Below are 55,345 nucleotides of genomic sequence, written 5' to 3'. Positions count from 1 at the left end.
TTCCGGTAAACGTATCCAGCGCCGACGGAGGCAACAGAATGTTGAGTGTCTCCTCGTCCAACCAGGCCAGAATCGATTTGCCAAGCGAACTTGCGTGCCATGGGTTTGGCAACCCCACTGTTGCTCCCTGCTTAAGTGCCTGAGTGGCCTCGATACAATCAATGACCACCAGCTCCTTATGAATCCAAAGCGCAAGGCTGACCGTTTCATTATAGCGACGGTGAAGCGCTTCAAGCTGCGGCCGTGCCAGGTGTCGTACGTCTCGATGTTGGAGAGCTTTTTGGCCCAGGAGATAAACCCCAATGCCGAGGACATACCGGCCACTCCCGTCTCGTTCGACGTACCCGTGGCCTACTAAGCTGGATAGATAGCGAGACGTCGTCGGTTGCCCCAATCCTACCTCACGAGCGATTTGCGACAAAGAACTTGGACCGCTGGCGGAGCCAAGCGCCGAGAGGATTGCCACCGCTCGGTCGACTGCATCAAACTTGCTGGACTTTCCGCTTTCTGATTCCATCCGCCTATCCTTGCTAATTTGGAAACTGAACCACGCGAGGCGCGAGGCGCGTAGATTGAACTCTCGGAGCCGCATCCAAGAGCAGCTTGGTATATTCGTGCCGGGGAGCACGCAGAACCCCAGCGGCGGATCCGCGTTCCACCACCTCACCATTCTTCAATATGATGATGGATTCGGCAATCTCGGAGACGAGTGGGAGGTTGTGCGTTATGAATAGCATCGATAGCCCATCGCGCTTCAGCTCCATCAATAGATCAATAACGGCGGCTTGTACGGAGACGTCGAGTGCCGATGTGATCTCGTCGCAGATCAACAAACCGGGGTCCATTGCAAGAGCCCGGGCGATTGCGACACGTTGCCTCTCCCCGCCGGAAAGGTCGGCTGGGTACAAGTTGGAAACCCGTTTGGGCAGGCGGACCCTTTCGAGCAATTGCGTCACTTTGGGCCCGATTGAGCTTCTATTCGCACCCGTGAGCATCGCCGCGCGGCCGACCGCATCATGGATGGATTCGCGCGGGTTAAGGGAACGATCAGGGTTTTGAAAAACAATCTGAAGGGCTGACAATTGTGCCCGCGAACGGTTCGCATAGCCGAAATTGAGAGCCGCATCTTGGAAAGTGATTCGACCCTGACCGCTCGCATGGAGGCCGGCAATGCACCGTCCGGTAGTTGTTTTTCCGCTGCCGCTGCCGCCGACGAGAGCCAGGCATTCGCCGTGGCCAATTGAAAACGAGATCCCATGAACAACCCGCATCGGGCCGTAAGAAACGTTCAAGTCCTCTACCTGAAGCAAAGCTGGCAACGCTCCGTCCGGCGCCCCGGGTTCTTCCTCAGCCTTGCAGCGTTGGGGCAACTGCGGGACCGTGCTAAGGAGCATGCGAGTGTACTCGGTTGCTGGACTGGTGAAAATCTGTTCCTTTGTGCCACTTTCAATAATCTTGCCGCCGAGCATAACGGCGACCGTGTCCGCAATATTATGCACGACCGCCAAGTCATGCGTGACATAGACAAAACTCGCCCTCGACGTCTGGACTAGTTCGCGTATCAAATTCAAGATGGTTTGCTGTGTGGAGACGTCTAGCCCGGTCGTTGGTTCGTCCATGACGATCACGCGAGGACGAGTGATGAAGGCCATTCCAATCGCGACCCTCTGCAGTTGACCGCCGCTAAGTTCAAACGGGTAGCGGCGCAGGAAGCCGGCATCGGTCGGCAAGCCTACGTCCTTGAGCATATCCCGCCTCATTTCGGCGATCTTCGACGCCGGATAACCGTGAACATGCAACAGTTCGGCGATTTGATCGCCGACCCGCATGCGCGGACTAAAGCTCGTTGTCGGGTTTTGCGGGACCAGTGAAACCTTGCTTCCGCGATAGTCGCGCAGCTCGCGATCTGGGATTGCCAAAATGTCCTTGTTATCGATGATTACCTTGCCACCACCAAACACCATACCGGGGCGCGCAAAACCAAGCAGGCCAAGAGCTAACGATGTTTTGCCAGATCCTGATTCCCCGATAATGGCGAGCACTTCGCCCTCGCCGACGGTAATCGAGGCGTCGTCTACGATGATGCGGCCCTCGGTGTCGCGCATCGACAAGTTCTGAACAAGCAACGGGGGATTAAGCATTTTCCTGCCTCTTCGAATGGCCGATGGAACGGGCGAAGTTGTCGGTCAGGACGTTCACGGCCACCGAGAAGATCGCTATCGCTGCCGCGGGCGCTATGGCAAGCCAGGGAGAGATCGTGATGCCCAGGCGGTTCTCACTGATCATCATTCCCCAATCCGCTGCAGGAGGTGGCAGCCCCAGGCCAAGATAACTGAGCGAGGCGTAAAGGATGATCGATCCGCAGAGCCGAACGCCGTAATCCGCCAACACCGGAGGGAGAATATTTGGCAGGATATCCTTGAGACACACCGCCAGCCAGCGTTCACCTCTGACGAATGCGGCTTCAACGTACTCGTTTCGAGATATGTCGATCGTGATCAATCGAACAATTCTTAGAACGCGGGGGACGTGGATGAAGACGATGCCAAATATCACAGTGGTAAGGCTTGGGCCGGTTGCCGCAAGCAGCACAAGCAGGAAGATCGCAGGAGGCAAGGCATAAACAATGTCGGAGAGCGCGACGAGAGTATGGTCGAACGAGCCTCGACGAAGACCTGACAGTATGCCGATGGGTACTGCGATCAGAAAAGCCAGGGTTGTTGCCAGAACGGCTATCATCAAAACGGTTTGACCTCCGGAGAGAAAACGGCTGAAAGCGTCTCGCCCTAGAAAATCCGTTCCCAGGATGTGATCACGCGATAATTGCGAAAAAGGGGGGCCGACGATTTCATCGTACGCGTAAGGGGTGAGCCATGGTCCGATCGTTGCGACACCGACGATTATGATCGTGAGAAGCAACGCGATCCATGATGCGCGGTTAGAAAACATAATCTGCATAGTTCGAAGCATTTGTTCCTCCTCACGCATCAAAGCGAAGCGTTTTGGGCTCGCAGTCGAGGATTGAGAAGCATGATGAGAACCTCGGACACCAGATTGATCAGCACATAAGTTCCTGTAATCAAAAGAGTTATGGCCAAGACCGTGGGCATATCGCGGTTGATAACCGCGTCTGCAAATGCGCTGCCGATACCAGGCAGTTGGAACACGGCCTCGGTAACGACGACCCCACCTGCGAGCCAGGCGGCGTTCAGTGCGATGGTCTGGATCGACGGCGTTACGACATTCGGAAAGACATGGCGTATCAGCACACGAGCCGGGCTGAGGCCCCTAAGGCGAGCCATGTACACGTACTCCGCCGAAAGGACCTCGATGGCCACAGCCCGCACCATGCGAACGACCTGGGCCAGTGTGGTGCAAAGGAGTGTAATGACAGGCAAAATGAAGAGGGTCGACTGCGAGAGCAGCGTTCTGTTGCCTTGGATCAGTGATACCGGCGGAAGGAAATTGAGACCGACGGCGAAGACAACGATCAGGACCGTGCCGACGACAAATTCCGGGAGGGCTACAAGTACGATTGTCGGGACCGTGATGATGTGGTCGGGCAATCTGTCCTTCCATACCGCCGCGGCGGTCCCGAGCAAAAACGAGAGCGGAATCAGCGCCAGAAGCGAAGAGACAGTGAGGATGACGGTATTGATCGCCTTCGGCCGGATCATCTCCCAAACTGGACGACCCGATGGAATTGATCTGCCGAAATCCCCCGACGCTACGCCGGAAGCCCATGAGAGATATTGAGAGATTGCCGGCCGGTCCAAGCCGAACTCGGTGCGCAAGGCTTCCACGGCGGCAGGATCAGCTTTGGGACCGAGTGCGGCCCTTGCAGGATCTCCCGGAAGAAAAAGTGTCGCAGTGAAGACGACAGCCGAGACGGCTATCAACGTGAAAACAGACAGCGCTAGTCTTGCCATCACCAACTTTGAAAGACGGGCAGTAACCATCCATGGCTCCGTTCTTGATGTTGCCCCACCTCGGGGAGGCGGGGCAATCGCTAGGTTCGGGCGAAACTTAGGCTTCGAGCGAAATGCCTTCGAACCGGTAGTAGCCGAGATTGCGTTGACTGGAAGGAGAAAGCCCTTTCACACGAACATTTGCCGCGTCCAAGAGATCTCTAAAGCCCCAGATTATATAGCCGCCGTCTTCCCAGATGATCTTTTGCGCTTCAAAGAGATAGTCCTTCCGTTGAGACGGATCGAACGTCGTGCGAGCCATGGAAACCCACTTGTCGAAGGCGTCGTTCGTCCAATCCGGTTCGTTCCAATATGCGCCGCGGGCATAGGCCTGTCCAAAAACGGATTCGATTGTGTGTTGTCCCCAATCTGAACTGGCCATAGCCGTCTTCTTGAATTTCGGGCCGGAGTAATAACTGTCAGGTGGAACGACGGTTAGATCGATTTTCACCCCTGCCTGCTTCGCTTGGTTTGCAATGAGGGTTGCGGATGCCAACATTCCCGGCGCGGCGTCCGAGGTGTACAGCTCAAATGATAGATCGTTGTCGTATCCTGCCTGTTTCAGGAGCGATCGGGCGTGATCCGGATCGTGCTGCCTTTGCGGCAGCGCGGACGCGTAGTCGGGGTCGGTTATGCAATGAAGATCGTTGCCGATCCTGCCGTAGCCGGCCAAGGCGTTGGCCACCAACTGTTCGCGGTCGACAAGAAGCCGCATCGCTTGACGTACGCGGACATCGGTGAACGGCTTCTGGCCGACCATCATGAACTGGTCTGTCGTGGCTGCACTCGTTGAACGCAGCAAAGCCATCGCAGGGTTCGCCTCAACGATACGCGCGAGGTTGCCATCGAGTTGCGCGACAACATCCACTTGGTCAGCAATTAGCGCGTTCATCCGCGCCGTCGGATCATTAATAGCAATGAACTCGACACCGTCGAGATACGGCATTCCCGGAGTGCGAAAGGCGTCGTTCCGCTTCAGCGTCACCCGTTGGCCCTGGCTCCATTCGACGAACCTGAAGGGTCCGGTGCCGACCGGCTGAGTAAAGTCCTTGGTGCCATCTTTCACAAGAAACATCACTTTGCTCCCAAGAACCTGAGGCAGAAGTGCGTAAGGTTTAGCGAGCGAGACTTCGACGGTGCTGTCGTCGAGTGCTCGAATATCGGAGGGCTTCATCAAGCCCGACAGGTTGGTGAAGCCATCGGCCTTGTTTTCCGGCGTGAGCATGTACTGCAGCGAGTACACAACATCTTTGGCCGAAAACGGCGTTCCATCGTGCCATACAACCCCGCTGCGAATTCGAATTTTCCAGACGTTCCCTTCCTTGTTGTGGCTGAAGTCCTCCGCCAAGCTGTTGTAAATGTGTCCGTTGCCGTCGAAATCAGTTAATCGGTCGTAGATCGATTGAGCGACGGCGAAGTCCATGTCTCCCGTCGAGATAAACGGGTTGAGCGACGACTTAGCGCCTGCTGCGCCCAGACCAACACGCAGAGTGCCGCCGCGGGACGGTTCACCGGCATGCGCTCGATCCGCGATCGCCGGGGCTAGTGCGATGCATGACCCGACTGCCAGACCCGCTTTAAGGAAATTGCGGCGCGGCATGGTGGTCGATGTGAAGATGTTGATGCTCGTCTCTTTCATAACAGCTGCTCCCTTTTTTGTATTGTAACGGCGAGAGGATGAGATGCCGGAACACTCATGGTGATCCGACATCCTTCGGCACGTCCTGGCCTAGGCGATAAGTCCGGCGTGGCGCAGTGCAGCGCGAATATTGTCTTGATCTTCCATGGCCAGATCGCCGCTGGGCTTCCTGGGCTCGCCTACCTTGCGGCCAAGCAGATTGATGGCGAACTTGACGCGTGCGGGAAAGTTGGCTGGCTTGATCATCTCTCGGGCAAGAGGCGCGATTCTTTCCGTTAATTCACGTCCCCGCCTGTAATCACCTTCCAGGTGTGCCCGGTAAATTTCGCCGTATTCTTTCGGAATGACGGTGTTCACGCCGGAGATCGAGGCGTCTGCGCCCAACAAAAAACTTGCGATGTTCACGCTATCCGCACCGGCAGCAATCGCGACGCGATCTCCAACGGTTTGGACAAGCTCTGCGACCGGTTCAAGGGCGACCTCTTTTACGCAAATAACACCGGTTACATTGGCGATGCGCTGCATCACGGATGGGGGGCTGAAAAAGTGGTTATAGAAAATGATCGGCATTTGCGTCGCGTCATGGATGTCTCGGACGAACGCCTCGAGACCCTCCTGCGACGGCGTCGTATAGATCGGCGGCCCGACCATCAACGCGCTTGCGCCAGCCTCTTTTGCCTTTTGGCCCCTTAGGATAGCGTCCTTCGTCGTGGTCGTGATGACGCCGGCAATAATCCGAATTTTGCTGTTCTGCACAGCCTCATTGACAAGCTGGCCTAACTCCTCGGCGCTCAACTCGTCTCCCGAGCCCGTACTGCCTCCAACGACAGCCAGCCTCACACCGACGGATTCCATGAACCGCAGTTCATTTCGGAAAAGCTCGAAATCCAGGCTGCCGTCCGCCGCAAATGTGGAAACGAGTGGCGGGATGACGCCGCTTATCTCTTCCTTGGACAGCGTTTGTTTTGTCATGGTCTCTTTCCTATTTCACTGAGTGAAAGTAACTCTCGTACAGTGAAATAATCCAGAAGCAGACATGGTGTGTCAACGCGCCTTTAAGGCAGGCGCGTCACATTGCGTCACTTATCATCAAAGTGCGAACGCCCGTGGGAAGAGGTCTTTGACGTCCAAGCCGGTCGAATAGACCTCAGGAAGTTGCGTCTATGCGCTTTCATACGAGAAAGGAGACGATGAAAGGGCTGCAGGGAGCTCTCGATTTCAGTTGCGCTGCCGCAGAACCCAGCCGTGTCTGGCTGTTGCCGCTTCGAACACACCTGACGCATGCACGGAATACGACAATATTGCCAGCGGCGATGCCCTTTCACGGCCCCGTCGTTGCAGCTGATCAAGGACGGCAGTATCCACCGCCATGTCTCACGGATTGATGATGAAGTCCGGCACTCGTTGTCCGGACTTTGCGATTATGAGGTTATCTCGACGCGCGAGCCGTCAGGCGTCGCGATGACGGCCTCGTAATAGCCGTCGCCCGTCATTCGTGGACCCGAAACTAGGATCCCGTCGACCTTGCATCTGGCGGCCATTTCGTCGACCGCCCTCTGACTCCCGAGAGATATGGCAATATGATCCCATCCGCTTGCTTCCCGATCTTCACTGGGATCAATCCACGGTCCGGTCATGAGCTCGATTTCGGCACCTGTGTCGGCAAGCTTGATGAAGCGCGAAACGAAACCTTCTCGGCGCTTGCTATGATAGGGCTCCCCAATCTCGGCACCGAAATACGTCTGCCAGAATGCAACCTGTCGGTCGAGGTCGGGAGTCCAAATCGCAACGTGTGCAATATGCAAGTCATTTCCTTTCCGATTCAAAACGACAAGGGTTTCTGCAGCAACACGGCGTAGGCGCAGCGGTTGCACAAGCGTCAGGGGCACGGGTTCCCCGACCGATCCTTCCGCTTGCGGGCCTCTCTTTCGCCTACCACCGAGCCAAATGTAAAATAGCAAAATGTGTTCGCCTGTTGCGAGGCGTCATTGCGGACAGCCTCGGTCACCTCTCGATGTGGAGCGGGGACGTAGCGGATGCAGAAGGTATTCTGTCTGCACTGCGTTCGATAAAGTCTCCGGCCTCAGCAGCGTTGTCAGAGTAGCATCGTGGTCGCTCAGATCAGGCTTGGTTTCAGAGTCAAAGCTTCCGCAAAGGCTTCCGCGCCAAGGGCGGGTTTGAAGCAGCGTATGTCATATTCGACCAGATTCTGCCTGTGGAAGGAGTCGGTTTTCAGCATTCCGTCGAGTTCGTCCCGGCTGGCGCAATGGGCAAGGACGATTCCGCCAACGGCCGGCTCCATAGGGCCAGCGGCGATGATTGTTCCCGCCTTTAAATGTTCGGCGAGCCATTCGCGATGGGTGTCGAGATGGGCTTTTATATCATCCATGGGGCGGATGTAGGTGAGAGTAACGACATAAAGCATTGGTGGATTTCCTTAAAGGAGTGGAAGAATTATGCCACGAGGTTCAGGATCTGCTCGTCGGCGTCGCGGAATGCTTTGGCGGTCATTTCCGGGCCGCGCGCCATCCCTTCAGCATAAATGAACTGGACGTCCGTGATGCCGAGAAAGCCCAGCATGTATCTAAGATACTGCGCCGGCGTGTCGGCGGGCGTTTCCCTGTAGAAGCCGCCCCGCGTCAGGGCGATGATCGCCTTCTTGCCCTTCACCAGGCCGATCGGTCCGGTCTCCGTATAACGGAATGTCGCACCCGGCTTGGCGACGGCATCGATCCAGTTCTTCAACTGGGATGGAATGTTGAAGTTGTACATCGGCGCACCGATGACGATGATGTCCGCCGCCAGGAGTTCAACGACGTGACGTTCGTCTTCGAGCGCTCGGGCGGTCTGATCTGGCGTTCGCGCGTCGGGAGGGAGCATCCGTGCCGCGACGGCCAGTTCATCGAGCGGCTGGACCGGATCGCGGGCCAGGTTCTTAATTTGGACGACAGCGTCCGGATCAATCCTTCTCAGATGGCGGACGATGGCGTCGGCCACAGCGGAGGAGGCGGAGCCGTCAATTCGCGCGCTGGAATTGATTTGCAGTATCTTCATGAGAATTCCTTTCATGCGCCTCTCGCGGCGCGTTCAGTCGATGAACAACGGACGCGGATCATCGCCGGCATGGCGAGCATGGCCGCGGTCACTCGGGGATAAGGAGGCGGGTCGCCTGGTCGACGTGCCCGCAGCTCAGGCTTGTGCGGCGTCTTCGATCAGTGCGGTGACGACATCTGCATGGGATATCAGGGACATGTGGCTCGAGAAGACCTCCGTTATGGCAGCCTGACTGCGGTGAGCCATCCAGCTCTGGAGTTCGGGCGCAAGCGCTCGGTCGTTCCTGGACAGAACATACCAAGACGGCTTTTTCTTCCAAGCGGTGCCGACTACCTTTTCACCGAACGAGGTTGCGGCGATAGGCTTCTGTGTGGCGGCAAGAAGCTGGATCCTCTCGGGCGGAAGATCGTCTGCGAGCGCGGGCCCATAGTAAGCCGGGTCGAACCAGAGCGAATTGCGGCCGTCGGGGCGCGCTCCTTCCATGCCGGAAGAAGGCGAACCATGATTTTGAAGGTCAATGGCCGACTCATTCTCATCAGGCACCAGCGCCGACACATAGACGAGAGACGTGACGTCCGGCGAAAGCCCGGCCTCAGTGATGACCATGCCGCCCCAGCTATGCCCCACCAATACGACAGGGCCCGACTGGCGGCTCAGGACATTTTTGATGTAGGCGATGTCATCGGCGAGCGATGTCATGGGGATTTGTGCGGCCGTGACGGTGTATCCCTTTGAGGCAAGCCGGAGGATGACTTCGCTCCAGCAATTGCCGTCTGTAAATGCGCCATGCACCAGCACGACGTTTTTCGTTTTCTGTTCAGCCATTTCGTTTGTTCCTGTCTGCGCGGATGCCCGCTGCCGCATGATTCCCGCAAGAGCGGCGGCCGCTGACATCGCGATCAAGCTTCTTCTATTCAGGACGGACATGTCGTGTCTCCGGCGGATTTGCGGTCGGCGTCTTGCCGATGTGAGTTCGATTGCAAGATAGCGGGTTGGCAAATGTCGCAGTAGGGTTATGAATCGGGACTGATTGTTCTATTGAAGCAACAATGCGATAATACGGGGTGGCAGCGTTGGAAGACTTGAATGACCTGATGCTGTTTGCCGCTGTCGTGCACCATGGAAGCTTCTCCGCTGCGGCATTGGCACACGGACTGCCGAAATCCAAGGTAAGTCGCCGTATCGCCGGCCTGGAGCGACGACTGGGCGTGCGGCTTCTGCAGCGCTCGACGCGGGCTCTCCACGTGACGGAAGTCGGGCAAGCGCTCCTGCCGCACTGCGAGTCCATGGCGGAAAGCGCCCAGGCGGCACTCGAAGTCGCAGCCTCAGCAGGAGAACATCCCTCAGGTCGGCTGAAGGTCAGTTGTCCGATTGGTGTCGCGCACCTCTACCTCGCACCGTTGTTGGGCAAATTCCTGAAGGCACATCCCGCAGTCCAGTTTGAACTCGATCTGACGAATCGGCGCGTGGATGTGATCGCAGAAGGCTATGACGTCGCCCTAAGGATCAGATCGAGTCTTGACGATTCCAATCTTGTCGTTCGCAATTTGGGAACGAGCGAGCAGATGCTTGTGGCAAGCCCGGAATTCATAGCCACCCGCGGTCCTTTCGGCAGCGCGGATTCTTTGCAGCGGAAGCCAGGCGTCGGGCCTGCCGGCGTGAGAGGCGAGAGGAACTTCTGGAGTTTGCTAAAGCCGGATGGTGTTTCCATCGACATCGAATATCTGCCGACGCTCATGACCGACGATGTCTATGTGCTGTGTCAGGCTGCGTTAGCCGGAATTGGTGTCGCACGTCTGCCGGTCAATATTTGCGGAGACGCCATTCGCGACGGCCGTCTGGTGAAGGTCTTGCCGGATTATCGATTGCAAGCGCACGGTCTTCATGCCGTGTTTCCGTCCCGTAGGGGCCTCGTGCCAGCGGTGAGGGCTTTCCTCGACTTCCTGGCTGAAGAGCTGCCGGGGATGCTTGCGGCGGTGACTGGGGGATATGACCATGGCTATCGCCCGCGTAGCCTCCGTTCAAATGGGACATCGTGACCGCTTGGTGTAGAGGAGGCCTGTAGCTTCGACCCGCATCGATCGATCCTCAAGATGAGGCAACAAACAGGTCCGCTGTCATCTTGGACGCGTTGTTGATGATGCAGGCGGTTTCGATACCCTGCTTTGCCGAGAGAACAAACCTATTGTCAGATAGCTTGCGACATCAGCCAATCGGCGAAGATCTTCGATAGCCGCCGCTGGCTGCCGGCTTTTGGATAGGCGAGGTAGTGGCCGATGTAGCGGTTGTCGCGGCTGTCCCTGAACGGCCGAACCAGACGCCCGCTGTCCAGTTCGCGCCGCGCCAGAGTGTTCGACTCTAACGCCACCCCCAGCCCGTTCGCCGCGGCATCGACTGCCAGAAAGCTTCTATCGAAGCTCATGGCGGGCAGGGGCGGAGGACCGAGATTATTAAGTTCAAACCAGTCGATCCATTGAATTCTTTTCAGGTCGCTGCGGATGAGGGGAAGACGCGCGAGATCGCGCGGAGTTTCCAGTCGTTCAGCCATCTTTGGAGAACACAGCGGAGAAATGATCTCCTCTCCAAGCGGCACGACGATCAGATCTTCTCTGTTCGATGGTTCGCCGTAAACGATGTCGACATCGAAGAGGCCGTCCACGAAACGCGCATAGTTTGTGCTTGCCGCCACCCGGACCTCAACCCCCTCATTCTTGCCCAGGAAGTCCGGAAGAAGTGCCGAGAGCACCTGCGCGGCATAGCTCGGCGCGCAGTGAACCCGCAGCAGGTGGGTCTTGTTGGATGAAATCATCTCAACACCGCGACGAAGCTCTTCAAAGGCGTTTGAGGCATGGGAGAGGAGCGTCTGCCCCGCCAGGGTCAGGGTGACCTTTCGCGTGCTTCGCTCGAAGAGCGAGATGCCAAGGTCACGCTCTAGCTTTGCAATGGCGTGACTTACGGCGCTGGGTGACAGGTGCAGTTCCTCGGCTGCAGCGCGGAAAGATGCCAGCCTCGCTGCGGCTTCAAAGATGCGGACCGCGGAAAGTGAGGCCATCTGTAACATCGGATTAGTGAACCAGATTCACCCACCGTTGTAAACTTCGCGTTTGTCGAACGGCGTCAACTCGATCAGTTTCGATCTCGCAAGCCAACTGACTTGTCGAAGATTTGCCAGATGCTCGGGACGCATCGGGAGGAGATTACATGCTACTGAATGGGAAGACCGCGGTCATTTCGGGCGCGGCGAGCAGGCGCGGCATCGGCCGTGCAACGGCGCAGCTTTTCGCCGAGCATGGCGCTCGCGTCGCCATCCTCGATATTGATGCTGACGCGGTTGCGGAGGCGGCCGCGTCGCTGCCCAGCGTCAAGTCCGGTAACCACATGGGCCTGCGATGCGACGTCGCCGACAAGTCGTCCTGCGCCGAGGCCGCATCCAAGGTGATGGCCTCCTTCGGTTCGGTAAACGCGCTCGTCAACAATGCCGGCATCACCCAGCCGGTCGGCACGCTCGATATCACCGAAGCTGACTGGCAGCGGATCGTGGCGGTCAACATGACCGGTGTGCTCTTCCTGAGCCAGGCCTTCATCCCCTACATGCGCGACAATGGCGGCGGATCGATTGCCTGCATGTCCTCGGTATCGGCACAGCGTGGCGGTGGCATCTTCGGCGGGCCTCATTACTCCGCAGCCAAGGCGGGTGTGCTCGGCCTCGCCAAAGCGATGGCCCGCGAATTCGGTCCAGCCGGCATTCGCGTCAACTCCGTCACGCCTGGCCTCATCCAGACAGATATCACCGGTGGCAAACTCACCGATCAAATGCGCGCCGACATCATCAAGGGCATCCCTCTGAGCCGGCTCGGAGAGGCCGCCGACGTCGCGAATATCTACCTGTTCCTCGCCTCGGATCTGTCCGCCTACGTCACCGGCGCGGTCATCGACGTCAACGGCGGCATGCTGATCCACTGAGGTCTATCTGGAGAGACACCGATATGAGCCAGATCGGCCACAATATCAGCCTGACAGAGCGCGCCCGGCGCATCCGCCGTCACGCGCTGCGTATGGGCGAAGTGCAGGGGCAGGGTTATATCGCCCAGGCGCTCGGCGTCGCCGACGTCCTTGCCGTATCCTACTTCCACGCCACGAACTACCGGCCGGAAGATCCCGAATGGGAAGGCCGCGACAGGTTCCTGTTGTCGATCGGCCACTATGCGATCGCGCTTTACGCAGCTCTGATCGAAGCCAAGATTATTCCCGAGGATGAGCTGGAGACCTACGGCACGGATGACAGCCGGCTGCCGATGTCCGGCATGGCTGCCTACACGCCCGGCATGGAAATCACCGGCGGGTCGCTCGGACACGGACTAGGCATCGCGGTCGGCATGGCCTTGGCGCTGAAGCGCAAGAAATCCTCTTCCTTTGTTTATAATCTGTTTTCCGACGGCGAACTTGACGAGGGCTCCACCTGGGAGGCCGCGATGTCGGCCGGCTCCTATAAGCTCGACAATCTGATCGGCATCGTCGACGTCAATCAGATGCAGGCCGACGGGCCCTCGATCGGCGTCCTCAATTTCGAACCGCTGGGCCCCAAATTCGAGGCCTTCGGCTGGTTCGTCCAGCGGGTCGACGGCAACGATCTCGATGCGCTCGTAAAGGCGTTCGACGCAGCTCGTCACCACGCCGAGGCCAAGCCTCGCATCATCATCTGCGACACGAAGATGGCGAAGGGAGTGCCCTTCCTGGAGGCACGCGATCGAAACCACTTCCTGCGCGTGGAGCCCCACGAATGGGCCGAGGCCCTCAGAAACATCGATGCGGGAGCGGAAGCATGAGGCGTTCGAAGTACATCCGGCCGGCGCATCTTGAAAGCGGCATCGACAAGCCCCGCCTGACGACGTCGGCGATGATCGCATCGATTGCGGGTCCCGATCAGCCGACGAGACCGGCACCCTTCGGCAACGCGCTTGCCGCCCTGGCGCGGAAGGAGGAGCGTATTGTCGGCATGTCCGCCGACCTTGCGAAATACACGGACCTTCATGTGTTCCGTGCTGCGCATCCCGACCGCTTCTACCAGATGGGAATGGCGGAACAGCTGCTGATGATGTCGGCGGCGGGCATGGCGCGCGAAGGCTTTCAGCCTTGGGTAACGACATATGCCGTCTTCGCGTCCCGGCGGGCCTACGACTTCATCTGCCTGGCGATTGCCGAGGAGATGCTTGATGTGAAGATCGTCTGCGCCCTTCCGGGCCTGACGACCGGATATGGGCCAAGCCACCAGGCGACGGAAGATCTCGCAATGTTCCGCGGCATGCCGAACCTGACGATCGTCGATCCGTGCGACGCGAGCGAAATCGAGCAGGCGGTTCCGGCAATCGCCGCCCACAAGGGGCCTGTCTACATGCGCCTGCTGCGCGGCCACGTTCCGCTGGTTCTGGAGGAATACGGCTACAAGTTCGAACTCGGCAAGGCCAAGCTCCTTTGTGATGGCAAGGACACCCTCATCATCTCGTCGGGGCTGATGACGATGCGCGCGCTCGAGGCTGCCAAGCAGCTTCGAAACGACGGCGTCGACGCTGCCGTCCTGCACGTCCCGACCATAAAGCCGCTCGATGAGGCGGCGATCGTCGCCGAGTGCCGCAAAGGTGGGCGGCTCGTGGTCGTGGCGGAGAACCACACGGTCATTGGCGGCCTTGGAGAGGCAGTCGCCGGAACGCTGTTGCGTGCCGGCGTCGCACCGCCGGCCTTCCGCCAGATCGGCCTGCCCGACCAGTTCCTGGAGGCGGGCGCCTTGCCGACGCTTCATGACCAATACGGACTATCGACCCTGAAGGTGACGGAGGCGGTCAAGACCTGGCTCTCGACCTGACGACATCGGTCGGTTGAGGAGATGCCGGCCGCTTAAACAAGCTTGTGATGGAGGATGAAATGAGCTTGCAGATGAACAGAAGATTTTTCCTGGCGACCGCCACTGCTGCGCTCGCGGCCCCGGCAATCGTGCTTTCAAGCCGATCCGCCAACGCTGCCGCTACGACGCTGACGCTCGGCCATGGCGCCGCTCCCGGCAATCCCAGAACCGTGGCCGCGGATAAGTTCGCGGAACTCGTCAAGCAGAAGACCGAAGGTCGTATCCAGATCAACGTCGCAGGCGCCGAGACGCTTGGCAGCGACTCCGCGATGCTCACCAGTCTCAGGACAGGCGCGCTGGACTTCACCGCCAACAGCCAGGGCGCAACTTCGGCGATCGTTCCGGAACTCAGCGCGCTCGGCCTGCCGTTCCTGTTCGAAAACACCGACAAGGCGATGGCCGTCCTGAACGGTCCGGTGGGGGCCGAGCTCAACCGCCGCTTCGAAGCGGTCGGAGTCGTACCGCTCGACTGGTGGGACAACGGCATCAGGCACCTGACGAACTCGAAGCGGAAGGTGACTTCGCCTGCCGAGCTGGCGGGCATGAAAATCAGGACGCCGGCCGATCCGATGACCATCGACATCTTCCAGGCATTGGGAGCAGGCACCGAACAAATCGCCTTCGGCGAGCTCTACATCGCCCTGCAGCAGGGCGTTGTCGATGGACAGGAAAATCCGCTCGCCAATATCGAAAGCTCGAAACTTCACGAGGTCAACAAATACATCAGCCTGACCGCCCACAAATGGGAATCCACACCGTTCCTGATGTCAAAGATCGCTCAGGCCCGGTTGGGGTCTGATTTAGAGGCGATCAAGGCCGCGGCAAAGGAGGCAGGTGCTCTGCAGCGGAAGCTCTCGAACGAGAAGGCGGCTGACGTGCTCGAGAACTTCAAGAAGAACTCCGCCGTCGAGGTCGTGGAAGTCGACCACGACGCTTTCGTCAAGGAGACCGCGTCCGTCGCGGACAGCTGGAAGAAGAAGCCTTTCGGCGATTTTGTCACCCAGATGGAAGCGGCTGCGAGGGGCTGAGGCTCCTCTCACGATCCGGAGGCCCCATGAGCAGGTTATATTCAGCCGTCGATCTGGTCGCCGGTATCATCGTCTTATTCGCCCGTTTGGTCATCATCGTCAGCGGCATCGCGCTGACAGTGGTCACCACGGCCAACGTCGTCGCTCGATACGTTTCGACGAGCGGGGGACTGTCGTTCGCCCAGGAGCTGCCGATGCTGATGTTTCCATGGTTCATCATCGCCGGGATCATCATTGCGGCCCATGCGGGCGGGCATATGGCCGTCGAATGGCTCTACGAAAAGCTCGACGGCAGTACTCGGACGACGGCCCTCATCGTAGCGAACGCGATCAGTGTCGCCGCATTTCTGGTGCTGGCATATCAGGCGACCGTGGTGGCCGAGATTGCCGGGGCAGAACACAGCCCCGTTCTGCAGCTTCCGAACAGCATCGGCTATTACTCGCTGTCGATCGGCGCGGTGCTGGTGTCCATCGTCACCATCGCCGCGACCGTCCGCGTTCTCCGCTTGGGCTGGGATCACCGCCTCGAGATCAAGCCCGAGGAGATCGCGCTATGACACTCGTCATGATCATTTCCTTCTGCATCCTCATGGTCCTCGCCGTTCCCGTCGGCTATGGGCTGATCATTGCAGCGGGGCTTGGAGTCCTGTTCAACGGTTACGTTCCGCTCTCGGTGGTCGCCCAGCAGGTCTACGACCAGACCCAGTCCTTCCCGATGCTGGCGCTTCCGTTCTTCATGCTTGCAGGCACGCTGATGCTTGGCGGCGAGTTGGGGCGTCAGCTCCTTGAACTCGCCTCGCGCGCCATGCAGCGGTGGAGGGGCGGACCGCTCTCGACCACCGTCGTATCCTCGGTCGTCTTTGGCGGCGTATCCGGTTCGGCCGTGGCGAATGCGAGTGCGCTCGGCTCCGTCCTCATCCCCTGGCAGAAGAAGCACGGGTTTCCGCCGGCGCTCTGCGCCGCCAACAACGCGACCTCCGCTGTCATCGACGTCCTCATCCCGCCTTCGATTCCGATGATCCTTTACGCTCTGATCAGCGGCGTCAGCGTCGGTGATCTGTTCATCTCCGGCATCGTTCCGGGGCTGATCATGGCGGCGAGCTTCGTGTTCGTTTGCTGGTACGTGTCAGTAAGGCGAGGGTATGCCATTGAGGCCGTGAAGGTCCGCAAGCGCGAGCTGGTGCGGCTGGCAGTGCAAAGTTTCCCGGCAATCCTGCTGCCGATCCTGATCATCGTCTTTCTGCGTTCCGGCCTGGCGACGCCGACAGAGGTCTCCGTCCTGTCGGTCGTCTACTCGCTGCTGCTCAGCATCCTCTTCTACCGTGACCTGACCTGGAAACGCTTCTGCGAGAACATGGTGGAGGCGGGCGTCGCGACGGGCGTCGTCATGCTCGTGATCATGGGCAGCGCGGCGGTCGGCTGGGTGCTGACATTCGATCAGGCTCCGCAGCACATGGCCGAATGGGTTTCGACGCACATCTCCAGTCCGATCGTCATCATTCTCATGATGAACCTGATCATGCTGGTGGTCGGCATGCCGCTCGATATGCCGCCGGCAATCCTCCTGCTCGGGCCGATCTTCGTTCCTCTGGCCGATTCCATCGGCCTCGACCGGGTCCAGCTTGGACTGATGATGGTGATCAATCTCGGGATCGGGCTCTACACGCCGCCGATCGGCACGACCCTGTTCATCTCGTCTTCAATCGCAAAGGCGCCGCTCGGCACCACGACGAACGAGCTCTGGCCGTTTTTCGGCATGGCCATGCTTCTCCTCCTGGCGGTCAGCTTCGTGCCGGCGCTGACGATCTACTGAGGAGCGTCGGATGAACCAAACGTCCAAGAACGTCATCACCGTCCGAGGACTTACAAAGTCCTACGGTGCGACCTCGGTCCTCAAAGGCGTCGACTTCTCCGTTGCGCGAGGGGAGGTTCATGCGCTGTTGGGCGGTAACGGCGCCGGCAAGTCGACGATGATCAAGATCATCACCGGCGCGGCCTCGCGCAACGATGGAGAGATCCGCTTCTTCGACAGCGAGGGCAGCGAACGCAGCGAGGCCGAGGGCAGGACGAAGGTCGCGGTCGTGCACCAGGAACTTGCACTCCTGCCGCATTTGACCGTCGCCGAAAACATTGCCCTGCCGCATCAAAGGAGAGGTTCGGGCTTGTTTCGGCGTGTGGCCGCAGCGGGACAGGCCTACGATGCGCTGAGAATGATCGACCAGGATTTCGCCGCCAAGTCTCTATACAGGCTGGTGGGCAGCCTGAGCCTCCACGAAGGTCAGATGGTCGAAATTGCCAGGGCTCTTTCTTCGGGTGCGGAATTGATCCTCCTCGACGAGCCGACCGCCAATCTCACAACTCTTGAGACGGAGAGGCTGTTTGCGGTCCTGAGGCGGCTCACCCGGGATACCGGTCTGTCGGTCGTGTTCGTCTCGCACCGGATGAAGGAAATCAGGCAGATCGCCAATGTCTGCACGATCATCCGCGACGGCCGGACGGTAGCCGATCGTCAGCCGATGGCAGAGCTGACGGACGCCGGCATCATCGAAAAGATGGGGCAGGTGGCAGCCTCTCATGCACCGGAACGGGCGCCGCGGCCCGAATACCGGTCGGACGCCTCCGCTGCGACGGACACTATTACCATCGAGGAGGCAGGTGTCAGACTGGAACTGCAGCCAGGCACCGTCCTCGGCGTGGCCGGCGCACCGGCTGGACCCGCGGCACTGATCGAAGCGCTGACAGGCGCCGCCCGGAAGAAGCGATGGACGGTTGCGCGTGCGGGATGGCCGGACCAGCTCCGATCGCCGCGCAAAGCCGCCCGCCTGGGAGCGGGATATGTGACCGGCGATCGGGCACACAAGGGAGTCCTCCACAGTCTTCCGATCATCGATAACGTGATGGCGTCCCGCCGTGTGACCAGAGGCGCGCTCCTCGCCGGCGGCTCTGAAGGGGGCGAATGCCTCGATCTGCTGAAGGCCTTGAAGGTGAAGGCCGCTTCCGTCTGGGATCTGCCGAGCACGCTGAGCGGTGGCACGCAGCAGAAGCTGCTGCTTGCCCGCTGGCTGGGCTTGCCCTCCCGGCTGCTGGTCCTCGAGGAACCGACCAGAGGCGTCGATATCGGAACCAAGCGTGAGATCTATCAGCTCATCAGACAGATGGCTGCTTCAGGCACGGTGATCGTCTGGTGGTCCACGGAAAATGTCGAACTGCTGGAAGTCTGCGACCGCGTCATCGCCTTTGACACCGAGGGACGGTGTGCCGGCGTGATGGACCGCGATGACTTCAGTGAAGAGAAACTTGTTACCTTGACTGGAATGGCCGCATGACTGGGACCCGGGCACACATCGCGCCGACTGAGGCGCCGGCAACACAAATCAGGCAGAGGGAAAGCCTCTTTAGCGCCTACAGGACCGAGATCGCGATCGCTCTGGCCATCGTGCTGCTGGCCCTTGCGGTCGGCTCGCAGGTTCCTCAGGCGCTCACCTGGGGCAACTTCGCCAATATCACGCAGGCCGGTGCGCCTCTTATCATCATGTCGCTGGGCGTCCTGCTTGTCGTCATCACCGGCGGTATCGACCTATCCGTCGGCTCGGTGTTTTCCTTGACCGGCATGGTGACCGCGCAGGCGATGGCAAATGGATTTGGCGGCATCTCGGCAAGCCTGATCGGTCTCGGCGTCGGACTTGTTTTCGGATCGATCAACGGCTTCCTTGTCACGATCGCCGGTCTGGCGCCGTTCGTCGTAACCCTCATCACCTTTGCCGTGGCCGGCTCGCTCGCCTTTATCGTCACCAGCGGGCGCTCGATGCCGATCGGCGATCCGGACTTCTGGCTTCTCAACAGCGGCAGCCTGATACCGGGCGTTCCCAATTACATCCTCTTTTGCGTGATCCTCCTGATCGCAATCGAGCTCTTCCTGAAGAAGATGGTGGCGGGCCGCTGGTTCTATGCCGTCGGCAGCAGTTCGACGGCTGCCTATCTGCTTGGCATTCCGGTCAAGCGCACGAAATTCGTGGCCTACGTTGCGTCCTCGCTGCTTGCATCGTTCTCCGGCCTCCTGACGATCTCCTACATCCTCAACGCAGAATCCGCCGCGGGATCAAGCCTCATGCTCCAGGCCATCGCGGCGGTCGTGATCGGCGGTGCAAGCCTGCTCGGCGGCACGGGCACCGCTGTCGGCGCGGTGCTCGGAGCTCTGATGATTACCGTCATCCAGAACGGCGTCAATCTCATCGGCATCAACAGCTTCTGGCAGGGGTCGGTCACCGGCGTCGCCATTCTCATCGCGGTCCTCATCGACCGCTTCAGCAAGTCGCGGCGGGGGGCCGTTTGACATCAACCCGGCAAAGCCGGTCTTTGGAGGAGGAATGAAAATGAAAAGCACGAAACACGCAGTAAGGTTGTTTGCCGGCGTTGCAATGGTGGCCCTTTCAATTTCGGCTGCCGCTCATGCTGAGGAAAAGAAGACAGTGGCGTACCTGGCGCCGTCGCTTGACATCTCCTACTGGCAGTGGGTCGGCTACGGCGTGAAGGAAAAGGCCAAGGAACTCGGCATGGACTATGTCGAGTACACGTCCGAAAATTCGCCGGCAAAACAGATGGACAATGCCCGCACTGCCGTAACCAAGGGCGTCGACGCCATCGTGATCGGCCCGGTCAGTTCGACGAGCACGCCGCCGCTCCTCGCCTACTTGAAATCGCAGAACATCCCCGTCGCCTTCGCCGGCATCGGCCCGCAGCCCGGCCAGACCGACTACACCTCGTCGGTTACGGCAAACAATTACGAGACCGGCAAGGCGCAGGGCGAATTCGTCTGCAAGCTTGCCAAGGACCGTGGCGGCAACCAGGTCGGCATGCTCTCATTGCCGCAGGACCGCGAGAACGCCCAGAAATATCTGAAGGGTGCCGAAGAGGCGTTCAAGGCGAGTGGCTGCGATCTGGCACAGATGCTGGAGACAAGGGGGCTTACGGTCAACGAGGCGGTCACGCAGGCCAATGACATGCTCACCGCCCATCCTGACATCAAGGCCATTTACGGCATGTATGATGAGGCCGGGACCGGCGCTGCCAAGGTCCTTCAGACCCGCGGTCTTACGGGCAAGGTCGGCATCGCGGTAGCGGACGGCAGCCCGACGACGATCTCGCTGCTGAAGTCGAACGCCATCCAGGGCATCTTCTTCCAGGAGGCGGTCGGACAAGGAATCGATGGGACGCAGCAGGTGTTCAACGCAATCTCCGGTGCGCCGGTCAAGAAAGACCTCGCTCTCGTTATGCCACTGGTGACGGCTGACAAAGTCGATTCGCCGGAGGCGAAGGCGGTCATCGCACGGGTGTTCCCGCCCGCCAACTAAGCTGGTGCCGACGCCGGCTGTTCTGGCCGGCGTCCCTTTCGGCGATCTCTTGAAAGGCAACAGGCATGAAAGACCTCCCGATCATCGATCCGCATTTTCATCTGTGGGATCTCGACAACAATTACTATCCGTGGCTGTCGGACGGCGTGAAACCGTTTGCCTTCGGCGACTACACCGCGATCAACAAAACCTACCTCATCGACGACTTTCTGGCGGACGCCAGGAACCAGAACCTGGTGAAGGCAGTCCATCTCGACGTCGGATACGATCCGAAGGATCCGGCCGGTGAGACGCGGTGGCTGCAGGGCGTGGCCGACAAGCACGGTTTTCCTCACGGCATCGTCGGATATGCCGACTTTAGGAAGCCGGACGTCGGCGACCTCCTCGACGAGCACATGACTTACGCGAACTTCCGCGGCATTCGGCAGTCGATGAACCATCACCAGGATTCTGCCAAGACCTACCTGACCGAACCTGGCGTTAGCCGCACGCCGGAATGGCGCAGGGGTTTCAAGGAACTTGCCCGACGGGATCTCAGTTTCGACCTCCAGCTCTACTATTGGCAGATGGAAGAATTTCTCGATCTTGCCCGCGACTTTCCTGGCGTGCAGATCATCCTGAACCACACAGGCATGCAGGTTGACGGCCCAAGCCATTTCGAGGGGTGGCGAAGTGGGATGCGCATGCTTGCGCAGGCGCCCAATGTCGCCTGCAAAATCTCAGGTCTCGGAATGGGCGACTGGACCTGGACGGTCGAAAGCATCAGACCCTATGTCGAGGAGGCGATTGCAGCGTTCGGCGTCGAGAGGTGCATGTTCGCTTCGAACTTCCCGGTCGACAAGCTGTTCGGCAGCTACGACAAGATCATGGACGCTTTCAAGGTGATCACGGCGAACTATACCGGCGACGAGCAGCTTGCCCTTTTTCATCATAACGCAGCGCGCTTATATCGGATCTGATGCAGGTCTAGGAATAACGAGACAGTTGCGATTGCGGACGTGCCTGCGTCGACCGAACCGCAAGCGTCATGAATTCGGTTCCAAACGAGGCGATCAAGCGAGGCCAATGTCGTCACGAGTCACTCATGGCCACGTTCCGCCGGACGGGTTGTCAATATTGCAACCCGGTCTTTCGACCACGGGAGAACTCAGGCAATCAGGCTGGAGCAACCATGTCTGCCTTCGCCGTCCAGTTCCATAAATGCCTCTTACGCCACTAACATTGATAGGGGGTCAACTTGTTTTGGCACGACGAGAGCTTTCGAGGCCAACGACCGGCTTGTTGCCATAGAGTTCACGTTTTAGGTCATGAAGATCGCATAATGGATCTTATGGAACATTCCGGTGGGACATGCCGATCGCTGTGATCAACGGCGCCAGACGGAAAGAGCCTCGGAGGGGCGGTAGGCGACGCGCTCGATGGTCCAGTTCCAAAGGCTCGTGGTGAGCATGGCGACTACGAGCATCAGCAGCAGAAGCACCGCCACCGGGGGTCCGGCGAACACCGACGTAAGGATCAGGAAGACGATCATCGCCGCAAAGCCGCCGAGCATGAAGATATCGCCGTGGGCAAAGTTGATCATGCCGATGATGCCGTAGACCATCGTGTAACCGATGGCGACAAGGCCATAGATCGAACCGAGGGTCAGCCCGTTGAAGAGCTGTTGAATGAGATATTCCAAGATTTCCTCCCGAGGAATAAGCGTGCAGGAGCTTCGCCTCAGGAGGAAACGGCCTCCGGTAGACGACGCCGCACGATGGCGGCATGGGTTTTGACGCCATAGGCCAGGCCGGCGTCATTGAAGTCGTAGCTCGGGTTGTGAAGAGGAGCCGACCCTTCGCCGTTCCCGAGGTTCAGGAAACAGCCGGGAACCCGGCTGAGGTAATGGGCGAAATCCTCCGATCCCGTGAACGGTTCAGTGATCGTCTGAACGCTTTCCGGTGGAAGGAAAGTGCGGGCGGCTTCGAAGACCTCGTCTGCGAGTTCGGCGTCGTTGATCAACGGAACGAACTCGCGCGTATACTTGATTTCCGCAGAGACGTTGTAGGCTGCCGCAGTCGCCTCGGCGATGATCCGCATCTGTTTCTCGATGTTCTCGCTGACCTCGGCCTTGAAGCTGCGGGCATCGCCAAGGATGCGAGCCAGGCCCGGAAGTGCGTTCCGGGTACCGTCCGTGAGGAGTTCGGTAACCGAGACCACGGCAATGTCGGTCGGGCTGACCCTGCGCGAAACGATCGTCTGGAGGTTCGTCACAACTGCGCAGGCGGCCACCAGAACCTCGTTGCCCCAATGCGGACGTGCGGCGTGCCCGCCAACGCCCGTCAGGATGATCTCGAAGTTGTCCTCGGCCGACATCATGGCGCCGGACTTCGTCATCAAAACGCCGACCGGAACGCCGGGCATATTGTGAATCCCGTAGATCTCCTCGAACGGGAAACGATCCATCAGCCCGTCGTCGAGCATGGCGAGTGCACCCCGGCCCCACTCCTCGGCGGGCTGGAAAATGAAACGTACAGTGCCGTCGAAGCCACCTTCGGACGCAAGATGCTTGGCAGCTCCGAGCAGCATGGTCGTGTGACCATCATGACCGCAGGCGTGCATCACCCCGGGGTTTGTAGACTTGTAGGCCAGATTGCTCTGTTCGGTGATGCGGAGGGCATCCATGTCGGCCCGCAGCGCGATCGAGCGATTGCTCGTTCCCCGCTTCAAAGTGCCAACGACGCCTGTCCCTCCAAGACCCTCGGCAACCTCGAGACCAAACTCGCGCAGCTTTGCCGCGACGAATGCGGAAGTACGTTTCTCCTCGAAGCCGAACTCGGGGTGTCGATGGAGGTCGCGCCTCCATGCCGTCATCTCTTCCTGAAGATTTTGAAGGTCGGCCATTACCGTGCTCCCGCCATCTCAACACTTGAACGCGCTGCAACATCTTCCGGAGAGGCTCCGACAAGCTGTTGGTAAAGTGCGGGATCCGTCGCACCCTCGGTGTTGACGAGAAGTATGCGGCTGTCCTTGCCAAGCTTCAGCTTCGAGCGGACATCCTGGTCGCCGGACACCTTGATCAGGGCAGCAAGACCGACGCCCCCGCTTTCGCCGGAAACGACGGCGGGATCGCCCGGCTCCGGATTGGCGAGACGGCGCATCGCGCCGACAGCTTCCTCTTCCTCGACGGTCATGAACGCATCGGCGCTGCGGGACAGGATGCGCCAGGCCACCAACGAGGGTTCGTAGCATTCCAGCATCGCCATGACCGTCGGTTCGCCATGTTCGATCTTGACAGCCTTGCCTGCACGGGCACTTTCGACGAGGCAGGCCGCCCGGGAAGGATCGACAACTGTGAAGAACGGACGATCGTCACCGTAGAGAAGGGTGAAGTAGCCTGCCACGGCTGCCGCGATACCGCCCACGCCTGACTGGATGAATACATGCGTCGGACGTTCGGGTATCTGCCGAACCGTCTCTCTCAGGAGCGCAGTGTAACCCTGCATCACGAAGCCCGGGATCCGTTCGTAGCCCGGCCACGACGTATCGGAAACGGTCTGCCACCCTTTCTCGGAAGCAACACGCGACGCTTCAGCAACCGATTCATCGTAGTTCCCTTCGACACGGATAATCTCTGCTCCGAACCGCGCGATCGCTGCGATGCGCTCGGCGCTTACACCGGAGTGCACGAAGATCGCGCAGTTCGCGCCGACGAGTTGCGCACCTTGCGCAACCGAACGACCGTGGTTTCCATCGGTCGCGCAGGCCACGGTCAGTCGGTGTGCGACGGTCTTGACTTCGGGCGAATGCAGTTCGGAGACATCGACTTCCCGGCCGAATTCGCGCGAAGCTTCCTCGAGGACGAGACGAATGACGGCGTATGAGCCACCGAGAGCCTTGAAGCTTCCGAGACCAAGACGGTGGCCCTCATCCTTGAGGTGGATTGACGCCACGTCCAACTTGTCCGCGAGCTGAGACAGCGAAACGAGAGGCGTCTCCCTGTGACCTTCACGATGGTTGAGAAACCGCTCGACTTCCTCGGCCGCAGCCAAGCTCAGCGTTTCCGCGTCGGACGGATCCAGCTTTTTTCTGTAGTCCGTGTTTTCGTTCAGTAAGAGCATCCCATCGTCCACCCGCTAAAAATCGTTAATTAAGGATATTGCAAGCTGCTTCAAATTTGCGCTTAAATTCGGCCGCGCAGATGAAAGTTTGACTGCTAAATGGGTGACAAAATGAGCGAAAATTCAGCAAGCGATGAAATCACGCTTGATCGTACCGACAAGGCGATCCTGAGGCTGCTGCAGCAAGACAACAAAATGTCCCAACGCAAGATTGCCGAGCTGGTCAATCTTTCGGCACCAGCCGTGCAGCGGCGGATCAAGCGTTTAGAGGAAACGGGCGTTATTCAGGCGAACGTCGCCATCGTCGATCCGGCAAAGGTTGGTCAGCCGATCATTCTCTTTGCTCAAGTCGCCATGGAGAGCGAGCGGACGGATCTCTATGAGATGGCAAAGCGTTCCTTTGTGGCCGCGCCCGAAGTGCAGCAATGCTACTATGTCACTGGTGAAGCCGACTTCATGCTGGTGATTTCAGTCAGATCCATGAGCGACTACGAAGCCCTCACCCGTCGCCTGTTTTTCGAAAACAACAATGTGAAGCACTTCCGGACGTTCGTTGCGATGGACCGGGTCAAAGTCGGACTGTCGATTCCTTTGGGTTGACGCGCCTCGCAAGTCTCATTCGTTCGAAGGCCTTGAATGATACAAAGTTGCAAAACGATCCCGATAAACAGCCCAAATTGATGACGTTTCGGACTATCTTGCCGCGACTTTAGCAATCTTGCGGGGAGCCACGCGCCGATGAACAGCCTTTCCATCAATGACGAGCGACTGCTCCGTTGCCTTCGCAGCCTTGGCGCGATTGGCCGCGACGCGGAAGGCAGGCTCGTTCGCCTTGCCGCTTCCGATACTGAAAAATTGGGCCGCGATCAGTTTGTCGAATGGCTCAAGGAAGCTGGTATCGAGGTCGCAGTCGACCGCATCGGCAACATCTTCGGTATCTGGCGGCCAGACGGCGTTGTCGACGACGCTCCACTGATGCTCGGATCCCACATCGATACCGTGATCAACGCTGGCATCTACGACGGTTGTTATGGCGTCATCTCCGGCCTGGAAGTTATTGCAACCCTCAAAGAGGGTGGTTTTCAACCGTCGAGACCAATCGTTGTGGCCGCATTCACGAACGAAGAAGGCGTGCGCTACGCTCCCGACATGATGGGCTCACTTGTCTATGCCGGAGGCCTCGGCATCGAAGAGGCCTTGGCAAGCGTTGGCACCGATGGCTCGGTGCTCGGAGAGGAACTGGCCCGGATCGGCTATGCGGGTGAGAACGAGCCGGGCTTCCTGAAGCCCCGTGCCTATATCGAACTTCATATTGAGCAGGGTCCGGTTCTCGAGCGGGAAGGCATTCCTTTGGGCGCCGTCCAAAATCTGCAAGGGATCTCTTGGCAGAAGGTGACCGTCGAAGGTGATGCCAACCACGCCGGCACCACTCCGATCTCTATGCGGCGAGATGCGGGATATGCCGCCGCGCGCGTGATCACATTCCTGCGCGACCGTGCGAAAGCATCCAACACGCCAACCGTGGCCACGGTCGGATGTATCGAATTCGAGCCGAACGCTATCAACGTCATCCCTTCCCGCGCGACGTTCACAGTGGATCTCCGGGATCCCGATGAGGATCGGCTGAAGCAGGAGGAAGCAGCCTTAGCCGTGTTCCTGGAAACGCTCTCCCGGGAAGAACAGGTCACCATCGGTGTCGAGCGAATGGCTAGGTTTAAACCAGTTGAGTTCGACGAGGGCATTGTGAGGGCCATTGAGAGCTGTGCCGCAGCCCGAGGGCTGGCGCACAAGCGTATGACATCCGGAGCGGGTCACGATGCGCAGATGATCGCCCGCATTGCGCCGGCGGCCATGATCTTCGTGCCGAGCAGGAATGGCATCAGCCACAATCCAAAGGAATTCACATCAGATAAGGATCTTGTGGCAGGTGCGAACATTCTTTTGGATGTCGTTCGGACGCTCACCTCTGAGGCATAAAGGAGGGCCTCGGACATTGGCAGCCATCGTCGCCGTCAACAGCCGCATGCCCGGCTCCCATAACGCGGCTATGCGGGCGCTCCCTCAAAATGCGCTGACGGTGAGCGCAGCGGAGAATATGAAGAGAGTTGCGGAACTAAATCGCCGGGCAAACAAGGGTATCTGTTTTTCACCTCCCAGAACGATCCTGCCCATCGATAGCCAGACGGCGGAGGCGAGAAACACCATGGAGGCGAGAACGGCGACAATGGCTATCGATGATGCCTGCTGCGCGGGAGGGATTATTGTCAGCCCGATTATGACCCCCTTGGGATTCAACAGGGTCGTCACGGCCAGCTGCCGTATTCTTACGACCGTGACGGGGCTCGATCCGACACCCCAGAGCCGGAGCGCGAGGTAGAAAACCCAGGTCGCCGAAGCAAGTTTGACGGCCTGCGAAATCGCGGGATGATCACGGAGAATGGGAGAGGCTAGACCGGAGACCGAAAGAACAATCGCAAGATAGGCGAAGACGACCGTTGCAAGAAGCACGATCGCCCGCCTGGAGGTCAGCCCCTGAGATGCGATCGCCAATATCGCATTGGTTGGTCCGGGCAAAATGAGAAGCGTGAAAACGCTCGCCGCAAAAGGAAGAAGATGCACTGTTATAAGTCCTTCGGTTCCTGCATTCCTGACACGGCCGGTCTGACGAGTCGTTGATAAAGATCATTTTCAGCTGGAACATTCTCCGTTGCCTGCCGTTTAATCGAGTCAAACTTGAGGTTTCTCCATGCCTCGCATGATCAGCTTCATGCTCACTCGATTGGCCACGGGCTTCGCAATTGGATGCGTTGTGGGGTTCGTGGTTTGGCGGAACGGCTTTTTGCCCTTCGGCTCCGCGGCAGGGGAGGTTCAGCACTATATCGCCCAGGGTTTGTTCATCTATCTCTTCGCGAGCACGATAGGCATGGGCTATCTCGCCACAGCTCTTCTGCTGGAAGTGGAGTAGTCCCGTTTTTCATCGAAGTCGTGACCTATAGAAAGAGCGGGCAAACACCGAGTGCGACGCTTCGGGCGGATTTCACACCTGTGCTTCGGCCATGATCATGTTCCGCATCTTGCCCCTGTATTCTCAGGCCACCATCCTTGCCAGCGCACAGCGCGACCAGAGCGAATGCAGGGCGTCGACGAGATGGGCGATATCTGCGTCGGAATGCAGCGGCGTCGGCGTGATGCGCAGCCGCTCGGTCTTCTTCGGCACGGTGGGATAGTTGATCGGCTGGACATAGACGCCGCAATTGTCGAGCAAGAGGTCGGAGATCCACTTGCACTTGGCCGCATCGCCGACCAGCACCGGCACGATATGGCTCGGATTGGGCATATGAGGAATGCCGTTCTGATCGAGCAGCGCGCGGAGTTTGCGGACGCGATCCTGATGGCGGGCGCGCTCGAACTGGCTGACCTTCAGGTGCTGGATCGAGGCCACCGCACCGGCGGCAAGCGCCGGCGGCAGCGCGGTGGTGAAGATGAAGCCGGAGGCGAACGAGCGGATGAAATCGCACAGGGCCGTCGAAGCGGCGATATAACCGCCCATCACCCCGAAAGCCTTGCCGAGCGTGCCTTCGATGACCGTCAGCCGGTGCATCAGCCCTTCGCGCTCGGCAATGCCGCCGCCGCGCGGGCCGTACATGCCGACGCCGTGGACTTCGTCGAGATAGGTCATCGCGCCGTATTTGTCGGCGAGATCGCAGATCTCCCTGATCGGGGCGATGTCGCCGTCCATCGAATAGACGCTCTCGAAGGCGATCAGCTTCGGCGCCTTCGGATCGGCGGCTTTGAGCTTGGCTTCGAGATCGGCGACGTCGTTATGCTTCCAGATCACCTTGTCGCACTTGGCGTAGCGGATGCCCTCGATCATCGAGGCATGGTTCAGCGCATCGGAGAAAATGATCAGGCCGGGAATTTTGGCGCCGAGCGTGCCGAGAGCCGCCCAGTTGGAGACATAACCCGAGGTGAAGATCAATGCCGATTCCTTGCCGTGCAGATCGGCAAGCTCACGTTCGAGCAGGACGTGGTAGTGGTTGGTGCCAGAAATATTCCGGGTGCCTCCCGCACCCGCGCCACAGTGGTCGATGGCGGCTTTCATCGCCTCGATCACCTTCGGGTTCTGGCCCATGCCGAGATAGTCGTTGGAGCACCAGACCGTGACTTCCTTCTCACCATCGGCGGTGTGACGCGTCGCGCGGGGAAAATGGCCGCGGTGACGTTCGAGATCGGCAAAAACGCGGTAACGGCCCTCGGCATGAAGCCCGCCCAGTTCGTTTTTGAAAAATGCTTCGAAATCCATCATATGCTCCTTCTGCATGCCCAAGCGATACATCCGGACGGCGTCCGCGTATTTGATCTTCGTCAAGTTCGGCAAGGAGGCCGCGACCGCCCATTCCACGCCGCGATCCATCGAACCGCGACTTCATTGCTTTCAATCAAAGAAGAAACCGGCGGGCGGGCTAAGGTCGGCGCGCGAGTCGGGAGTTTCCGTGTCAAGCAGGGAAGTTGACAGATGGCTTGCCCGATCTGGAAGATCGAGCAAGCCTCCTCGTCACGTTAGAATATTTCCGTTTTTCTTCGAATCACGAAAATGCCCTATCTCTTGTTTCACGCACTTCCTGGCAAAAGCGCTTCGCGCTATGCCTAGCAAAACCGCGCTGCACACTTTTGCTGGAATTGCTCCAGCCGGATGACGGCGCGCCAATGCGGCCAAGCCTTAATCCTGGCTGCGAGCAGCCGATACGTGCAATTGATCCCGATAGCCGGCAATTCCCCCCAAGCCTTCGACCAGGACCTTGATGGCCTTGCGCTTCAGCTCGGATTCCACCTGGCCGTCAACAGTCACCTGCCCGTTCCTGACGGAGACCTGCACTCGTTGAGAGGTGAGGCCGAGGTCAGATCTCAGCCTGGTGCGCACCGCCAGCCTGATCGCCTCGTCCCCTCGCGGCAAGGCGGTCGCCGGCGCTTCGGCGATGACCCGCAGAATATCCCTCCGGCTGACGATCCCGACCAGACGTCCGTCTTCGACGATCGGCAAGCGTTTGATACGATGTGCCTGCAGGCTTTCGGCGATATCGGACACTTCGCTGTCCGGCCGCGCGACGATCACATCCTGGGACATGACATCGGTGACACACCAACCGTTGCTGCAGATGTAACGTTCGAGATCGATCTCGGAGATGAGCTCCGGCGCCCGCGCAGGGCGGGGCGTGAGCCGGACTTCCCGGCGCAGAAGCAGATCGCCCTCCGTGACCATGCCGCAAACGCGTCCCCGATCGTCGACGACCGGAAGACCGCTGACATGGTTCTGCAGCATCATCGCAACCGCATGGCGCACGCTGACCGCCGGGCTGATCGCAACCACCTTTGTGGTCATTATATCCCTTGCCTGCATGGTCGCCGTCTCCCTGGTCGCGGTTATTGTGGGAATATGCTAAAGGCCGACCGGATACACCGCTTTGATCTTCGTCAAACGTCCTGATCGCCGGCCAACACATCCGGTCCACGATAGGATGGCATCGCTCATTGCGTCGCTTGGGCTCCCTGCCCCTCCCCTTGAGCCTCCTTCCACAGCCCCTGCTGCTTCAGCCGGTCGGCGACATCCTTCGGCATGTAGGTCTCGTCATGCTTGGCAAGCACGGTATCGGCAACGAAGACATTCGTGCCTGGTGTAAACATGCCCTCGGTGACAACCCCCTGCCCCTCGCGGAAGAGATCGGGGAGGATGCCGGTATATTGAACCTTCACGGCATTGGCGCTGCCGTCGGTGACGGCAAATTCCACCGTCGAGCCGGTGCCGCGCACGACGCTGCCCTCGCCGACCAGGCCGCCGAGCCGGATGCGGGTGTCCGGCGCCACCGGCGTCTTTGCGAGATCGGCCGGCATGTAGAAATAGGCGACCGACTGGCTGAAGGCGAACATAACCAGCAGCACGGCGGCGGCGATGAAGCCCATGCCGCCTGCTATCACCGCCAACCGCTTCTGCTTGCGCGTCATTTCGGATCTCCTGTAGCTGTCATGGGAAGGTCAGCATGCCTTGCGAAGCTGATCGACGCTGTCGACGAGAACGACCTTGCCCCTGATTTCGACTCCTGCGGGAACCAGCGCGGCGAACGCCCGCGAGAGGGCCTCGGGGGCAAGTCCCAGTTTGCCGGCCAGAATCCTCTTTCGGTAGGGAAGGCGGAAAGTAACCTGCGAGGCGGACGCCGGGCATCGGCTCATGAGGTAATTCGCAACGCGTTGCGCGGCCGTGTGCAGCCGGTCTCCCGCAATGCAATCCATTGCGCCGAGCAGATATCGAGCCATGATGCGCATGACGTTTCGATGCATGATGGGGTGCCGTTCGGCAAGTGCCCGCAAGTCCGCAAGTTCGAACAAGGCGACCTCGGCCCCATCGGCAGACCACGCGCTATAGGCATAAGAGCCGCCGCCCGAGAGAAGATATTCGCCGAAGGTGTCGCCCGGCTCACATACGTAGATATCTGCCTCGCGCCCGGCGGATTCCGATTTGGAAAGCCGCACGAACCCGCCGATGACGCAATAGACGAATGACGCCTCCTGGCCTTCGGCGACGATCCGCTCGTCGGGAGCGAAGGTGCGAAGCTCGGCCGTGGCGGCGAGTTGCTGCATGATCGCCTGGTCCAGGCCGTCGAACAGGTCAGACTGCAAAAGCACGGAATTTTTCGCAGGCATCGATCTTCCTTTCGTGTTGGGCCTGTGTGTGATCAAGGTTTATTCCCGTCGGCTTCGTCTTCGCCGAGAATGCGCCAGGCGGCTCCCTCAAGATCGTCGTACTGGCCGCTCTTCAGCGACCAGAGGAAAGCCAGGAGCCCCATGCCTCCCATCAGAAGCGCGATCGGTATGAGATAGATCAGCATGTTCATGCGGTTTTCACCTCCGCTTGCCCGCCGGCCCGCTCCGCAGTCGGGATGCCGGGACGTTTGGCGAATGCGTTAAGGCGCAGCGCATTCGTGACGACGATGATCGACGATGTCGACATGGCCACCGCAGCGATGAGCGGTGTCGCCAGCCCGGCGATTGCGATGGGCACCGCCAGGACGTTGTAGCCGATGGCAAGCGCGAAGTTCTGCCGGATGAGGCTGGCGGACCGCCGCGCGACTACGATCGCTTCAGGAACGGCGTCGAGGCGGTCGTTGAAGAAGACCAGGTCGGCTGCCTGCCGGCCGATATCGGACGCCGTGGCGGGCGCCATCGAGACATGCGCGGCGGCAAGTGCGGGAGCATCATTGATGCCGTCGCCGACCATGAGCACGCGATGGCCTTGATCGCTCAATCTCTGGCATTCCTCGACCTTCTGCTTCGGCGTCAGGGTGCCCAGGGCACTGTCGATGCCGAGAGCATGCGCGGTATTGTCGACGACGGTCTGCCGGTCGCCGGATACCATCACCGTTTCAAGGCCGGCCGCATTGAGCTGGGCGATGGTCTCGGCAGCACCCGGGCGAAGCGTGTCGTTGAAAAAGAAACGGGCAAGAACGACCCCGTTTTTCGACAGGACCACTTCCGAAAACGGAGTGTCAGTGACACTAGTCACGAAGCCAGTTCCGCTGGCGAACGTCGCATTGCCCAGCCGATAGACATCCCTTCCCTTTTCAGCCTCCAGCCCGCCGCCTGGAATTTCCGTGACGCCGTCGAAGGACGGGAGATGGGCGAGTTCGGTGTCCCGCACCAGCGCCTGGGAAAGCGGATGGCGCGAATGCGCGGCCAACCCGCGAGCGATGGCGGCACTGCCCTCTTCGATCGTCTCGATCCCGACGAGGCGCGGCATGCCCATCGTCAGGGTGCCGGTCTTGTCGAAGGCGACGCTATCCGCCTCGGCCAGCCGTTCCAGCGCCGAACCGTCCTTGACCATGATGCCTTTGCGGAAAAGCTCGCCCGCGGCAACGACCTGAACCACTGGCACGGCAAGGCCCAGTGCGCATGGGCAGGTGATGATCAGCACCGCGACTGCAACCAGCATGGCATGTTTCCAGTCTCCGCCGAGGAAGCCCCATGCGAGGAATGAAATGAGCGCCAACAGATGCACCGCCGGAGAATAGAGTGCTGCCGCACGATCGGCGATCCGGCGATAGCGCGCTCTTCCGCCTTCGGCAGCTTCCATCAGGCCGATGATCTCCGAGAGAAGCGAGTTCCTGGCAATCCTCGTCGCCTTGAAGACCAGCGAGCCGGTCAGGTTCATCGCACCCGAGTTTACCTCGCTGCCGGCTGCGACCGCGACCGGGCTGCTCTCGCCCGTGACGATGGAGAGGTCCACATCGCTTTCTCCGCTGACGACGACGCCGTCGACAGGAATGCGCTCGCCCGCGGCGATCGAGATCTCGTCGCCGACAGCGATCTCTTCCACCGCGATGTATCGCCGCGATCCGTCCGGCATCATCAGTAGCGCCCCGCGCGGGGCGAGCCTCGCCAGCCCGTTGATCGCCGCGCGCGCCTTTTCGCGCATGATATGATCGAGAGTTCGGCCGATCAGCAGAAAGAACAGCAAGGAAACCGAAGCGTCGAACCACGCATGTTCGCCGTGGTGAGCCGTCTCCCACAAGGAGACGGCATAGGAGAGTGTGACGGCAAGCGAGATCGGAACGTCCATGTTGGTGCGTCCGCGCTTCAGCACGTTCCAAGCCGAATTGAAGAAGAAACGCCCCGCATAGACCAGCGCGGGCGCCGCAATCATCGCCGAGATCCAGTGAAACATGTCGCGTGTCGCAGCATCGGCGCCCGACCAGACCGATACCGAGAGCAGCATGATATTGGCGGCCGCGAAACCGGAAACGCCGACCGCCAGGAGAAGCTGGTTTCTGGTCCTGTCGCTTTCGGGGGCCGAGAGCGTGAACAGGTGCGCGCGATATCCCACGGCGTTGATCGCCGCGAGGATTTCGGACGGATCGGTCGCGCGCTCATCGAGCTCTTCCTGATAGACGCAGCTTACCCTTCGCGCGGTCAGATTGACCCGCGCTTTCCGGACGAAGGCAAGCGCCGACAGCGCTCTTTCGATGGTCGAGATGCAGGCGCCGCAATGGACGTCGGGGACGCTGAGATCGAGCTGGCGCAACCCTGCGCCGAGTGGGTGGCTGGCAAGGCGGGCTTCCTCGGCGCTGGACGAGGTCGCGCTGAGGGCGAGCACGCTTTCGGTGTCCATGGAACAGCAGCTCATTGGCCGAACTCCGCGGTATCGAAGCGTTTGGCTTCGTGCATGACGACGACGCCGTCCTTTCTCGAGATGATCTCGACGATCCAGTCGCCCTTGGCGACCGTATGCTCGGCTTCGAAACGCCCCTCGCCCGTCTTCCCGAGCGTGAGGTGGAAGTCCTCGTGGTCTCCGACCGGCCGTTTGAAATTCAGCACGACATCGTCGACAATCGCGGGCGCCCCGCCCTTGTCGTGGATGTCGTAGCGAATCTCGCGCCCCTTGATGGAAAGGTCGCCCTCAATGCCGGAGGCGCTCATCGCCTTCATCGCTGCCGCGTTGCGGTTGAATTCCTGGCTGGCGACATAGGTGTTTTCCACGACGAGGCCGCTCCAGCTGGAGGAGGCGTAGACGGCCATCGTGACGTTTACGGCGATCACCACGGCGAAGAATGCCGACGTCGCGAGCAACATGTGCAGGCCTGTGAAACCTTGAGCAGAAGCCTTCATTTGACGTCTCCCGGTGCATTGAACGCCGCCCGATAGGTCGCCCGGTCGGTACGGTCCGTATCTTCGATGACGAAGAGGAATTCGTTGATTTCGGCTCCGTCAGGCTTTCGCGTCACGAAGACCTTGAGCGTCGTGGCCGCGTCGGGTTCGGCATGGACGGTAAAGCTGCGGCCATCTTCCTTGCCGAGCTCGGAAATGCGCATCGTCGCTCCCTCCAACCCGACCAGAGTAATGTTCACATCCCTCGGCGTCGGCACCATGTTCAGGACACGCAGCGTGTAGCCGTTGCGGATCGAACCGTCGCTTTCGAGGACATATTGCGGGTTCCGGTCGTGGACGACATTGAGTTCGAGGCGCTCGCGGAAGGCGAGATGGACGACCATGGCAATGCCGATCGATGCCCAGACGACGGCGTAAAAGACGATTCTCGGACGAAAGATGATGCGCCAGTCGAAGTGCCGGACCGCGGAAACGAAACTTCCATCCTCGTTTCTGACCCTGGATGGTTGGATCGGCGTTGTTCCCGCGTCTGTCGCAAGCGACATATTGCTCGAATATTCACTGAGCGTCGCATAGGCGATCAGGCCGCGGGGCTTGCCGAGCTTGTCCATCACGCCGTCGCAGGCGTCGATGCAGAGAGCGCATGTGATGCACTCCATCTGCTGCCCGTCGCGAATGTCGATCCCCATCGGACAGACGGCCACGCAGGCATTGCAATCCACGCAATCCCCGACCGGCAGGCCCTGTGCCTGGGTCTTCTTTGCATGGCGCGACCGCTGCTCGCCCCGCCAGTCGTTGTAGGTGACGACGAGAGAGTTCTCGTCAAGCATCGCACCCTGGATACGCGGCCAAGGGCACATATAGGTGCACACCTGCTCGCGCATGAGGCCGCCGAGCACGTAGGTGGTCGCGGTCAATGTGGCGACCGTAGCATAGGCGACTGCGGGAGCCGCGCCGGTGAACAGCGAAACGGCCAGGCTCGGTGCATCGGCAAAATAGAAGATCCACGCGCCGCCGGTGGCAACGCCGATCACGAGCCAGATCGAATGCTTGATCACGCGTTTCCTCAACTTGTCGAAGCTGAAGGGAGCGGCATCAAGTTTCATGCGCGCATTGCGGTCGCCTTCGATCGCCCGTTCGACGACAAGGAAGAGATCGACCCAGACGGTCTGCGGACAGGCATAGCCGCACCATGCGCGTCCGACCGCCGAGGTGACGAGAAACAGGCCGAAACCTGCCATCACAAGGAGGCCCGCGACGTAGTAGAATTCCTGAGGCCAGATTTCGATGAAGAAAAAGAAGAAACGCCGCGACGAGAGATCGATGAGGATCGCCTGGTCGGGTGCGTAGGGGCCGCGATCCCAGCGGATCCACGGTGCAAGGTAGTAGATGCCGAGCGTGATCAGCATTACGATCCACTTGAACCGGCGGAATCGCCCCTCGGCGCGCTTGGGAAAAATCTTCTTCCGAGGCGCATAAAGAGGCTGCCGGTTGCGGCGTGCATTGACCGGCTCGACGCTGACCCGCTCGATGTCATTGGGATCTGGTGCGGTATAGAGATTCATGGGACCTGTCCGGTTTCGCCTGTTCTTCTCCCACCTGCGGCGCATCCGTTCCTTGATGCAGATCAAGAAAGAACGCCTTCCCGGGGGAGACCTCTGCGGAAAATGAAAAAAGCCACGCCCCGGGGTGAGGGCGTGGCCTGGAGGAACTGCGGAGGAGAGCACCGCTGGGACGTCCTCGACAAATCCAGAACTAGCGGCTCGTCCTGTCGTGATCTTTGAGGCAGGTCAAACTGACGATCGAATTGCCGATCTTTGCCGGGTCGTCCTGTTCGGAAGATGATGGTATCGCCTTGGCGCGCGCCGACACGCGTGACCGGATGACGGCGCGCGGCGTGCCGTAGAGGCCGAGGATCGGATTGTGGTCATGAGCTGTCATGGCTTGTCCCTCACGTGCCGCCGCCAAGCGAATGGACGAAGACGGTGAGTTCCTTGACCGTCGTATCGCCGAGGCGCCCTGCCCAGGCCGGCATGACGCCATGCTTGGGAGAGGCCACCTGGCGAGCGATGGCGTCTTCGCCGCGCGCCTTCAGCCAGATCGCGTCGGCGAGATCCGGCGCGCCCATTTCCACCTTCCCCTTAGCGTCCTCGCCGTGGCATGCGGCGCAGTTGTCGAGGAAGACCTGCTTTCCCGCCGCCGCGAGAGCAGGATCAGAGGCTGTATTGGTCAGTCCCCAAACATAAGCGGCGACCTGTTTCATCTGGATAGGCTCCAGGACATCGGTAAAGGCCGGCATCTCGGAAGCGTGCGTTTCGGCATCCGAATCGAAGCGTATCCCGTGCGCGATCGTCGTCTGGATGGCATCGAGATCCCCGCCCCATAGCCAGTCGTCATCGTTGAGGTTCGGAAATCCAGGGCCGCCGCTGGCGCCCGACCCATGGCACTGCGCGCAGTTCACCTTGAAAGCGGATGCACCGCCGGCAATGGCGAATTCCCGAAGAACAGGATCGGTGTCGATCTCCTCAACCGTCTTGGCGGCAATCAGATCATGGAACTTCGTCTGGGATGCCTTGGCGAGATCGAGATCCTGCTGCAGCTCGGCGCGCGTCGAGTAGCCGAAATAACCTTTCGTGGCGGACGTGATCATCGGAATGGCCGGATAGGCGATGGCATAGCCGATCGCCCACAGGATCGTTACGTAGAATGTCCAGACCCACCAGCGCGGCATGGGGTTGTTGAGTTCGCGGATGCCGTCCCATTCATGTCCGGTCGTTTCGACGCCGCTCAATTCATCGATATGTTTTTCCGACATCTCAGTCATCCTTCAAGGGAATATCGGCAGCCTCTTTCGCGGTCTGCTTGCTGCCCGGGCGAAGCGTGAACACGACCGCGCCGACGAAGAATGCCGTCATTGCCAGAAGGCCCCAGCTGTCGGCGAAGTGTCTCATTGCAGTGTAGGTTTCCATGGATCACCTCAGCGGTAGCCGGTCGCGTCGTCATAGGTCGAGAAATCGACCAGCGTGCCGAGCATCTGCAGGTAGGACACCAGGGCGTCCATTTCGGTCAGCTTGGCCGGATCGCCGTCGAAGTCGCCGACCTTCGCTTTCGGGTAGCGCGCAAGCAGCGCCGTCGTATCCGCATTCGGATCGGCCTGGGCCTTCATGTCGGCTTCCGCATTCGCCAGCATGTCGTCGTTGTAGGGCACGCCCACATCCTCATTGGCCTTGAGGTCCATGCCGATATCCTTAACCGTGACCTCCTGCTCCTTGAGGAAGGCGTAGCTCGGCATGATCGATTCCGGCACGACAGCCCTGGGGTTTGCGAGATGCTGGACATGCCATTCGTTCGAATAGCGTCCGCCGACGCGGGCGAGATCCGGGCCAGTCCGCTTGGACCCCCACTGGAAGGGGTGGTCGTACATGGACTCGGCTGCGAGCGAATAATGGCCGTAACGCTCCACCTCGTCGCGGAAAGGTCTGATCATCTGGCTGTGGCAGAGATAGCAGCCTTCGCGGATGTAGATGTTTCGTCCGGCGAGCTCGAGCGGCGTGTAGGGCCGCATGCCTTCGACCTTCTCGATCGTGTTCTGCAGGTAGAAGAGCGGGGCGATTTCGACGATGCCGCCGATGCTCACGACCAGCAGTGAGCCGACGAGAAGAAGCGTCGCGTTCTTCTCGAGGATCTGGTGTTTATCAAGTATCGATGCCATGTCTCACCTCATTCGGCAGGCTGTGCTTGGGGCACGAAAGTGGTCGGGATCTGAGCTTCGTCGCGCTGGCGGCCACGGATAGTCATGAACACGTTCCAGGCCATGACGAGACCGCCCGCCAGGTAGAGCGCTCCGCCGACCGCGCGCAGCACGTAGTAGGGGATCATCGCCGCGACTGTTTCCGCGAAGGAGTAGACGAGGAAGCCCTGGGCGTTGTACTCGCGCCACATCAGCCCTTGCTGGATGCCGGCGACCCAAAGCACGGCGGCGTAGATCACGATGCCGAGCGTTGCGAGCCAGAAATGCCAGTTGACCATGCGCAGGCTGTAGAGGCGTTCGCGTCCCCATAGTTTCGGCGTCAGGTAATAGATCGCCCCGAAGGTGATCATTCCCACCCAGCCGAGAGCGCCTGAATGCACATGGCCGATCGTCCACTCGGTATAGTGGCTGAGCGAATTGACCGTCTTCACCGACATCATCGGGCCTTCGAAGGTCGACATTCCGTAGAAGGCGATGGCGACGATCATCATGCGGATGATCGGATCGGTGCGGATCTTGTCCCATGCGCCCGAGAGCGTCATGAGGCCGTTGATCATGCCGCCCCAGGAGGGCATCCACAGCATGACAGAGAAGACCATGCCGAGCGTCTGGGCCCAGTCGGGCAGCGCCGTGTAATGCAGGTGATGCGGGCCGGCCCAGATATACATGAAGATCAGTGCCCAGAAGTGGATGATCGACAGCCGGTAGGAATAGACGGGTCGATTGGCCTGCTTCGGCACGAAGTAATACATCATGCCGAGAAAGCCGGCGGTGAGGAAGAAGCCGACGGCGTTGTGGCCGTACCACCATTGGGTCAGCGCATCCTGGACGCCCGAGAAGAGCGAGTAGCTCTTGGAGCCGAGGAACGAGGCGGGAACCGCCAGATTGTTGACCACGTGCAGCAGCGCGATGGTGACGATGAAGCCGAGATAGAACCAGTTCGCCACATAGATATGCGGCTCTTTGCGCTTCAGGATCGTGCCGAGGTAGACAGCGAGATAAGCGACCCAGACGACGGTCAGCCAGAGGTCGACATACCATTCGGGTTCGGCATATTCGCGGGCCTGGGTGATGCCGAGAACATATCCGGTCGCAGCCATCACGATGAAGAGCTGATAGCCCCAGAACACGAACCAGGCGAGGCTGCCGCCGAAGAGACGGGCTCGACAGGTGCGCTGCACCACATAGAACGACGTCATGATCAGGGCGTTGCCGCCGAAGGCGAAGATGACCGCCGAGGTGTGAACGGGCCGCAGCCTTCCGAAATTCAGATAGGGCGCGATGTTGAGGTCGGGAAAGGCCAGTTGCAGCGCGATGATCACCCCGACGAGGAAGCCGACCACGCCCCAGAACACCGTAGCGATCAGGCCGTAGCGGATCACCTCGTCGAAATAGCCTGACACATCGACCTTTCGCCGCTGGTCCGCCGGTGCGAAGTCGACGTTCCTGACCAGCAGCACCGTTCCCACCACGAGGCAGAAGCAGAGTATGCCCATATGGACCGCAAAGAGATGATCGTGCGCGAATGCGGCTCCCAGCAGCGCTAGAAACGCCGCGACCGCGACCACCATCGTTTCCGTCGTGTAATTCATGATGTCGTCCCCAATGCAAAGACGACCGCCTCGCGGCCGGCTTTCTCGTCGTTGGAGGCAGGACTGTCACGAAGCCGGCAATTGCTCCTTGATCTACATCAACCAGAAAATGGTAAGGCGGGATCGGGCCGCGGCCGTTACAAACTGTTACACTCTTTCACCCTTTGGCACCGTCCGCTCATTCCTGTGTGACGCAGCGGAGTTCTAGTCAGCCTATCGATCACGAGGGACAAGACGATGCTGATGCAGAACAACCAGGCGTTCGAAAATGCGAAGATGACGGGCGACGCCATCCACGCCGGTCAATCTCTTTCATCGCTTTTTCTAACATCGGCGGCAGAGACCGTCCCCACCGGGAAGGCTATCTGCTGGGAGGGCGACGAAGCGACCCATCTCTTCCAGGTGGAAGAAGGGGTCGTGCGCCTCCATCGCATTATCGGCGAAGGCCGCCGAGTGATTACCGGGTTTCACTTTGCCGGCGATCTGATCGGCGCGTCGCTGCAAAACGATTTCCTGTTCACGGCGGAGGCTGTTACCGAATGCAGGATCCGCCGCATAGCCCGGAAGAGCTTCCATGAGGAAGTCGCCCGATCGAACGCACTCGGCCCCGCATACATCTCGCTCCTCTGTCAGGAGGCGGCGGCGGCGCATGAACAGATGGTGCTCCTGTCGAAGAAGAACGCCGAGGAGCGGCTATGCAGCTTCATCGTCAAGCTCGCCTCCCGCCGCAGTCCTCAGCCACGGCAGGGCCTGGTGCGTGTTCCGATGAACCGCCAAGACATTGCGGACCATCTCGGTCTGACCATCGAAACCGTATCGCGCACGATTACAAAACTTGCGTCGCGAAACATCGTTGTGCCCGAAGGCAGGCACGACCTCAGGATCGTCAATCTCGCCCGCCTTGCACAGTTGTCCGGTGATGCAGATGATTTTTCGGAGAATTCCTGTCATAGGGTCAAGCTGCACTGATGCAACGAACCGCAGGATCGACGTTCATGCCCCATCGCCTCGTCTCTCCGAGAACTGCATCGTACCAGGAACTGGATGCAATGGTGCATGTGCTCGATGGAGCGGACATTCTGATCCATCGTTTCGACGGAACCGTCACGCACTGGTCCATCGGCTGCGAGAACATGTACGGCTGGGCGAGAGAGGAAGCCGTCGGTGAGAAAGTTCACGAACTTTTGGCGACGACCTTTCCCGAACCGGCCGACAACATCCGCGACCAGCTGAAGTCGCGTGGTTTCTGGCAAGGCGAGATCATTCATCGCCACAAGGGCGGACACGACATTCACGTCGCATCCCGATGCGTGCTGGTCAACCTGCCGGATGGGGACTTTGCCGTCATTCAAACGAACAGCGACGTGAGTGCGTTGAGACGCGCACAGGACGCGGTTAAATCCCGCGAAGCGCATCTGAGTTCGATCCTGGACACCGTGCCCGACGCCATGGTGGTGATCGATCGCAGGGGAATAGTGCTATCGTTCAGCAAGGCTGCCGAAAAGCTGTTTGGACTGTCTTCCGATCAGATTTGCGGCCGCAACGTCAGCAACCTGATGCCGAACCCCTACCGCGACGCTCACGACGGTTATATCGATCATTATATCGAAACCGGCGAGAAACGCATCATCGGCTACGGCCGTGTCGTCACCGGGCAGCGGGCCGACGGGTCGCAATTTCCCATGGAGCTCCATGTCGGCGAGACGACGGTGAACGGTGAGCAGATCTTCACGGGTTTCGTCCGCGATCTCACCAGCCGGTTCAAGATCGAGGAAGACCTTCGTCAGGCCCAGAAGATGGAAGCGATCGGGCAATTGACGGGAGGTATTGCCCACGACTTCAACAACCTCCTCACCGTCATCAGCGGCAATCTCGAAATGATCGAGGACAAGCTGCCGCCCGGCACCCTCCGCGAAATCCTCAACGAGGCCCAATCGGCCGCGCAGGACGGAGCGATCCTCACGGGTCAGTTGCTCGCCTTCGGCCGGCGCCAACCATTGAATCCGAAGCATGCGGACCTCGGTCAGCTCGTCAGCGGCTTCTCCGACCTGCTCCGGCGAACGCTCAGCGAGGATATCAAGCTGTCGACCGTCATCGAAGGGGCCGGCCTGGACGTGCTTGTCGACAGTTCCCAGCTTCAGAATGCCATCCTGAACATCGCCTTGAACGCAAGGGACGCCATGCCGAAAGGCGGCAGTCTCACGACGACGATCTCGCGCGTCCATCTCGATGCCGATTATGCGAAGATGTACCCGGAGGTGCGTAGCGGCAACTTCGTGCTCATCGCCATGACCGATACCGGTTCCGGCATGAGCGAGGAGGTCAGGAAGCGTGCGATAGAACCGTTTTTCACGACGAAGGAAGTGGGCTCGGGCACAGGTCTCGGGCTCAGCATGGTTTATGGCTTCGTGAAGCAATCGGGCGGGCATCTCCAGCTTTACAGTGAGGTCGAACGCGGCACGACGGTTCGGATATATCTGCCCGCCGTCAACGGGGCGAAACATCAGCAAGCCATGCCGGACCAAGGCTCAGGCGAAAACAGGCTGCCGGGAGGGGACGAAACGGTACTGGTCGTCGAAGATGACGCCCGCGTCCGCCGCGTCGCCGTCGCCAGGCTCGCCTCGATGGGGTACACGGTGCTCGAAGCCGAAAGCGGCCACCGCGCCCTCGATCTGCTGCGCGACAACAGCGAGATCGCGCTCCTCTTTACCGACATTGTGATGCCGGGAGGGATGACGGGCGACGAACTGGCGCGGGAAGCGCGCCTCTTTCGGCCCGAGATCGCCGTGCTCTTCACATCGGGATATTCCGAGCCGGGCCTTGCGGCCAAAGGCATTGTTCCCGGCGCGCAATGGCTGCGCAAACCCTACACTGCAAAGGACCTTGCGCTGAAGATCCGCGAGCTTCTCGACGCGCAGTGACATCTGCGGCCGCCATCCGGCTTATCATATCGAACCGACCTTCGCCGAGCCGATAATGCTCCGGCGAGCGGCCGGTCGTTTCGTTGTAAATTGACGATCGTCGCCTGATGTCGACGCTCCCCGGAACCCGATAATCTCAGGCTCAATCGCAAGCTTTTCTTGTATTTGACGAGCGTCAAAGAACCCCGGCGCGGCATATCTTAAAGCATGTTCACGAGGTCAAATCGCCTCGCAAGACAGGAGATATGCACATGCGTTTGAAATTCGCTCTGATCGCTGCAACGGCAGCCCTGATCGCTTCGGCCATGCCGTCGATGGCTGCCGATCATCAGGTTCAGATGCTCAACAAGGGTACGGACGGCGCGATGGTTTTCGAGCCCAGCTTTCTGAAGATCGCTCCCGGCGACACCGTAACCTTCATTCCCACCGACAAGAGCCACAACGTCGAGACCTTCAAGGGGCTCATTCCCGACGGCGCTCCCGAGTTCAAATCCAAGCCGAGCGAACAGTATCAGGCAAAGTTCGATGTTCCGGGCGCTTATGTCCTGAAGTGCACGCCGCATGTCGGCATGGGCATGGTTACGCTGATTGAGGTCGGCGACAGCCCGGCCAATCTCGACGCCATCAAGACCGCCAAGGTGCCGAATATGGTGCGCAAGCGGCTGGATGCCGACCTCGCCCAGATCACCCAGTAGTCAACCGACCGGTGCGGATGGCCGCGCTTGCGCGCCATCCCGCACGGTGGAGAGCCATCATGTTGAAGTCCATGGCAATTGCTTTCGCCGCAGCGGTTTGCGCAGCAGGCGCGGCCAGTGCCCACATCACCCTCGAGCAGAGCCAGACGCCGTCAGGCAAGGCGTACAAGGCGGTTCTTCGCGTCGGCCATGGCTGTGAGGGCAAGGCGACGATCAAAATCCGCGTGAAGATCCCCGAGGGTTTGCTGTCGGCCAAGCCGATGCCGAAATCGGGCTGGTCGATCGAGAAGGTCAACGCCGCCTACGAGAAAAGCTACGATCTTTACGGCAAGCCCGTGAGGGAAGGCGTCAGCGAAATCATATGGTCCGGCGGCACCCTCGCCGACGACGAATATGACGAGTTCGTTTTCCGCGCGACGGTCGCGAAGGAAATTCCGCCCGGCACCCGCATTTACGTTCCTGTCGTGCAGGAGTGCGCCGAAGGCGCCGTCGAGCGCTGGATCGAAGTTCCGGCCGCCGGCAAGTCGCCCGACGATTACGAAACCCCGGCCCCCTACTTCGACGTGGTCGAACAACCGCGTTCGTGAACCGGCGGGAGCCGTCGACCATGTGGCCCTCGAAAACAGGAAAACGGGTGACGCGTCGTCTTCAGGCGGCTCTTGTCGCAGCCATCATCGCGATGGGCATGCTGGTGCCGACAGGCGCGCTTGCCCACGCCGCTTTGAAAAGCTCGACTCCGGCGGCCGGCGAGACGCTGGACCGCTTGCCGGACGAAATCGAACTGCATTTCAACGAGCCGGTCAGGCTCATCCGGGCGACGGCAATCGACCGCAACGGCACGAACCAGGCCTTGGACGCCGACACGTCAGGTGCGGATGTCCGATTGCGCTTCTCCGATCCGAACATCCGCGGCACAGTGATGGTGAGCTACCGCGTCGAATCCGAAGACGGCCACCCCGTCGGCGGCACGCTGGTATTCGACATCGGCACGCCTTCTGCAAAGCCGCTGGTTGCCGTTGGTGAGGGCTCCGGTCTCTCGTTGCCGATCGCCATCTGGCTCGTGCACACCGCCACGGTTCTATTCCTGGCCTTCGTGGTTGGCGGCGCGCTGTTCGATCGTTGGTTGGGCGCCCGTAACAGCCCAACAGCGAGCGCCGCGACCGTCATGCTGCCGGGAGCCGCGTTGCTGGCGTCGGGGCTTTACCTGCAGGGGCTGGACGAACAGGGAAGCGGTCTGGTCTTTGCCGGCGCGGCACCGCTCGAGATCGCGGTGCAGGGCAATGCCGCAATTTGCGCCAGCCTGTTCTTCCTGTCGCTGCTGACGATCGCGCTCCCCCTCGCCCGCAGCAAAACCACCGGGCGCGTTCTTGCCGTCGTCGCCCTGATGCTGGCGGCGAGCGCCTTTACCTTTAGCGGACACTGCAGCGCGGCGGACCCGCGCTGGCTGGCGAGAGCCGCCATATTTCTCCATAGCGCGACGCTGCTGTTCTGGGCGGGAAGCCTCCCGTCGCTCTGGAAGCTCGGCCGGACATCGCCGAACCTGCGCCCGCTGAGCAGCTTCTCGCGGATGATCCCGATCCCGTTCCTCGTCATGATCCTTGCCGGGATCGTGCTTGCGATAGTAGAGCTTCCGGCGCTCATCCAGCTCCTGTCGTCGCTCTACGGCCGGATCCTTACGGTCAAGGTCGTGCTCGTGGTCTGTCTTTGCATGGTGGCCGTCTACAATCGCTTCTGGCTCACAGCGCCGACATTGGCCGGAAATCCGGTTGCGAGGGAAAGGCTGCGCCGAAGCATCGTCTTCGAAATCTTCCTTGCCGTCGCGATCATCGGCACGGCAGGCCTCTGGCGCTTTGCCGGTCCGGGACAGGTAGAGGCCGCCGAGGTTTCGCAGGTTTTATCGATCCATCTGCATTCCGAAAAAGCGATGGCTCAACTGGAACTCGGAGCCGAGGCGAGCGGCACGAGGAAGGTTCACGTCGCAATCATGGGTCCCGATTTCGATGCCCTCGATCCCAGGCAGGTCGTTCTTCGCCTGAGAAATCCGGGGTCGGCGATCGAGCCTATCAAGTTCGAACTCACCAAAGCTCCGGAAGGCGGGTGGGAGGTGGAGGGATGCCCGGTGCGGGATCCGAAGGGCTGGCTCGCCGATCTCGAAGTGCTCGTGGATGATTTCCATGCAGTGCATCTCGAAGGTGGACTGTCGGACTGACGGCCGACCTATCACAGCCCTGTCTTGGCTTGCCCGCCCGGTAGCACGAGGTCGAAGACGTGACCATAAGGCGAAGTGGAGCGCCGCAACGATCCATTGTGTAGTTCCGCGATACGCTCCACGATCTTCAGCCCTATTCCAAGACTGTCCGTATTCCGGGTTTGGTGAGGGGGATCCTCTTGTCGAACGTCCCGCTTATCCTCGACGTGAATGCCGTATTCTCGCACCCTGACGATGATCTGCGTCGAATTCGGCGTATGGCGAACCGCGTTCTCGATCAGGTTGCGAAGGGCATCTTTGAGGAGGGCCGGCGCGGCGCTGACACTTGCCGTCTCGGCATCGGCGAACACCTCGAGCGAATGTTTGTTTTCGTAAACCCAAGGCGCAAGCTGCTCTGCAACACCTGTCGTGAGGGCGACGAGATCGACCTCTTCGAACGCGCTGTGATCGAACGTGTCCAGCCGCGCCAGCGCAGTCAGCTGGGCGACGAAATGCATGAGGTCGTCGAGATCTCCTTCGGCTCTCCGCGCCCTCGGATGGTCGATACGGCCGAGCTCGAGTTTGATGGCCGCAAGCGGTGTGCGGACCTCATGTGCAATGCCGGATGTCAATATCCTCTGTGAATTCATGAGGTCACCGACACGCTGAAACGCCCGGTTTACGGCCACAGCGAGGTGAGCGATTTCTCGCGGCATTCCCTCGAACGGCAGATGAGATCTGGAATCCATCGGATCGATGAGTTCGGCAGCATCGGCCGCGGCCTTCACGGGCTTCAGAGCGCGGCGCACCGACCACAAAGTCGCCCCGAGAACAAGCCCGAGCAGGATGCTCATCGGCACGATCATATGCTCGAGAATCTCGTTCCAGAAGACGCCGGAGGCGAGATTCTCAGGATCGCCCACGGTGGCGACATCAACGAGGATCCGGTGCTCGCCGATCTTGAAGGCTCGCCCACCGACCAGCGTAAGAGGTTTTCCAGGCTTGACGGTCCGAAGCCAGAAATCCGGCGGGTTGACCTCAGCGGGCAGAAATCGGCTTTCGCAGGCATCGTCACAGGATTCGAAAATCAGATCGCCCCGGTCGTTCCGAATGCGGGCGACATAACCTGTTTGCGAATGTGCGTAGCGCCGGCTGATGGTTTCGGGCAGCTGGTAGGTAACTGCGCCGTCCCTATCCCCCACGCCCGAGGCAAGCCGCTCGGTCTCCTGCTCGACATACAGGCGGGAAAGCTCGCCTACATTCCAATAGTAGTCGGAAAAGATGACGCCCAGTTGGACCAACATCGCGACCATGGCGAAAAACGCGATCCTGCGCGTCAGAACGGCCGTCAGCGTGGGATTAGACCGAATCAATCACGTTCCTCGCGCAGCATGTAACCGACACCTCTCACGGTTTCGATGACGGCATCGGCGGGATGTCCCTCCAGTTTCCGGCGAAGTCGGGAGACCGCCAGCTCGACGGCATTGCTGCTGCGCTCGTCGCCGAACTCGGAGAAAGCGTGTTCCATCTTGCGCTTGGAAACCACCTTCCCGCCATTGCGCATCAGCAGTTCGAGCAGCGACTTTTCCGAGGGGGCGAGCGCCATCTCCGTGCCGTTGCAGGTAACCTGGCGGGACGCCATTTCGAACCTGACGTCAGCAAATTCCAATGTCGGCATTGTTGTCACCGGCGAGCGCCGCATCAGGGCGCGAATTCGCGCGATAAGTTCGCCATTGTTGAAGGGTTTGATCAGATAGTCGTCCGCCCCGGCATCCAGCCCGGCGATGCGCTCGTCGACGGCTCCCCGCGCCGTCAGCACAAGCACCGGGATCTGCTGCTTGGCGGCACGCAGGGACTTCAGCACGGAGAGACCGTCCTCGTCGGGCAGGCCGAGATCGAGAAGAAGGAGATCATAGCCAGCGCCCTCAAGCGCAAGGCGGCCTTCATTCGCCGTCGCAAAGGCGTCGATGCGCCAGCCGGCCTCGCGGATGGCTTCGCAAAGAAGTTCGCGAAGCCGGGCACTGTCCTCGATGAGAAGTATCCTCATGCTCTCTTTCGACCCGTCACCATGGACCAGACAAGATTCTCCCTATGTCTCCAGCTCTCAACCAATGCCGCCCCAGCATGGATGAAGGCCAGGATCATGATGCTGTTGGCGAGAGCACCGTGCACCTCCTCAAGCCACTTGTCGCCCCAGAAGGCATCGAGTGTCGTCATCCAGCCGGTTGCCGCGGTCATCGCAAGAAGCGTCATAAGGCTCAGCATCATGATCGATGCCACGGGATTGTGGCCGATGTAGCGCTGCTCCCTGCCGTTGATCATGCCGAGGATCTGCTCCCTGACTTTGCCGGGCGTTGGGAAGAAATCACCGAACCGCGCATGTCTGGTTCCGACGAAGCCCCAGATGATCCGCATGGCGATGGCAGCGGCGACGACATATCCGGTCAAACGATGCCAATATTTTCCTTCCCCCAAAACAAAAAGGTTGAGGATGCAGGCGGTAACGACAGTCCAGTGAAACAGCCTGACCATCGGGTCCCAGACCTTGACGGTATCGTTTACGGTCTCGGAGGGCCGAAGGCCCTCCTGCTCCTGCAACTGAACGGGCGTCATGATCAGTCGCCTTTCTGGACGATTTCGCCCGATACCGGATTGAAATAGACCTCGGCGCGATTGCCGTCCTTGTCCTTGCCGTAGATTTCGTAGCAGCTTCCGGTGATCTCGAAGGTTTTCACCTTGTAGCCCAGCGCATCGATCTTTTCCTTCATGGCTTTCTCCGGCATCCATTTGGACTTCGGCTCCTTGGTGCAGCTTGGGCTGGCGAGTGCCAAGGCTGGAGTTGTGGCCAGGATGACAAGGGCGACGGTCAGTTTCATCTTCATGGTTCGATCCTTTGCTTGTGCCTTCCATAAGGCGGCAAGCGATTGGATAGAGACCGGAAGCTGTCTGTTTGCTGTCGGCGAGATCATTCATGTGCGGCAGGCAGAGACCAGAGCTTGCAGACGACGGCATTGTTCAGGCTGCTTCGGTTTGCTCGATCGCATCCGTCAAGTCCCGCGCCCGTTCAGCCTCCACCGCCCGCTGCATCAATCTGATGATCTCGCGTTCCGATCTGATATGCCCACGCATCGAGCAGAAAAACGAACGCAGCTGGTATCCCACGGCCTCCCAGGAGAGCCGGCAGCGCCCCTCGCCTAGGGTTTCCAGCGTAACGGCGACGTCTTGAGCGGGACCGCGATCAAACATGCGTCCTGCCCGCCGGCGTTCGGCCGCATCGGCCTTGTCACTCGCTTCCATGATCAAGCCCAGTCCCGACGAAATAAGGCGCTCTTCGAGTTCATGCGTCGTCAGCAGGAGCGGGATCAGTCCGCTTGAGATACGGCCGCAGAGGCTTTCATCGATATGGCAAGGCAGGAAGTCGGCGATTGCCTGGAGCACGTCGCACCATGCCATGAGCTGGCCGTAGCAGCTTTCGAGTTCTGTGAAATCGGTCGGGATCGGGTTTTTCATCATATTACCTCTGCAAGAATTGACCGACGGCGATCGCTATTGCTGCGAGAATCGCGGCGACGGCGCCCGTTCGCTGCAGAACGCCCATCTGATAAAGGGCGATTGCGAACACTGTGATCACGGGAGTGGCTATCGATAGCCCCATCTGCGCGTCGGTCATCAGGATCTCCTCTCGGCAGAACCCTAGGCTGTATGACCGGGACGCTCTTTGCGATCGATCAAAGAGATGGCGCGATACCGCCAGCTCTGCCGATCAGGCGGCCTTGCTGTGCGTGCGTCCGAGCGAGCCGAAATAGGCGTCGAATGCCGCCGCAACGGCACGGACCATGAAGCGTGCGTCCTGGGAGACGACGATCCTGTTGTCGCGGATCGTCACGACGCCATCGGCCACAAGTTCGCCGAGACGTTCGTTACGCTCGACGAGGAAGCCGGTGTCGAAACCCAACTCTCTGCTCAGCCTTCCCAAATCGACTTCGAAATCGCACATCAGTCGCTCGATGATTCTGCCCCGAAGCTTGTCCTCTTCGGTCAGAAGATATCCCTTGGCCGTCGGCAGCACGCCGGACGCGACACGCTCCGCATAGAGACCCAGCGGTACGTGGTTCTGCATATACCCGGTCGGCAATCGCCCGATCGCCGAAGCGCCGAGGCCGATGAGGCTATCGCAATCGTCGGTGGTGTAGCCCTGGAAATTCCGCCTCATCCTCCCCTCGCGCGCGGCGACCGCCAACTGATCCTCCGGCAGCGCGAAGTGATCGAGCCCGATGCGCTCATATCCGGCTTTTTCAAGCTCCTGGGCGATGGCTTCGGCCTGTTCGTTACGCTGCCTGGCATCCGGAAGCGATGCTTCGTCGATGAGGCGCTGATGCTTCTTGAGGGCAGGTATGTGGGCATAGCCGAAAACGGCGAAACGTTCCGGACGCAACTGTGCGGCGAGCCGGACAGTTTCGACGCAGGATTGCACAGTCTGCTTGGGAAGGCCGTATATCAGGTCGAAATTGATGCTGGTCACCCCTGCAGACCGCAGCCCGGCGACCGCAGCCTCCGTCTGTTCGAAGGATTGCATCCGATTGATGGCGGCCTGCACGATCGGGTCGAAGCTCTGGACGCCGAGGCTCGCGCGGTCGACGCCGTTTTCGCCCAGCACTTCGATCATGGACGCGGCCAAGGTGCGCGGATCGATTTCGACCGCGACGCTGGCATCCACCTCGAAGGCGAAGGCGCTCCTGAGCTTCGCCATCAGTGCCGTAAATTCCTGCGGCTTCATGATCGTCGGCGTGCCGCCGCCGAAATGAACGTTCTTGACGGGCACGTCGTTTCCGGCGGCAAAGGAGACGAGCTCGATCTCCTGGCTCATCACGTCGAGATATTCGACAACGGGGGCGTCCTGCCGGGTGATGGTCGTGTGGCAGCCGCAATACCAGCACATCGAACGACAGAAGGGCACGTGAAGATAGACGGAAACCGGTCCGGTTTTTCCGATATTCGCGAGGCCCTTGACATATTCATCCGGCCCCACGGCGGCTGAAAAGGCCGGGGCCGTGGGGTAGCTCGTGTAACGCGGGAGCCGCGCATCGCCATATTTGGCGACCAAATTGTCGGACATTGTCGCATCCTCTATCAAAATCAGGATGCTTTATGACCTCCGGCCGCGCGGTCTTCCTTGTCCCAAATCAATGAGGATGCCTGGCCGGGAATCATCCGGATATTTGTCCGCCGTCAAAGTGGCTTTCCGCAAAGCCCTTTACCGTCTCGTTCTGGCGCGGGACGAGCCGCGATCCCGCCAGTCTGCAAGACGCGGCAAAAGGAAACAGCCAGATGACCGATGCGCAAACCATCCACGCCGAAGCCCCCCACATCGATGTCAGGACGATACATCCTATCGAGCGGCATCCCCGGATTTTTGGCACGCTCAGCGCACTGACCCCCGGCGACGCCATGCTGATCACCAGCGATCACGAGCCCCGGCCCCTGCATTACCAGCTTGAAACCGCATTTCCGGGAAAATTCCTCTGGGAATATCTGGAACAAGGGCCTGACGTCTGGCGCGTACAGATCACCCGCCAGGATTCCGGTTGCGACTGCTGCTGCGGCAGCCACTGAGTTCGGAGCAGCGCGATGATGCCGGTGGGAGCAACACTGTCGCGTTGGACGATGTCATATTTCGGCGCTGCGCTCTTCTTCCTGCTTCTGGCCGAAGGCCTGCTTGCGGCCGGAGCCTGGGCGCCGTCGTCGAATGTTGCCGAACCCCATGCGCTGATTATCGTCCATTGCATTACGATCGGTTGGCTCGGCCTCCTCATGATCGGGGCGCTTCTGCAGTTTACCCCGGTTCTGACAGGCCTCAGCCTGCCGACCGGGCGGCTCGACCTGCCCTGCCTTGCGGGTTCCGTCGCCGGGCTCGGACTTCTCCTTCTCGGCTTCCATCTGATCGATGCAGGATCCGGTGCGGCAGGCCCGGTCATGGTGGCAGCATCGTCTGTGCTGCTGGCATCGCTGTTGTCGATCGGATTCGTGCTGTCTTTAGGCCTGTGGCGCGGCAGGGCGGCTCACGCCGCCTCGCCGCTCGTCATGATCGGCATGGCATGCCTTGCTGTGACCTTGGCATTGGGAGCACTGTTCGCCGTCACGGTTTCCGGGCTGACGGAGGCCACAGGCATCATCGCCTTCGACACGAATGCCGTGCCGTTCCATGCGAGCTTCGGCCTCGCCGGCTGGATGAGCTTCGCCGCGATCGGCGTCAGCTATAAGCTGCTGCCGATGTTTTTGCTTTCCGACGACATGAAGAGGTCGCCATTCATTCGCGCCACGGGATTGCTTGCGACGGGCACACTTGCCGTGGCGATGGTCTCGACGATATTTGCACCCGTCCTGGGCCATCGCCTCTTCCTGTTCGGATCGCTGCTCTTCCAACTGCCGGTCGCGGTCTACCTCGCCGACCTGTTTTCGACCTACCGCGCGCGGCGCCGCAAGAGCCTCGAGCTCAACATGGCTGGATCCTTGCCGGCATTCGTTCTGCTGGGACTTTCGGTGCCGATGTTGGCCATCGCCCTGGCATCGGATGCCGCGCCCGAGGTTTTCACCGCCATAGGCTACCTGTTCGTCTTCGGCTGGCTGACCGGGTTCGGCCTGTCGCAGCTCCTGAAGATCGTTCCTTTCCTTACCTGGATCGAAGCCTTCGGACCGCTGCTCGGACGCCGGCCGACGCCGCGCCTGGCCGAGCTGATAAACGGACGCCGGGCGACGGCCTGGCTCTGCATCTTTTACCTCGCCGTCATTGCGGCGGCCGCCGCGATCGCGCTCGGATCGGATGCAGCTTTTCATCTTGCCGCAATAGCCCAGACTTTTTCCACCGCAGCTCTCGCGATCGAGCTCGCGCTTACCCGCACTCTGGCGAATGTCGATCCGGCCGCCAAGAGCGCACCCTTTCAACCGCCGGCGCTTTTTACCGCCGCCAAACCACAGAGGTAACGCCCATGGTTCAGCTTCGTGAACTCGACGTCAGACAGATCCTGCGCGACGGCGGGATGCCGTTCCAGTTCATTATGGATACTTTCGCAAACCTCGACCCTGGCGAGGGCGTGCGGCTTCACGCCATATTCGAACCCATCCCCTTGATCCGCCAACTGGAGCGGCACGGCTATTCGCATCTCACCAAACGCCTGGCCGACGACGACTGGGAGATCGATTTCGTTCCGCAGGAGAAACCGGGCAGCGATCCCATGCCGGCAGCTGCAACCGCGGAGGCGATCTGGCCGGAACCGACCTGGAACCTCGATCTGACCGACCTCGCCCCGCCTGAACCGATGGAACGCATCCTTTCACGCCTGGAATCGATGGAGAGCGGCGAAGTGTTGTTTGCGCTCCTGAACCGTGAGCCCGTCTTCCTGTTCAACGAGCTCAAGGCGCGAGGCCATGAGTGGATCGGAGATTTCGATGCCAGCGGCAAGATCTACAGGATCATGGTCAGGACAACGCCGGCGAATGTTTCCGATGTCCGCGCATAAGGTCTCCAAACCAACGATCCTGGCGGCATTGCGCGGGATCGAAGACCCTGAACTCGGGACGGATATCGTGACGCTCGGGCTTATATACGGCATCGAGATTTCGGATGATGGCGCGCTCAGAATAGAAATGACGACGACGACCCGCTTCTGTCCAGCCTCCGCCTTCATCGCCGAGGCGGTCAAGGCCAGGGCGGAAGAGATCGAAGGCGTTTCGGCCGCCGTCGTCGACATGGTCTATGAGCCGGCCTGGTCGCCGGAAATGATCGGACGATTGCCGAGCGTGTGAATAGGAGCGCCGCCACCGGAAAACGGGGCGGCGCTCTCCCTCATAGCTTGCGCGCGGCCAGAGGTTTGCGGTCCCGGCACAGGAACGGCGCATGTTCAAGCGCGAACAGCCCGAAGGCAACCGTCCAGCCGGCCGCGGACGCCATCAGTATCTGGGTCGTGAAAGCAGGCATCAGCTCTGCCATGGGCCGAAGCAGCGCAACGGCGGCAAGCACGATGTAGGATGTATTCGTCACCTGGCTCGACTTCAATTTCCGCCCTGTATGACCTCGGCTTGCTCGCGTCATGACCGCCAGCATCATCATGGACATGGCGCCGATCGCAAAGAGATGAAGAACGGCGACCTGGGGCAGCCCCATTGGCCCGAAAGCGACAGCAGCAAATCCGAGAGGTACGAAACCATAAGCGATGTGAAGCACGAAGAGGATGGGCTCCGGCCAGGTCGTCCATCCCCGCCAGCGGAAGAGCCGTGTTCCGTTCATGATTGCAGCAACGGCGGCAGAAAAGCCGGTCGCGGTGGATTCAGGCGCAATCGCCCAGGCAGCGAGAGAAATGGCGCCAACGACGATCGTCGCCGCGTCGAAGCGGTTGTAGGCGACCGGAAAATCCGTGCGGCCGCGCTGATTGATCCAGTTTCTGGTAAAGCTCGGCAGGATGCGTCCTCCGACGACCGTGACGAGCAGGACATAGGCCCCGAGGCCGAGACGGATGGCAAGCGCCGGATTGCCGTCTCCGATCACCTCGAGATGAAAGAAGACATTGGCCGCCGCCAGAACCGCCAGCCCCGCGATGACCTTCAGGTCCTTCCATTTCCTTCCCGCAATCACCTCTCGCGCCGATAAGGCCAGCATGAGCGGGAGAAAGAGGCTGTCGATCGCGACGGCGGTCATCAAACCGATACTGCCACTGAACAGCATGACGATCCGGCCGATGCACCACACCACAAAGAGAGCGGCCAGCGGGCGCCCTGAAATGGGAAGGCGGCCGGTCCAGTTCGGGATTGCGGTCAGGAGGAAGCCTGCCAGGACAGCCGGCGCGAAACCGAAGAGCATCTCGTGAGCATGCCAGTAGGGCGTACCGTAATCGCTCGCCACGGCGACGCTGTCGTTCAGGAACGCCACCCAGAGGCCGATACTGACGATCGCCCATAATGCTGCCGCCAGAAAGAAAGGCCGAAAGCCGTAGGAGAACAAGACCATTCCGGAGCGGCTCATTCCCCGCGGCGCCCTGGTCTCCACGTCCTTTATAGTCTGCATGATCAAGATCTCCATTTTGATCATGCAGAAATGCCCGGATGGAAGACGGCAGTCGTTGAGATTACGCAAAGAAGATCCTTTGAACTTTGCGCCGGCACAAACAGCCAGTTTGCGCCACGTCAAAGATTTCCTTCGGCTTTGTTCTACTCTCCCCTTCGACAGGGCGGCGTCCGCCCGGTCTTCGACTACAGGAGATTAGCAATGACGAATACTCTGCAAATGACCCGGCGCACGATGCTGACGGGTGCTGCTGTTGCCGGAGCGCTGACGCCAATCATCGTATCCAGCACGGTGGCCCATGCCGATGAAGAGGTCGCCGCAGCGGAAGCGCTGAAGACCGTCAAGCCGAGCAAGGTCGACATATCGAAGCTTCCCCGCGAGAAGGTCGAGCTCGTCAAGCCGCCTTTCGTTCATGCTCACGAGCAGAAGACCGCGGACGGTCCGAAG

General features: G+C 60.0%; 59 protein-coding genes and 1 pseudogene (2 of these 60 cut by a window edge). 24 read left to right on the top strand and 36 right to left on the bottom strand.

Annotated elements, in window-relative coordinates; translation table 11 throughout:
• The 10 genes from RHEC894_RS29985 to RHEC894_RS29940 form a co-directional block, all read right to left on the bottom strand.
• On the bottom strand, positions 1-517 hold the 5' portion of the coding sequence (locus tag RHEC894_RS29985; RefSeq protein ID WP_206427960.1) for an IclR family transcriptional regulator. Its footprint begins 287 nt before the window's first position; only the first 517 of its 804 coding nucleotides appear in the window; the start codon lies at positions 515-517; its stop codon lies off the left edge, out of view.
• Between the two features lie 13 nt (positions 518-530).
• Positions 531-2,105: an ABC transporter ATP-binding protein gene (locus tag RHEC894_RS29980; protein WP_164517733.1), complete on the bottom strand. Its 1,575-nt coding sequence runs from the start codon at positions 2,103-2,105 to the stop codon at positions 531-533.
• A 28-nt stretch (positions 2,106-2,133) separates the two neighbouring features.
• Entirely contained in the window at positions 2,134-2,970 is an 837-nt protein-coding gene (locus RHEC894_RS29975) for an ABC transporter permease (RefSeq protein ID WP_085740301.1), read from the bottom strand.
• A gap of 17 nt (positions 2,971-2,987) precedes the next feature.
• Positions 2,988-3,959: an ABC transporter permease gene (locus RHEC894_RS29970; protein ID WP_010067594.1), complete on the bottom strand. Its 972-nt coding sequence runs from the start codon at positions 3,957-3,959 to the stop codon at positions 2,988-2,990.
• Between the two features lie 67 nt (positions 3,960-4,026).
• The gene (locus RHEC894_RS29965; protein ID WP_245339594.1) at positions 4,027-5,607 is read right to left on the bottom strand and encodes an ABC transporter substrate-binding protein; all 1,581 of its coding nucleotides are present in this window, start codon (positions 5,605-5,607) and stop codon (positions 4,027-4,029) included.
• Between the two features lie 90 nt (positions 5,608-5,697).
• Positions 5,698-6,579: a dihydrodipicolinate synthase family protein gene (locus RHEC894_RS29960; protein ID WP_085740299.1), complete on the bottom strand. Its 882-nt coding sequence runs from the start codon at positions 6,577-6,579 to the stop codon at positions 5,698-5,700.
• A 449-nt stretch (positions 6,580-7,028) separates the two neighbouring features.
• Positions 7,029-7,412 (bottom strand): VOC family protein, encoded by a 384-nt coding sequence (locus RHEC894_RS29955; protein ID WP_085740298.1) that lies wholly within the window; start codon positions 7,410-7,412, stop codon positions 7,029-7,031.
• Positions 7,413-7,723: 311 nt separating this feature from the next.
• Entirely contained in the window at positions 7,724-8,032 is a 309-nt protein-coding gene (locus RHEC894_RS29950; RefSeq protein WP_085740297.1) for a YciI family protein, read from the bottom strand.
• Between the two features lie 29 nt (positions 8,033-8,061).
• Positions 8,062-8,661: an NAD(P)H-dependent oxidoreductase gene (locus RHEC894_RS29945; protein ID WP_085740639.1), complete on the bottom strand. Its 600-nt coding sequence runs from the start codon at positions 8,659-8,661 to the stop codon at positions 8,062-8,064.
• Between the two features lie 135 nt (positions 8,662-8,796).
• Complete coding sequence (locus RHEC894_RS29940) at positions 8,797-9,588, bottom strand: alpha/beta hydrolase (RefSeq protein WP_085740296.1); 792 nt, start codon at positions 9,586-9,588, stop codon at positions 8,797-8,799.
• 146 nt (positions 9,589-9,734) lie between these two features.
• Between RHEC894_RS29940 and RHEC894_RS29935 the strand changes: the two genes are divergently transcribed.
• Positions 9,735-10,700, top strand: a complete 966-nt coding sequence (locus RHEC894_RS29935) for a LysR substrate-binding domain-containing protein (RefSeq protein WP_085740638.1) — start codon at positions 9,735-9,737, stop codon at positions 10,698-10,700.
• 149 nt (positions 10,701-10,849) lie between these two features.
• On the opposite strand, the gene RHEC894_RS29930 is transcribed toward RHEC894_RS29935, so the two are convergent.
• Positions 10,850-11,722, bottom strand: a complete 873-nt coding sequence (locus RHEC894_RS29930) for a LysR substrate-binding domain-containing protein (RefSeq protein ID WP_085740295.1) — start codon at positions 11,720-11,722, stop codon at positions 10,850-10,852.
• 140 nt (positions 11,723-11,862) lie between these two features.
• Here RHEC894_RS29930 and RHEC894_RS29925 point away from each other — a divergent pair, with 140 nt between their 5' ends.
• From RHEC894_RS29925 to RHEC894_RS29880, 10 genes are all read left to right on the top strand, one after another.
• Positions 11,863-12,624, top strand: coding sequence for a glucose 1-dehydrogenase (locus tag RHEC894_RS29925; RefSeq protein ID WP_010069390.1), 762 nt, complete (start codon positions 11,863-11,865; stop codon positions 12,622-12,624).
• Between the two features lie 23 nt (positions 12,625-12,647).
• Positions 12,648-13,487 carry a transketolase gene (locus tag RHEC894_RS29920; RefSeq protein WP_085740294.1) on the top strand — a complete coding sequence of 280 codons (840 nt, stop codon included), beginning with the start codon at positions 12,648-12,650 and terminating at the stop codon, positions 13,485-13,487.
• The gene (locus tag RHEC894_RS29915; protein WP_085740293.1) at positions 13,484-14,521 is read left to right on the top strand and encodes a transketolase family protein; all 1,038 of its coding nucleotides are present in this window, start codon (positions 13,484-13,486) and stop codon (positions 14,519-14,521) included. The genes RHEC894_RS29920 and RHEC894_RS29915 overlap by 4 nt, the downstream gene beginning before the upstream one ends.
• A gap of 59 nt (positions 14,522-14,580) precedes the next feature.
• A complete protein-coding gene (locus RHEC894_RS29910) occupies positions 14,581-15,588 on the top strand; it encodes a TRAP transporter substrate-binding protein (protein ID WP_085740637.1) in 1,008 nt (335 codons plus the stop codon).
• A gap of 26 nt (positions 15,589-15,614) precedes the next feature.
• Entirely contained in the window at positions 15,615-16,145 is a 531-nt protein-coding gene (locus RHEC894_RS29905; RefSeq protein WP_085740292.1) for a TRAP transporter small permease subunit, read from the top strand.
• Positions 16,142-17,401 carry a TRAP transporter large permease subunit gene (locus RHEC894_RS29900; RefSeq protein WP_085740291.1) on the top strand — a complete coding sequence of 420 codons (1,260 nt, stop codon included), beginning with the start codon at positions 16,142-16,144 and terminating at the stop codon, positions 17,399-17,401. The genes RHEC894_RS29905 and RHEC894_RS29900 overlap by 4 nt, the downstream gene beginning before the upstream one ends.
• A 10-nt stretch (positions 17,402-17,411) precedes the next feature.
• On the top strand, positions 17,412-18,914 hold the full coding sequence (locus RHEC894_RS29895; protein ID WP_085740290.1) for a sugar ABC transporter ATP-binding protein: 1,503 nt from the start codon (positions 17,412-17,414) through the stop codon (positions 18,912-18,914).
• Positions 18,911-19,921 carry an ABC transporter permease gene (locus RHEC894_RS29890; RefSeq protein ID WP_085740289.1) on the top strand — a complete coding sequence of 337 codons (1,011 nt, stop codon included), beginning with the start codon at positions 18,911-18,913 and terminating at the stop codon, positions 19,919-19,921. The genes RHEC894_RS29895 and RHEC894_RS29890 overlap by 4 nt, the downstream gene beginning before the upstream one ends.
• Positions 19,922-19,961: 40 nt before the next feature.
• On the top strand, positions 19,962-20,939 hold the full coding sequence (locus RHEC894_RS29885; RefSeq protein ID WP_085740636.1) for a substrate-binding domain-containing protein: 978 nt from the start codon (positions 19,962-19,964) through the stop codon (positions 20,937-20,939).
• A 65-nt stretch (positions 20,940-21,004) separates the two neighbouring features.
• Positions 21,005-21,898, top strand: coding sequence for an amidohydrolase (locus RHEC894_RS29880; RefSeq protein ID WP_085740288.1), 894 nt, complete (start codon positions 21,005-21,007; stop codon positions 21,896-21,898).
• A gap of 387 nt (positions 21,899-22,285) precedes the next feature.
• Here RHEC894_RS29880 and RHEC894_RS29875 read toward each other — a convergent pair.
• The 3 genes and pseudogenes from RHEC894_RS29875 to RHEC894_RS29865 all read right to left on the bottom strand — a co-directional run.
• Positions 22,286-22,620 (bottom strand): annotated as a pseudogene (locus RHEC894_RS29875) (branched-chain amino acid ABC transporter permease LivH); the annotation flags it as partial.
• Between the two features lie 38 nt (positions 22,621-22,658).
• A complete protein-coding gene (locus RHEC894_RS29870; protein WP_085740287.1) occupies positions 22,659-23,822 on the bottom strand; it encodes a M20 aminoacylase family protein in 1,164 nt (387 codons plus the stop codon).
• On the bottom strand, positions 23,822-25,039 hold the full coding sequence (locus RHEC894_RS29865) for a diaminopropionate ammonia-lyase (RefSeq protein ID WP_085740286.1): 1,218 nt from the start codon (positions 25,037-25,039) through the stop codon (positions 23,822-23,824). Before RHEC894_RS29865 ends, RHEC894_RS29870 begins: the two co-directional genes overlap by 1 nt.
• Positions 25,040-25,150: 111 nt before the next feature.
• Between RHEC894_RS29865 and RHEC894_RS29860 the strand changes: the two genes are divergently transcribed.
• On the top strand, positions 25,151-25,639 hold the full coding sequence (locus RHEC894_RS29860; RefSeq protein WP_085740635.1) for an Lrp/AsnC family transcriptional regulator: 489 nt from the start codon (positions 25,151-25,153) through the stop codon (positions 25,637-25,639).
• A gap of 138 nt (positions 25,640-25,777) precedes the next feature.
• Positions 25,778-27,016 (top strand): Zn-dependent hydrolase, encoded by a 1,239-nt coding sequence (locus tag RHEC894_RS29855; protein WP_085740285.1) that lies wholly within the window; start codon positions 25,778-25,780, stop codon positions 27,014-27,016.
• Positions 27,017-27,100: 84 nt separating this feature from the next.
• Here RHEC894_RS29855 and RHEC894_RS29850 read toward each other — a convergent pair whose 3' ends face one another.
• Entirely contained in the window at positions 27,101-27,658 is a 558-nt protein-coding gene (locus RHEC894_RS29850) for a threonine transporter RhtB (RefSeq protein ID WP_085740284.1), read from the bottom strand.
• A gap of 127 nt (positions 27,659-27,785) precedes the next feature.
• Here RHEC894_RS29850 and RHEC894_RS29845 point away from each other — a divergent pair, with 127 nt between their 5' ends.
• Positions 27,786-28,004, top strand: a complete 219-nt coding sequence (locus RHEC894_RS29845) for a hypothetical protein (RefSeq protein ID WP_085740283.1) — start codon at positions 27,786-27,788, stop codon at positions 28,002-28,004.
• Between the two features lie 123 nt (positions 28,005-28,127).
• Here RHEC894_RS29845 and hemA read toward each other — a convergent pair whose 3' ends face one another.
• The 13 genes from hemA to ccoN form a co-directional block, all read right to left on the bottom strand.
• Complete coding sequence (gene hemA / locus RHEC894_RS29840; RefSeq protein ID WP_085740634.1) at positions 28,128-29,342, bottom strand: 5-aminolevulinate synthase; 1,215 nt, start codon at positions 29,340-29,342, stop codon at positions 28,128-28,130.
• A gap of 417 nt (positions 29,343-29,759) precedes the next feature.
• Positions 29,760-30,437, bottom strand: a complete 678-nt coding sequence (locus RHEC894_RS29835; RefSeq protein WP_085740282.1) for a CBS domain-containing protein — start codon at positions 30,435-30,437, stop codon at positions 29,760-29,762.
• A 128-nt stretch (positions 30,438-30,565) separates the two neighbouring features.
• Positions 30,566-31,039 carry a cytochrome c maturation protein CcmE gene (gene ccmE / locus RHEC894_RS29830; protein WP_010010410.1) on the bottom strand — a complete coding sequence of 158 codons (474 nt, stop codon included), beginning with the start codon at positions 31,037-31,039 and terminating at the stop codon, positions 30,566-30,568.
• A 30-nt stretch (positions 31,040-31,069) separates the two neighbouring features.
• On the bottom strand, positions 31,070-31,735 hold the full coding sequence (locus RHEC894_RS29825) for a Crp/Fnr family transcriptional regulator (protein ID WP_085740281.1): 666 nt from the start codon (positions 31,733-31,735) through the stop codon (positions 31,070-31,072).
• A gap of 32 nt (positions 31,736-31,767) precedes the next feature.
• Positions 31,768-31,926, bottom strand: a complete 159-nt coding sequence (gene ccoS, locus RHEC894_RS29820) for a cbb3-type cytochrome oxidase assembly protein CcoS (RefSeq protein ID WP_049732167.1) — start codon at positions 31,924-31,926, stop codon at positions 31,768-31,770.
• Positions 31,923-34,211 carry a cation-translocating P-type ATPase gene (locus RHEC894_RS29815; protein ID WP_085740280.1) on the bottom strand — a complete coding sequence of 763 codons (2,289 nt, stop codon included), beginning with the start codon at positions 34,209-34,211 and terminating at the stop codon, positions 31,923-31,925. Before RHEC894_RS29815 ends, ccoS begins: the two co-directional genes overlap by 4 nt.
• Complete coding sequence (locus RHEC894_RS29810) at positions 34,208-34,693, bottom strand: FixH family protein (RefSeq protein ID WP_085740279.1); 486 nt, start codon at positions 34,691-34,693, stop codon at positions 34,208-34,210. Before RHEC894_RS29810 ends, RHEC894_RS29815 begins: the two co-directional genes overlap by 4 nt.
• Positions 34,690-36,258: a cytochrome c oxidase accessory protein CcoG gene (gene ccoG, locus RHEC894_RS29805; RefSeq protein ID WP_085740278.1), complete on the bottom strand. Its 1,569-nt coding sequence runs from the start codon at positions 36,256-36,258 to the stop codon at positions 34,690-34,692. Before ccoG ends, RHEC894_RS29810 begins: the two co-directional genes overlap by 4 nt.
• 190 nt (positions 36,259-36,448) lie before the next feature.
• Complete coding sequence (locus tag RHEC894_RS29800) at positions 36,449-36,634, bottom strand: hypothetical protein (RefSeq protein ID WP_003568506.1); 186 nt, start codon at positions 36,632-36,634, stop codon at positions 36,449-36,451.
• 10 nt (positions 36,635-36,644) lie between these two features.
• Positions 36,645-37,508 (bottom strand): cytochrome-c oxidase, cbb3-type subunit III, encoded by an 864-nt coding sequence (ccoP, locus tag RHEC894_RS29795; RefSeq protein WP_010067379.1) that lies wholly within the window; start codon positions 37,506-37,508, stop codon positions 36,645-36,647.
• 1 nt (position 37,509) lies between these two features.
• A complete protein-coding gene (locus RHEC894_RS29790; protein ID WP_010067378.1) occupies positions 37,510-37,662 on the bottom strand; it encodes a cbb3-type cytochrome c oxidase subunit 3 in 153 nt (50 codons plus the stop codon).
• An 8-nt stretch (positions 37,663-37,670) separates the two neighbouring features.
• Positions 37,671-38,405 (bottom strand): cytochrome-c oxidase, cbb3-type subunit II, encoded by a 735-nt coding sequence (ccoO, locus tag RHEC894_RS29785; RefSeq protein ID WP_085740277.1) that lies wholly within the window; start codon positions 38,403-38,405, stop codon positions 37,671-37,673.
• A gap of 8 nt (positions 38,406-38,413) precedes the next feature.
• A complete protein-coding gene (gene ccoN / locus RHEC894_RS29780; RefSeq protein ID WP_085740276.1) occupies positions 38,414-40,036 on the bottom strand; it encodes a cytochrome-c oxidase, cbb3-type subunit I in 1,623 nt (540 codons plus the stop codon).
• 237 nt (positions 40,037-40,273) lie between these two features.
• Between ccoN and RHEC894_RS29775 the strand changes: the two genes are divergently transcribed.
• The 5 genes from RHEC894_RS29775 (at position 40,274) to RHEC894_RS29755 (ending at position 45,861) form a co-directional block, all read left to right on the top strand.
• Positions 40,274-41,005: a helix-turn-helix domain-containing protein gene (locus tag RHEC894_RS29775; RefSeq protein ID WP_085740275.1), complete on the top strand. Its 732-nt coding sequence runs from the start codon at positions 40,274-40,276 to the stop codon at positions 41,003-41,005.
• Positions 41,006-41,031: 26 nt separating this feature from the next.
• Positions 41,032-42,957 (top strand): PAS domain S-box protein, encoded by a 1,926-nt coding sequence (locus RHEC894_RS29770; RefSeq protein ID WP_085740633.1) that lies wholly within the window; start codon positions 41,032-41,034, stop codon positions 42,955-42,957.
• 251 nt (positions 42,958-43,208) lie between these two features.
• Positions 43,209-43,652 (top strand): pseudoazurin, encoded by a 444-nt coding sequence (locus RHEC894_RS29765; protein ID WP_071089735.1) that lies wholly within the window; start codon positions 43,209-43,211, stop codon positions 43,650-43,652.
• A gap of 59 nt (positions 43,653-43,711) precedes the next feature.
• Positions 43,712-44,239: a DUF1775 domain-containing protein gene (locus RHEC894_RS29760; protein ID WP_085740274.1), complete on the top strand. Its 528-nt coding sequence runs from the start codon at positions 43,712-43,714 to the stop codon at positions 44,237-44,239.
• 47 nt (positions 44,240-44,286) lie between these two features.
• On the top strand, positions 44,287-45,861 hold the full coding sequence (locus RHEC894_RS29755) for a copper resistance protein CopC (RefSeq protein WP_245339593.1): 1,575 nt from the start codon (positions 44,287-44,289) through the stop codon (positions 45,859-45,861).
• A gap of 11 nt (positions 45,862-45,872) precedes the next feature.
• Here the strand turns inward: RHEC894_RS29755 and RHEC894_RS29750 are convergent, their stop codons facing one another.
• From RHEC894_RS29750 to hemN, 7 genes are all read right to left on the bottom strand, one after another.
• Entirely contained in the window at positions 45,873-47,213 is a 1,341-nt protein-coding gene (locus RHEC894_RS29750) for a HAMP domain-containing sensor histidine kinase (protein WP_085740272.1), read from the bottom strand.
• Positions 47,210-47,887, bottom strand: coding sequence for a response regulator transcription factor (locus RHEC894_RS29745; protein WP_071089731.1), 678 nt, complete (start codon positions 47,885-47,887; stop codon positions 47,210-47,212). Before RHEC894_RS29745 ends, RHEC894_RS29750 begins: the two co-directional genes overlap by 4 nt.
• Positions 47,884-48,453 carry a cytochrome b/b6 domain-containing protein gene (locus RHEC894_RS29740; protein WP_085740271.1) on the bottom strand — a complete coding sequence of 190 codons (570 nt, stop codon included), beginning with the start codon at positions 48,451-48,453 and terminating at the stop codon, positions 47,884-47,886. The genes RHEC894_RS29745 and RHEC894_RS29740 overlap by 4 nt, the downstream gene beginning before the upstream one ends.
• Before the next feature lie 2 nt (positions 48,454-48,455).
• Complete coding sequence (locus RHEC894_RS29735) at positions 48,456-48,722, bottom strand: PepSY domain-containing protein (RefSeq protein ID WP_049732183.1); 267 nt, start codon at positions 48,720-48,722, stop codon at positions 48,456-48,458.
• Between the two features lie 133 nt (positions 48,723-48,855).
• Positions 48,856-49,350 (bottom strand): hypothetical protein, encoded by a 495-nt coding sequence (locus tag RHEC894_RS29730; RefSeq protein ID WP_085740632.1) that lies wholly within the window; start codon positions 49,348-49,350, stop codon positions 48,856-48,858.
• Positions 49,351-49,354: 4 nt separating this feature from the next.
• On the bottom strand, positions 49,355-49,510 hold the full coding sequence (locus RHEC894_RS33200; protein WP_010066214.1) for a hypothetical protein: 156 nt from the start codon (positions 49,508-49,510) through the stop codon (positions 49,355-49,357).
• A gap of 93 nt (positions 49,511-49,603) precedes the next feature.
• Positions 49,604-50,956: an oxygen-independent coproporphyrinogen III oxidase gene (gene hemN / locus RHEC894_RS29725; RefSeq protein WP_085740270.1), complete on the bottom strand. Its 1,353-nt coding sequence runs from the start codon at positions 50,954-50,956 to the stop codon at positions 49,604-49,606.
• Positions 50,957-51,168: 212 nt separating this feature from the next.
• Between hemN and RHEC894_RS29720 the strand changes: the two genes are divergently transcribed.
• Genes RHEC894_RS29720 through RHEC894_RS29705 form a run of 4 tightly spaced genes read left to right on the top strand, consistent with a single transcriptional unit; the run spans position 51,169 to position 53,643 of the window.
• Positions 51,169-51,453 (top strand): DUF2249 domain-containing protein, encoded by a 285-nt coding sequence (locus tag RHEC894_RS29720; RefSeq protein ID WP_049732185.1) that lies wholly within the window; start codon positions 51,169-51,171, stop codon positions 51,451-51,453.
• Between the two features lie 15 nt (positions 51,454-51,468).
• Positions 51,469-52,821 (top strand): hypothetical protein, encoded by a 1,353-nt coding sequence (locus RHEC894_RS29715; protein WP_085740269.1) that lies wholly within the window; start codon positions 51,469-51,471, stop codon positions 52,819-52,821.
• Positions 52,822-52,826: 5 nt separating this feature from the next.
• Positions 52,827-53,357 (top strand): DUF2249 domain-containing protein, encoded by a 531-nt coding sequence (locus RHEC894_RS29710; RefSeq protein ID WP_010066681.1) that lies wholly within the window; start codon positions 52,827-52,829, stop codon positions 53,355-53,357.
• Positions 53,344-53,643, top strand: a complete 300-nt coding sequence (locus tag RHEC894_RS29705; RefSeq protein WP_010066682.1) for a metal-sulfur cluster assembly factor — start codon at positions 53,344-53,346, stop codon at positions 53,641-53,643. The genes RHEC894_RS29710 and RHEC894_RS29705 overlap by 14 nt, the downstream gene beginning before the upstream one ends.
• 40 nt (positions 53,644-53,683) lie before the next feature.
• Here the strand turns inward: RHEC894_RS29705 and RHEC894_RS29700 are convergent, their stop codons facing one another.
• On the bottom strand, positions 53,684-54,898 hold the full coding sequence (locus tag RHEC894_RS29700; RefSeq protein WP_085740631.1) for an NnrS family protein: 1,215 nt from the start codon (positions 54,896-54,898) through the stop codon (positions 53,684-53,686).
• A gap of 201 nt (positions 54,899-55,099) precedes the next feature.
• On the opposite strand from RHEC894_RS29700, the gene nirK reads away from it, so the two are divergent.
• Positions 55,100-55,345, top strand: partial view of a copper-containing nitrite reductase gene (nirK, locus tag RHEC894_RS29695; RefSeq protein WP_085740267.1) — the beginning only. 912 nt of this gene lie beyond the right edge of the window; the window shows 246 of its 1,158 coding nt (coding positions 1-246); its start codon is at positions 55,100-55,102; the stop codon falls past the right edge of the window.

The sequence above is a fragment of the Rhizobium sp. CIAT894 genome (genome assembly GCF_000172795.2).
In the GTDB taxonomy this organism is placed as follows: Bacteria; Pseudomonadota; Alphaproteobacteria; order Rhizobiales; family Rhizobiaceae; genus Rhizobium.
The sequence above is the reverse complement of the archived record's forward strand: the minus strand, read 5'-3'. Positions and strand labels throughout refer to the sequence as shown.

What these genes read in the sequence shown, in the direction of transcription:
- RHEC894_RS29980 (WP_164517733.1), bottom strand. Translation starts at nt 2,105, where the DNA reads ATGCGCGACACCGAGGGCCGCATCATCGTAGACGACGCCTCGATTACC.
- RHEC894_RS29975 (WP_085740301.1), bottom strand. Translation starts at nt 2,970, where the DNA reads ATGCTTCGAACTATGCAGATTATGTTTTCTAACCGCGCATCATGGATC.
- RHEC894_RS29970 (WP_010067594.1), bottom strand. Translation starts at nt 3,959, where the DNA reads ATGGTTACTGCCCGTCTTTCAAAGTTGGTGATGGCAAGACTAGCGCTG.
- RHEC894_RS29965 (WP_245339594.1), bottom strand. Translation starts at nt 5,607, where the DNA reads ATGAAAGAGACGAGCATCAACATCTTCACATCGACCACCATGCCGCGC.
- RHEC894_RS29960 (WP_085740299.1), bottom strand. Translation starts at nt 6,579, where the DNA reads ATGACAAAACAAACGCTGTCCAAGGAAGAGATAAGCGGCGTCATCCCG.
- RHEC894_RS29950 (WP_085740297.1), bottom strand. Translation starts at nt 8,032, where the DNA reads ATGCTTTATGTCGTTACTCTCACCTACATCCGCCCCATGGATGATATA.
- RHEC894_RS29945 (WP_085740639.1), bottom strand. Translation starts at nt 8,661, where the DNA reads ATGAAGATACTGCAAATCAATTCCAGCGCGCGAATTGACGGCTCCGCC.
- RHEC894_RS29940 (WP_085740296.1), bottom strand. Translation starts at nt 9,588, where the DNA reads ATGTCCGTCCTGAATAGAAGAAGCTTGATCGCGATGTCAGCGGCCGCC.
- RHEC894_RS29930 (WP_085740295.1), bottom strand. Translation starts at nt 11,722, where the DNA reads ATGTTACAGATGGCCTCACTTTCCGCGGTCCGCATCTTTGAAGCCGCA.
- RHEC894_RS29925 (WP_010069390.1), top strand. Translation starts at nt 11,863, where the DNA reads ATGCTACTGAATGGGAAGACCGCGGTCATTTCGGGCGCGGCGAGCAGG.
- RHEC894_RS29920 (WP_085740294.1), top strand. Translation starts at nt 12,648, where the DNA reads ATGAGCCAGATCGGCCACAATATCAGCCTGACAGAGCGCGCCCGGCGC.
- RHEC894_RS29915 (WP_085740293.1), top strand. Translation starts at nt 13,484, where the DNA reads ATGAGGCGTTCGAAGTACATCCGGCCGGCGCATCTTGAAAGCGGCATC.
- RHEC894_RS29910 (WP_085740637.1), top strand. Translation starts at nt 14,581, where the DNA reads ATGAGCTTGCAGATGAACAGAAGATTTTTCCTGGCGACCGCCACTGCT.
- RHEC894_RS29905 (WP_085740292.1), top strand. Translation starts at nt 15,615, where the DNA reads ATGAGCAGGTTATATTCAGCCGTCGATCTGGTCGCCGGTATCATCGTC.
- RHEC894_RS29900 (WP_085740291.1), top strand. Translation starts at nt 16,142, where the DNA reads ATGACACTCGTCATGATCATTTCCTTCTGCATCCTCATGGTCCTCGCC.
- RHEC894_RS29895 (WP_085740290.1), top strand. Translation starts at nt 17,412, where the DNA reads ATGAACCAAACGTCCAAGAACGTCATCACCGTCCGAGGACTTACAAAG.
- RHEC894_RS29890 (WP_085740289.1), top strand. Translation starts at nt 18,911, where the DNA reads ATGACTGGGACCCGGGCACACATCGCGCCGACTGAGGCGCCGGCAACA.
- RHEC894_RS29885 (WP_085740636.1), top strand. Translation starts at nt 19,962, where the DNA reads ATGAAAAGCACGAAACACGCAGTAAGGTTGTTTGCCGGCGTTGCAATG.
- RHEC894_RS29880 (WP_085740288.1), top strand. Translation starts at nt 21,005, where the DNA reads ATGAAAGACCTCCCGATCATCGATCCGCATTTTCATCTGTGGGATCTC.
- RHEC894_RS29870 (WP_085740287.1), bottom strand. Translation starts at nt 23,822, where the DNA reads ATGGCCGACCTTCAAAATCTTCAGGAAGAGATGACGGCATGGAGGCGC.
- RHEC894_RS29865 (WP_085740286.1), bottom strand. Translation starts at nt 25,039, where the DNA reads ATGCTCTTACTGAACGAAAACACGGACTACAGAAAAAAGCTGGATCCG.
- RHEC894_RS29860 (WP_085740635.1), top strand. Translation starts at nt 25,151, where the DNA reads ATGAGCGAAAATTCAGCAAGCGATGAAATCACGCTTGATCGTACCGAC.
- RHEC894_RS29855 (WP_085740285.1), top strand. Translation starts at nt 25,778, where the DNA reads ATGAACAGCCTTTCCATCAATGACGAGCGACTGCTCCGTTGCCTTCGC.
- RHEC894_RS29845 (WP_085740283.1), top strand. Translation starts at nt 27,786, where the DNA reads ATGCCTCGCATGATCAGCTTCATGCTCACTCGATTGGCCACGGGCTTC.
- hemA (WP_085740634.1), bottom strand. Translation starts at nt 29,342, where the DNA reads ATGGATTTCGAAGCATTTTTCAAAAACGAACTGGGCGGGCTTCATGCC.
- RHEC894_RS29835 (WP_085740282.1), bottom strand. Translation starts at nt 30,437, where the DNA reads ATGCAGGCAAGGGATATAATGACCACAAAGGTGGTTGCGATCAGCCCG.
- ccmE (WP_010010410.1), bottom strand. Translation starts at nt 31,039, where the DNA reads ATGACGCGCAAGCAGAAGCGGTTGGCGGTGATAGCAGGCGGCATGGGC.
- RHEC894_RS29825 (WP_085740281.1), bottom strand. Translation starts at nt 31,735, where the DNA reads ATGCCTGCGAAAAATTCCGTGCTTTTGCAGTCTGACCTGTTCGACGGC.
- ccoS (WP_049732167.1), bottom strand. Translation starts at nt 31,926, where the DNA reads ATGAACATGCTGATCTATCTCATACCGATCGCGCTTCTGATGGGAGGC.
- RHEC894_RS29815 (WP_085740280.1), bottom strand. Translation starts at nt 34,211, where the DNA reads ATGAGCTGCTGTTCCATGGACACCGAAAGCGTGCTCGCCCTCAGCGCG.
- RHEC894_RS29810 (WP_085740279.1), bottom strand. Translation starts at nt 34,693, where the DNA reads ATGAAGGCTTCTGCTCAAGGTTTCACAGGCCTGCACATGTTGCTCGCG.
- ccoG (WP_085740278.1), bottom strand. Translation starts at nt 36,258, where the DNA reads ATGAATCTCTATACCGCACCAGATCCCAATGACATCGAGCGGGTCAGC.
- RHEC894_RS29800 (WP_003568506.1), bottom strand. Translation starts at nt 36,634, where the DNA reads ATGACAGCTCATGACCACAATCCGATCCTCGGCCTCTACGGCACGCCG.
- ccoP (WP_010067379.1), bottom strand. Translation starts at nt 37,508, where the DNA reads ATGTCGGAAAAACATATCGATGAATTGAGCGGCGTCGAAACGACCGGA.
- RHEC894_RS29790 (WP_010067378.1), bottom strand. Translation starts at nt 37,662, where the DNA reads ATGGAAACCTACACTGCAATGAGACACTTCGCCGACAGCTGGGGCCTT.
- ccoO (WP_085740277.1), bottom strand. Translation starts at nt 38,405, where the DNA reads ATGGCATCGATACTTGATAAACACCAGATCCTCGAGAAGAACGCGACG.
- ccoN (WP_085740276.1), bottom strand. Translation starts at nt 40,036, where the DNA reads ATGAATTACACGACGGAAACGATGGTGGTCGCGGTCGCGGCGTTTCTA.
- RHEC894_RS29775 (WP_085740275.1), top strand. Translation starts at nt 40,274, where the DNA reads ATGCTGATGCAGAACAACCAGGCGTTCGAAAATGCGAAGATGACGGGC.
- RHEC894_RS29770 (WP_085740633.1), top strand. Translation starts at nt 41,032, where the DNA reads ATGCCCCATCGCCTCGTCTCTCCGAGAACTGCATCGTACCAGGAACTG.
- RHEC894_RS29765 (WP_071089735.1), top strand. Translation starts at nt 43,209, where the DNA reads ATGCGTTTGAAATTCGCTCTGATCGCTGCAACGGCAGCCCTGATCGCT.
- RHEC894_RS29760 (WP_085740274.1), top strand. Translation starts at nt 43,712, where the DNA reads ATGTTGAAGTCCATGGCAATTGCTTTCGCCGCAGCGGTTTGCGCAGCA.
- RHEC894_RS29745 (WP_071089731.1), bottom strand. Translation starts at nt 47,887, where the DNA reads ATGAGGATACTTCTCATCGAGGACAGTGCCCGGCTTCGCGAACTTCTT.
- RHEC894_RS29740 (WP_085740271.1), bottom strand. Translation starts at nt 48,453, where the DNA reads ATGACGCCCGTTCAGTTGCAGGAGCAGGAGGGCCTTCGGCCCTCCGAG.
- RHEC894_RS29735 (WP_049732183.1), bottom strand. Translation starts at nt 48,722, where the DNA reads ATGAAGATGAAACTGACCGTCGCCCTTGTCATCCTGGCCACAACTCCA.
- RHEC894_RS29730 (WP_085740632.1), bottom strand. Translation starts at nt 49,350, where the DNA reads ATGAAAAACCCGATCCCGACCGATTTCACAGAACTCGAAAGCTGCTAC.
- RHEC894_RS33200 (WP_010066214.1), bottom strand. Translation starts at nt 49,510, where the DNA reads ATGACCGACGCGCAGATGGGGCTATCGATAGCCACTCCCGTGATCACA.
- hemN (WP_085740270.1), bottom strand. Translation starts at nt 50,956, where the DNA reads ATGTCCGACAATTTGGTCGCCAAATATGGCGATGCGCGGCTCCCGCGT.
- RHEC894_RS29720 (WP_049732185.1), top strand. Translation starts at nt 51,169, where the DNA reads ATGACCGATGCGCAAACCATCCACGCCGAAGCCCCCCACATCGATGTC.
- RHEC894_RS29715 (WP_085740269.1), top strand. Translation starts at nt 51,469, where the DNA reads ATGATGCCGGTGGGAGCAACACTGTCGCGTTGGACGATGTCATATTTC.
- RHEC894_RS29710 (WP_010066681.1), top strand. Translation starts at nt 52,827, where the DNA reads ATGGTTCAGCTTCGTGAACTCGACGTCAGACAGATCCTGCGCGACGGC.
- RHEC894_RS29705 (WP_010066682.1), top strand. Translation starts at nt 53,344, where the DNA reads ATGTCCGCGCATAAGGTCTCCAAACCAACGATCCTGGCGGCATTGCGC.
- RHEC894_RS29700 (WP_085740631.1), bottom strand. Translation starts at nt 54,898, where the DNA reads ATGCAGACTATAAAGGACGTGGAGACCAGGGCGCCGCGGGGAATGAGC.